General features: G+C 39.7%; 53 protein-coding genes (2 of these 53 only partly in view). 21 read left to right on the top strand and 32 right to left on the bottom strand.

The genetic code is table 11. The features are described from left to right. From ACYVM0_RS12455 to ACYVM0_RS12445, 3 genes are all read left to right on the top strand, one after another. Nucleotides 1-303 carry the final stretch of an MFS transporter gene (locus ACYVM0_RS12455; RefSeq protein ID WP_460557505.1) on the top strand. It extends 873 nt beyond the left edge of the window, so the window shows 303 of its 1,176 coding nt (coding positions 874-1,176); its start codon lies beyond the left edge, outside the window; the stop codon is at nucleotides 301-303. A 93-nt stretch (nucleotides 304-396) separates the two neighbouring features. After that, complete coding sequence (locus ACYVM0_RS12450; protein WP_460557503.1) at nucleotides 397-1,248, top strand: sulfurtransferase; 852 nt, start codon at nucleotides 397-399, stop codon at nucleotides 1,246-1,248. Between the two features lie 72 nt (nucleotides 1,249-1,320). Then, nucleotides 1,321-2,520, top strand: coding sequence for an MFS transporter (locus tag ACYVM0_RS12445; protein WP_460557501.1), 1,200 nt, complete (start codon nucleotides 1,321-1,323; stop codon nucleotides 2,518-2,520). A 54-nt stretch (nucleotides 2,521-2,574) separates the two neighbouring features. Here ACYVM0_RS12445 and ACYVM0_RS12440 read toward each other — a convergent pair whose 3' ends face one another. After that, a complete protein-coding gene (locus ACYVM0_RS12440; RefSeq protein WP_430987198.1) occupies nucleotides 2,575-2,778 on the bottom strand; it encodes a cold-shock protein in 204 nt (67 codons plus the stop codon). Between the two features lie 73 nt (nucleotides 2,779-2,851). Then, on the bottom strand, nucleotides 2,852-4,543 hold the full coding sequence (locus ACYVM0_RS12435) for a DUF3472 domain-containing protein (protein WP_460557498.1): 1,692 nt from the start codon (nucleotides 4,541-4,543) through the stop codon (nucleotides 2,852-2,854). Nucleotides 4,544-4,727: 184 nt separating this feature from the next. On the opposite strand from ACYVM0_RS12435, the gene ACYVM0_RS12430 reads away from it, so the two are divergent. Beyond that, nucleotides 4,728-5,807 carry a 3-oxoacyl-ACP synthase III family protein gene (locus ACYVM0_RS12430; protein WP_460557496.1) on the top strand — a complete coding sequence of 360 codons (1,080 nt, stop codon included), beginning with the start codon at nucleotides 4,728-4,730 and terminating at the stop codon, nucleotides 5,805-5,807. A gap of 273 nt (nucleotides 5,808-6,080) precedes the next feature. Continuing rightward, nucleotides 6,081-6,350, top strand: a complete 270-nt coding sequence (locus ACYVM0_RS12425) for a short-chain dehydrogenase (RefSeq protein ID WP_430987201.1) — start codon at nucleotides 6,081-6,083, stop codon at nucleotides 6,348-6,350. Between the two features lie 67 nt (nucleotides 6,351-6,417). Here the strand turns inward: ACYVM0_RS12425 and ACYVM0_RS12420 are convergent, their stop codons facing one another. From ACYVM0_RS12420 to ACYVM0_RS12410, 3 genes are all read right to left on the bottom strand, one after another. After that, on the bottom strand, nucleotides 6,418-7,995 hold the full coding sequence (locus ACYVM0_RS12420) for a M28 family metallopeptidase (RefSeq protein WP_460557494.1): 1,578 nt from the start codon (nucleotides 7,993-7,995) through the stop codon (nucleotides 6,418-6,420). A 151-nt stretch (nucleotides 7,996-8,146) separates the two neighbouring features. Further along, entirely contained in the window at nucleotides 8,147-11,062 is a 2,916-nt protein-coding gene (gcvP, locus tag ACYVM0_RS12415) for an aminomethyl-transferring glycine dehydrogenase (protein ID WP_460557492.1), read from the bottom strand. Between the two features lie 209 nt (nucleotides 11,063-11,271). Continuing rightward, nucleotides 11,272-12,054: a universal stress protein gene (locus ACYVM0_RS12410; RefSeq protein ID WP_460557490.1), complete on the bottom strand. Its 783-nt coding sequence runs from the start codon at nucleotides 12,052-12,054 to the stop codon at nucleotides 11,272-11,274. 229 nt (nucleotides 12,055-12,283) lie between these two features. Between ACYVM0_RS12410 and ACYVM0_RS12405 the strand changes: the two genes are divergently transcribed. Then, nucleotides 12,284-12,769, top strand: a complete 486-nt coding sequence (locus ACYVM0_RS12405; protein ID WP_460557488.1) for a YkgJ family cysteine cluster protein — start codon at nucleotides 12,284-12,286, stop codon at nucleotides 12,767-12,769. Nucleotides 12,770-12,849: 80 nt separating this feature from the next. Here the strand turns inward: ACYVM0_RS12405 and ACYVM0_RS12400 are convergent, their stop codons facing one another. The 6 genes from ACYVM0_RS12400 to parS form a co-directional block, all read right to left on the bottom strand. Then, entirely contained in the window at nucleotides 12,850-13,755 is a 906-nt protein-coding gene (locus tag ACYVM0_RS12400) for an MBL fold metallo-hydrolase (RefSeq protein WP_460557486.1), read from the bottom strand. A gap of 189 nt (nucleotides 13,756-13,944) precedes the next feature. Next, nucleotides 13,945-15,189: an MFS transporter gene (locus tag ACYVM0_RS12395; RefSeq protein WP_460557484.1), complete on the bottom strand. Its 1,245-nt coding sequence runs from the start codon at nucleotides 15,187-15,189 to the stop codon at nucleotides 13,945-13,947. 152 nt (nucleotides 15,190-15,341) lie between these two features. Then, complete coding sequence (locus ACYVM0_RS12390) at nucleotides 15,342-15,974, bottom strand: deoxynucleoside kinase (RefSeq protein WP_460557482.1); 633 nt, start codon at nucleotides 15,972-15,974, stop codon at nucleotides 15,342-15,344. Between the two features lie 78 nt (nucleotides 15,975-16,052). Beyond that, nucleotides 16,053-16,532 carry a 2-amino-4-hydroxy-6-hydroxymethyldihydropteridine diphosphokinase gene (gene folK / locus ACYVM0_RS12385; RefSeq protein ID WP_460557480.1) on the bottom strand — a complete coding sequence of 160 codons (480 nt, stop codon included), beginning with the start codon at nucleotides 16,530-16,532 and terminating at the stop codon, nucleotides 16,053-16,055. Beyond that, complete coding sequence (locus ACYVM0_RS12380; RefSeq protein ID WP_460557478.1) at nucleotides 16,529-16,987, bottom strand: RES family NAD+ phosphorylase; 459 nt, start codon at nucleotides 16,985-16,987, stop codon at nucleotides 16,529-16,531. Before ACYVM0_RS12380 ends, folK begins: the two co-directional genes overlap by 4 nt. Then, nucleotides 16,984-17,442 (bottom strand): type II RES/Xre toxin-antitoxin system antitoxin, encoded by a 459-nt coding sequence (gene parS / locus ACYVM0_RS12375; protein WP_460557476.1) that lies wholly within the window; start codon nucleotides 17,440-17,442, stop codon nucleotides 16,984-16,986. The genes ACYVM0_RS12380 and parS overlap by 4 nt, the downstream gene beginning before the upstream one ends. Nucleotides 17,443-17,543: 101 nt before the next feature. Here parS and ACYVM0_RS12370 point away from each other — a divergent pair, with 101 nt between their 5' ends. Both ACYVM0_RS12370 and ACYVM0_RS12365 read left to right on the top strand, forming a co-directional pair. Next, nucleotides 17,544-18,665, top strand: a complete 1,122-nt coding sequence (locus ACYVM0_RS12370) for an ABC transporter permease (RefSeq protein ID WP_460557474.1) — start codon at nucleotides 17,544-17,546, stop codon at nucleotides 18,663-18,665. A 3-nt stretch (nucleotides 18,666-18,668) separates the two neighbouring features. Further along, on the top strand, nucleotides 18,669-19,121 hold the full coding sequence (locus ACYVM0_RS12365) for a hypothetical protein (protein ID WP_460557472.1): 453 nt from the start codon (nucleotides 18,669-18,671) through the stop codon (nucleotides 19,119-19,121). Nucleotides 19,122-19,124: 3 nt separating this feature from the next. Here ACYVM0_RS12365 and ACYVM0_RS12360 read toward each other — a convergent pair whose 3' ends face one another. After that, nucleotides 19,125-20,327, bottom strand: a complete 1,203-nt coding sequence (locus ACYVM0_RS12360) for an anhydro-N-acetylmuramic acid kinase (RefSeq protein ID WP_460557470.1) — start codon at nucleotides 20,325-20,327, stop codon at nucleotides 19,125-19,127. A 79-nt stretch (nucleotides 20,328-20,406) separates the two neighbouring features. Here ACYVM0_RS12360 and ACYVM0_RS12355 point away from each other — a divergent pair, with 79 nt between their 5' ends. The 4 genes from ACYVM0_RS12355 to ACYVM0_RS12340 are packed head-to-tail and all read left to right on the top strand — an operon-like array spanning nucleotide 20,407 to nucleotide 24,280. After that, the gene (locus ACYVM0_RS12355) at nucleotides 20,407-20,970 is read left to right on the top strand and encodes an RNA polymerase sigma factor (protein ID WP_460557468.1); all 564 of its coding nucleotides are present in this window, start codon (nucleotides 20,407-20,409) and stop codon (nucleotides 20,968-20,970) included. Beyond that, nucleotides 20,957-22,405 (top strand): porin family protein, encoded by a 1,449-nt coding sequence (locus ACYVM0_RS12350; RefSeq protein ID WP_460557465.1) that lies wholly within the window; start codon nucleotides 20,957-20,959, stop codon nucleotides 22,403-22,405. The genes ACYVM0_RS12355 and ACYVM0_RS12350 overlap by 14 nt, the downstream gene beginning before the upstream one ends. 57 nt (nucleotides 22,406-22,462) lie before the next feature. Continuing rightward, nucleotides 22,463-23,728 carry an LVIVD repeat-containing protein gene (locus ACYVM0_RS12345; protein ID WP_460557463.1) on the top strand — a complete coding sequence of 422 codons (1,266 nt, stop codon included), beginning with the start codon at nucleotides 22,463-22,465 and terminating at the stop codon, nucleotides 23,726-23,728. 6 nt (nucleotides 23,729-23,734) lie between these two features. Continuing rightward, the gene (locus ACYVM0_RS12340; RefSeq protein WP_460557461.1) at nucleotides 23,735-24,280 is read left to right on the top strand and encodes a hypothetical protein; all 546 of its coding nucleotides are present in this window, start codon (nucleotides 23,735-23,737) and stop codon (nucleotides 24,278-24,280) included. On the opposite strand, the gene queG is transcribed toward ACYVM0_RS12340, so the two are convergent. From queG to ACYVM0_RS12325, 3 genes are all read right to left on the bottom strand, one after another. Continuing rightward, nucleotides 24,277-25,203: an epoxyqueuosine reductase gene (queG, locus tag ACYVM0_RS12335; protein WP_460557459.1), complete on the bottom strand. Its 927-nt coding sequence runs from the start codon at nucleotides 25,201-25,203 to the stop codon at nucleotides 24,277-24,279. The two genes, ACYVM0_RS12340 and queG, sit on opposite strands and share 4 nt — an antisense overlap. Nucleotides 25,204-25,280: 77 nt before the next feature. Continuing rightward, the gene (locus tag ACYVM0_RS12330; protein ID WP_460557457.1) at nucleotides 25,281-26,084 is read right to left on the bottom strand and encodes a hypothetical protein; all 804 of its coding nucleotides are present in this window, start codon (nucleotides 26,082-26,084) and stop codon (nucleotides 25,281-25,283) included. A gap of 50 nt (nucleotides 26,085-26,134) precedes the next feature. Further along, nucleotides 26,135-27,256 (bottom strand): serine hydrolase domain-containing protein, encoded by a 1,122-nt coding sequence (locus tag ACYVM0_RS12325; protein WP_460557456.1) that lies wholly within the window; start codon nucleotides 27,254-27,256, stop codon nucleotides 26,135-26,137. A gap of 58 nt (nucleotides 27,257-27,314) precedes the next feature. On the opposite strand from ACYVM0_RS12325, the gene clpB reads away from it, so the two are divergent. Together clpB and ACYVM0_RS12315 are read left to right on the top strand one after the other, a co-directional pair. Further along, nucleotides 27,315-29,945 (top strand): ATP-dependent Clp protease ATP-binding subunit, encoded by a 2,631-nt coding sequence (clpB, locus tag ACYVM0_RS12320; protein ID WP_460557454.1) that lies wholly within the window; start codon nucleotides 27,315-27,317, stop codon nucleotides 29,943-29,945. Between the two features lie 93 nt (nucleotides 29,946-30,038). After that, nucleotides 30,039-30,611, top strand: coding sequence for a DsbA family protein (locus ACYVM0_RS12315; RefSeq protein ID WP_430987224.1), 573 nt, complete (start codon nucleotides 30,039-30,041; stop codon nucleotides 30,609-30,611). 48 nt (nucleotides 30,612-30,659) lie between these two features. Here ACYVM0_RS12315 and ACYVM0_RS12310 read toward each other — a convergent pair whose 3' ends face one another. The 10 genes from ACYVM0_RS12310 to ACYVM0_RS12265 all read right to left on the bottom strand — a co-directional run bounded on the left by ACYVM0_RS12310 (nucleotide 30,660) and on the right by ACYVM0_RS12265 (nucleotide 42,052). Further along, a complete protein-coding gene (locus tag ACYVM0_RS12310; RefSeq protein WP_460557451.1) occupies nucleotides 30,660-31,622 on the bottom strand; it encodes a transglutaminase domain-containing protein in 963 nt (320 codons plus the stop codon). A gap of 110 nt (nucleotides 31,623-31,732) precedes the next feature. Further along, on the bottom strand, nucleotides 31,733-32,671 hold the full coding sequence (locus ACYVM0_RS12305; RefSeq protein WP_460557449.1) for a hypothetical protein: 939 nt from the start codon (nucleotides 32,669-32,671) through the stop codon (nucleotides 31,733-31,735). Between the two features lie 69 nt (nucleotides 32,672-32,740). After that, nucleotides 32,741-33,124 (bottom strand): hypothetical protein, encoded by a 384-nt coding sequence (locus ACYVM0_RS12300; protein ID WP_460557447.1) that lies wholly within the window; start codon nucleotides 33,122-33,124, stop codon nucleotides 32,741-32,743. A 30-nt stretch (nucleotides 33,125-33,154) separates the two neighbouring features. Continuing rightward, entirely contained in the window at nucleotides 33,155-36,805 is a 3,651-nt protein-coding gene (locus ACYVM0_RS12295) for a beta strand repeat-containing protein (RefSeq protein WP_460557445.1), read from the bottom strand. A 48-nt stretch (nucleotides 36,806-36,853) separates the two neighbouring features. Beyond that, complete coding sequence (locus tag ACYVM0_RS12290; RefSeq protein ID WP_460557443.1) at nucleotides 36,854-37,357, bottom strand: T9SS type A sorting domain-containing protein; 504 nt, start codon at nucleotides 37,355-37,357, stop codon at nucleotides 36,854-36,856. Between the two features lie 142 nt (nucleotides 37,358-37,499). Beyond that, nucleotides 37,500-38,078 (bottom strand): peptide deformylase, encoded by a 579-nt coding sequence (def, locus tag ACYVM0_RS12285; RefSeq protein ID WP_460557441.1) that lies wholly within the window; start codon nucleotides 38,076-38,078, stop codon nucleotides 37,500-37,502. A 158-nt stretch (nucleotides 38,079-38,236) separates the two neighbouring features. Then, nucleotides 38,237-38,647, bottom strand: a complete 411-nt coding sequence (gene ruvX / locus ACYVM0_RS12280; protein WP_460557439.1) for a RuvX/YqgF family protein — start codon at nucleotides 38,645-38,647, stop codon at nucleotides 38,237-38,239. A 60-nt stretch (nucleotides 38,648-38,707) separates the two neighbouring features. After that, nucleotides 38,708-39,637, bottom strand: coding sequence for a UbiA prenyltransferase family protein (locus tag ACYVM0_RS12275; RefSeq protein WP_460557437.1), 930 nt, complete (start codon nucleotides 39,635-39,637; stop codon nucleotides 38,708-38,710). A 25-nt stretch (nucleotides 39,638-39,662) separates the two neighbouring features. Next, nucleotides 39,663-40,211, bottom strand: coding sequence for an RNA methyltransferase (locus ACYVM0_RS12270; RefSeq protein WP_460557436.1), 549 nt, complete (start codon nucleotides 40,209-40,211; stop codon nucleotides 39,663-39,665). 191 nt (nucleotides 40,212-40,402) lie between these two features. Then, nucleotides 40,403-42,052: a CTP synthase gene (locus ACYVM0_RS12265; protein ID WP_460557434.1), complete on the bottom strand. Its 1,650-nt coding sequence runs from the start codon at nucleotides 42,050-42,052 to the stop codon at nucleotides 40,403-40,405. Nucleotides 42,053-42,306: 254 nt separating this feature from the next. Between ACYVM0_RS12265 and ACYVM0_RS12260 the strand changes: the two genes are divergently transcribed. Continuing rightward, entirely contained in the window at nucleotides 42,307-43,335 is a 1,029-nt protein-coding gene (locus ACYVM0_RS12260; protein ID WP_460557432.1) for a hypothetical protein, read from the top strand. On the opposite strand, the gene proC is transcribed toward ACYVM0_RS12260, so the two are convergent. The 4 genes from proC to purL are packed head-to-tail and all read right to left on the bottom strand — an operon-like array spanning nucleotide 43,332 to nucleotide 48,204. Beyond that, nucleotides 43,332-44,120, bottom strand: coding sequence for a pyrroline-5-carboxylate reductase family protein (proC, locus tag ACYVM0_RS12255; protein ID WP_460557430.1), 789 nt, complete (start codon nucleotides 44,118-44,120; stop codon nucleotides 43,332-43,334). The two genes, ACYVM0_RS12260 and proC, sit on opposite strands and share 4 nt — an antisense overlap. A 1-nt stretch (nucleotide 44,121) precedes the next feature. After that, nucleotides 44,122-45,102 carry an ADP-glyceromanno-heptose 6-epimerase gene (gene rfaD / locus ACYVM0_RS12250; RefSeq protein ID WP_460557428.1) on the bottom strand — a complete coding sequence of 327 codons (981 nt, stop codon included), beginning with the start codon at nucleotides 45,100-45,102 and terminating at the stop codon, nucleotides 44,122-44,124. A 5-nt stretch (nucleotides 45,103-45,107) separates the two neighbouring features. Further along, on the bottom strand, nucleotides 45,108-45,935 hold the full coding sequence (locus ACYVM0_RS12245) for a porin family protein (RefSeq protein WP_460557426.1): 828 nt from the start codon (nucleotides 45,933-45,935) through the stop codon (nucleotides 45,108-45,110). Nucleotides 45,936-45,960: 25 nt separating this feature from the next. Further along, nucleotides 45,961-48,204 carry a phosphoribosylformylglycinamidine synthase subunit PurL gene (purL, locus tag ACYVM0_RS12240; protein WP_460557424.1) on the bottom strand — a complete coding sequence of 748 codons (2,244 nt, stop codon included), beginning with the start codon at nucleotides 48,202-48,204 and terminating at the stop codon, nucleotides 45,961-45,963. Between the two features lie 112 nt (nucleotides 48,205-48,316). On the opposite strand from purL, the gene ACYVM0_RS12235 reads away from it, so the two are divergent. The 6 genes from ACYVM0_RS12235 to ACYVM0_RS12210 all read left to right on the top strand — a co-directional run bounded on the left by ACYVM0_RS12235 (nucleotide 48,317) and on the right by ACYVM0_RS12210 (nucleotide 55,538). Beyond that, nucleotides 48,317-49,585 carry a hypothetical protein gene (locus ACYVM0_RS12235; protein WP_460557423.1) on the top strand — a complete coding sequence of 423 codons (1,269 nt, stop codon included), beginning with the start codon at nucleotides 48,317-48,319 and terminating at the stop codon, nucleotides 49,583-49,585. 109 nt (nucleotides 49,586-49,694) lie between these two features. Continuing rightward, nucleotides 49,695-51,890 carry a glutamine synthetase III family protein gene (locus tag ACYVM0_RS12230; RefSeq protein WP_460557421.1) on the top strand — a complete coding sequence of 732 codons (2,196 nt, stop codon included), beginning with the start codon at nucleotides 49,695-49,697 and terminating at the stop codon, nucleotides 51,888-51,890. A gap of 146 nt (nucleotides 51,891-52,036) precedes the next feature. Further along, on the top strand, nucleotides 52,037-52,444 hold the full coding sequence (locus tag ACYVM0_RS12225; protein WP_460557419.1) for a hypothetical protein: 408 nt from the start codon (nucleotides 52,037-52,039) through the stop codon (nucleotides 52,442-52,444). A gap of 126 nt (nucleotides 52,445-52,570) precedes the next feature. Beyond that, on the top strand, nucleotides 52,571-53,647 hold the full coding sequence (locus tag ACYVM0_RS12220) for an Ldh family oxidoreductase (RefSeq protein ID WP_460557417.1): 1,077 nt from the start codon (nucleotides 52,571-52,573) through the stop codon (nucleotides 53,645-53,647). 112 nt (nucleotides 53,648-53,759) lie between these two features. After that, entirely contained in the window at nucleotides 53,760-55,067 is a 1,308-nt protein-coding gene (locus ACYVM0_RS12215) for an aspartate kinase (RefSeq protein ID WP_460557415.1), read from the top strand. Between the two features lie 18 nt (nucleotides 55,068-55,085). After that, a complete protein-coding gene (locus ACYVM0_RS12210; protein WP_460557413.1) occupies nucleotides 55,086-55,538 on the top strand; it encodes a hypothetical protein in 453 nt (150 codons plus the stop codon). Between the two features lie 56 nt (nucleotides 55,539-55,594). On the opposite strand, the gene ACYVM0_RS12205 is transcribed toward ACYVM0_RS12210, so the two are convergent. From ACYVM0_RS12205 to queA, 3 genes are all read right to left on the bottom strand, one after another. Further along, nucleotides 55,595-56,059: an Mpo1 family 2-hydroxy fatty acid dioxygenase gene (locus ACYVM0_RS12205; RefSeq protein WP_460557411.1), complete on the bottom strand. Its 465-nt coding sequence runs from the start codon at nucleotides 56,057-56,059 to the stop codon at nucleotides 55,595-55,597. A 171-nt stretch (nucleotides 56,060-56,230) separates the two neighbouring features. Next, nucleotides 56,231-56,815: a hypothetical protein gene (locus tag ACYVM0_RS12200; protein WP_460557409.1), complete on the bottom strand. Its 585-nt coding sequence runs from the start codon at nucleotides 56,813-56,815 to the stop codon at nucleotides 56,231-56,233. A gap of 96 nt (nucleotides 56,816-56,911) precedes the next feature. Continuing rightward, a protein-coding gene (queA, locus tag ACYVM0_RS12195) for a tRNA preQ1(34) S-adenosylmethionine ribosyltransferase-isomerase QueA (RefSeq protein WP_430990493.1) crosses the window boundary here: on the bottom strand, nucleotides 56,912-57,671 show its 3' portion. The gene runs 290 nt beyond the window's last position; only the last 760 of its 1,050 coding nucleotides appear in the window; its start codon lies off the right edge, out of view; its stop codon occupies nucleotides 56,912-56,914.

Below are 57,671 nucleotides of genomic sequence, written 5' to 3'. Positions count from 1 at the left end.
GTTCTTTTTGCAGGTACCGCAATTGTTGGTATGGCTGCTTATGGATTCTCTTATCTTGGCGGATTAGCATTGGTTGCGAATCTGGGAGGCCATCAAAAGGCCAGGGCTGTGTCGGGCTATATGTTTTTTGGGTATGTAGGTTTTGGTATTCCTGCCATATGCCTGGGATATTTTGCAGATCATGCCGGCATTATCAATGCATTGTTACTGTTTGAATCTTTTATCATTGCGCTTAGTGTTTGTTTAGCTGTTGTGTTTTATAAACAAGCTTATCGTTTAAACATTCCTGTTATTAAATCTTAAAATAAAAGTCAATAGTATTTAGAGGAACAGATTTTTACAGTAAAACCGGGCCTTATATCATGAACTTAGAAACAATAAAATAATACTTACGTCATGGAACAAAAAATATCACCACTGGTAACGCCTGCTGAATTATTGGCATTGTATAAAAAAGAAAATATCATTCTTATTGACGCAGGCAGTGGCAATGATGCCAGGGAAAAATATTTGCAGAATCATCTTGATGGTGCATTGTATGTTGATTTAAATACTCAGCTGGCAGATATAAAACCTGATGCTGCTTCCGGAGGCCGCCACCCTTTGCCAACAGTGTTGCAATTTGCTGCAGTGTTAGGTCAATTGGGTATTTCACCCGAGAGCCATGTAGTGGTTTACGATGATAAAAATGCGTCTAATGCGGCGGCACGTTTCTGGTGGATGCTGTTATCAATAGGGCATAAGAAAGTGCAGGTGTTAAACGGAGGGTTCCAGGCTGCAGTAAAAGCTGGTTTTCCTGTTAATGCTGAAACTGTAATGGCAGTGCCAGCTGAAACATATAATAATGCAGGTTGGAGCTTGCCAATGGCCGGTATGCAGGAAGTAGAAAAAGCATCGAAGGATGAGCAATATCTTGTAATAGATGTGCGTAGCGAAGAAAGATATAAAGGCATTACAGAGCCGATTGATATTATTGCAGGCCATATACCAGGTGCTGTAAATATTCCCTTCACCACAAATTTAGATGCGGATGGATTTTTTTTGCCGGCAGAGCAATTAAAAGAAAAATATACAAATGCATTCAGCAATATAAAGCAGGAAAATATTATTGTGCACTGCGGTTCGGGAGTAACTGCCTGTCATACACTTTTAGCCATTGCTGCTGCCGGTTTTAAAATACCCGGTTTGTATGTGGGCTCCTGGAGCGAATGGAGCAATAACAAAATGCCTGTTGCAAAAAACGTATAGCGCTACCTGGTTGCAGCTTTGCTTCAAACTATTACAGATGTCCATTAGTATGAATATCTTTGCAGCGCTGTTATGATCTCAACCACCATCAATCTTTATAAAAATGCTTACAGCGGTTTAACACGCCGCATGTGGTTGCTTGCCGCGGTGATGCTTATCAACCGCAGTGGCACTATGGTACTGCCATTCATGACCTTGTACTGCAATCATCGTGGGTACACCGAAACACAGGGTGGCCTTGCCGTTGCTATTTATGGTATTGGTTCTTTGTTTGGTGCATTTATTGGCGGCAGGCTGAGTGATACGATTGGATTTTATACCATGCAGTTTGTGGCTTTGTTTGGCGGGGGTATCATGTTCATTGTGCTGGGCCAGATGGATTCTTATCTTACTATTTGTATCTGCATTTTTTTCGCCAGCCTTATCAATGAATCATTTCGTCCTGCTAATTCCAGTGCAGTAGCACATTACAGCACTGCTCAAAACCGTACGCAATCTTTTTCACTGGTAAGACTAGCCATTAATTTAGGCTGGGGCGTAGGCAGCGCATTGGCTGGTATACTGGCTTCAATTAGTTATCATCTTTTATTCTGGGTAGATGGTTTTACTAATATCGCCGCAGGTATTGCATTACTGATCATTCTGCCAAAAGTTACACTGGCACAGCAACATAAAACCACTCATGAAAGTACGGGTAAAAGCAAAGGCCCTTTCCAGGATAAAACGTTTATGATCTTCACCGGTTTTATGTTACTCTTTGCATTATGTTTCTTTCAGTTGTTTACAACAGTGCCTTTATATTTTAAAGAAGGACTGCAATTAAACGAATCAAGTATTGGCATCATCATGTCTGTAAACGGTATTTTAATTGCATTGTTCGAGATGGTGATCGTATTTAAACTGGAGGGTACCAGGCCTTATTTAAAACTGATGATGTACGGATGTTTATTACTGGCCGTATCGTACTGGATGCTTAACATCCCTTTGGCAAATGGATTTATTCTGGCTACTGCTGTTATCCTGATGGTAACCTTTGCTGAAATAATCGGTATGCCGTTTATGAACAGTTATTATATTGGCCGCACAACTACCGAGAACAGGGGCAGCTATGCCGCAATATACACTATGGCATGGAGTGCGGCACAGGTAATTGGAAGCTTAAGCGGCACACAGATCGCACATTCGCTGGGCTATTCTTATTTGTGGTGGATATTAGGGCTGATATGTGTGGTTACCGCTTTTGGGTTTAATCATATTCAAAACAGGCGATAAAAAAGAAGGGCTGTACTTTTGGTACAGCCCTTAAAGGTTTTTAAAAGTGAGGAATTATCCTACAACTTCCACATTAACTGCGTTCATGCCTTTTTTGCCTTCTTGCAAATCAAACTCAACGCTGTCGCCTTCTTTAATATTTTGGCTTTTTAATCCACTTACGTGTACAAAAGTTTCTTTGTTAGAGTCGTTGTGTTTGATAAAACCGAATCCTTTTTCAGTATTGAAAAACTTAACGGTACCTTGTTGTTTGTCCATTTTAAATTGTATTGTATTATTTAATAAGGCGCAAAGATAGTTTTTTTATTAATAAACTCCCTAATATTATTTTTTACTCCGTTTTGGACCGCCTTATTTCTACCACTTCCACATCAAAAATTAAAGGGCTGTTTGGAGGGATAATACCCAGGTTTCTGATGCTATACGCTAATGATGAGGGTATTATAAGTCTTATTTTTCCACCCTGCCTGCAAAAAGGTAAACCAATCTGCCATCCTTTGATCAGTCTTTTTAATGAAAAAGTAGCGGGCTCGTCTTTGGTTTCATCAAACACTTCTCCATTCATCAGTTGGCCTTTATAGCGCACCACCAAAGTGTCGTTGATAGTTACCAGCGGACCTTCACCTTCCCTTAATAGTTTGTAGTAAATACCGTTTTTGCTTCCGGTTGTATCTATCGTTCTTGCCTGAATGGCATTTAATATTGCCGCCGTTTCCTTAACTGTTTCTGCAGCACTATCTGCATTCTTATAAAAATCAATTGCAGGTTTTTGATTGAGTGCCGCCCTGTTGTATAGATCGCCAAATGTTGTTTTAGTTGGTTTGAATCCACCATTCCATAAATAGAATTTATTGTCTTCAACACCACCGCCATAATCTATGCGGTCACCCGCTTTACCCGTAGCATCATAACTGAATTTGCTCCCGGTAATTTCCTTCCAGTCGCCATTTTCTCTTCTTATCCATTGATTGCCAAAACAAGCCTTGCGGAATAATTGCCCGTTGTTGCCCCAGAAATTCTCCACGAAAGAATATAATTTTCTCAATGGTTTACCATCTTTGGGTGCTTTAAAACATGCGATCAGTTTCCATTTTTGCACTTCAGGTATATAAAAATAACCGGCATAGCTTGTAGTATTACTTGCGCTATCCGTGGCAGCAGTTACTAAAAATTTATAGGTTTCACCCGCCTTCCAGTTATATACAAAATGACTGTGCCCTCCTGTGCCTTCGTTACCAAAATCATCCGCAAAAACATTTTCCCCCTTTGCCATCAGTTTTACTTTGTTCTCGTCGTTTACTTTATTTCTGTCCACCGCTTCGTTACCAGCATCCCATACGGAAAATATTACCCTTCTTTCGGTGGGGCTGTTTACCTGTATACCAAAATACCCCCGGGCAAAACCGCAGGCCATAAAATAACTGTGCAACTGGTCCGCATCTTTTGGTATGGTTACTTCGTTGTAAAAAGAAACTACTTTCATGGTATCATCCAAGGGGTACATCAGGTGAACAGAAGCGGCATTCCTTCTTGGCTTTGCATTAAAATGAATATTTTTTACTGCAGCGCCACTTAGTTCCAGTGATTTAATATCTGCAATTGTTTTTCCTTTTTTTGCAAAAGAAGATAAGGTGAGCGTGTAAAATCCCGGTTCTTTTATCAGCACATTGCCAATCGTTATTTTTTTAAAACCGGCAGATTCAGGAGTGGTAATATTAAATTTTTTGCCTGCAAAAGAAACCGTTAATTTATTTCCTGCCACATCATTTTTTAGTAATACCGCAAGATGCAATGGCCCGGTGGTACGCAGGTTAAAATAAAACAGGATCTGTTGGTTGGTATTGGTCCAGTGGTGTAAACCATCTTTTACAGAGAATAAATTACTTTCATCGTCTTCACTGCTTTCCTCTGCAGGCACAGCGTATGCCGTAAATGCCGGGATACTGACCGCAGTTTGCGATTTTAAATTATTGGTAAAAGCAATGATGAAGAGGATGATAAAAGAAAAGGAGGCTTTGTACATAAACATAAAATGAATGACAAACTTAATGCAATTTTAATAAGCCTGTGCACCATATTAAAAAACCATTAATAACAGCCTGATAGCGGGCATTGGAGGGGATGATGAAAATTATTTTTTGCCCCGCCATTATTCGATAACTTTACCATCATCATACGGTTGTTGTTTTAATTTTAATTTTTGTTCAATGCATAGTTTTCAAACAGTAATTACAGGTACCGGCAGTTATATTCCTGCCAATGTAAAAACCAATAAAGAATTCACCATACTTAATTTTTACGGAGAAGACAATAAGAAAATTGAAACCGATCCTCAGGAAGTGGTGGAAAAATTTAAACAGATAACAGGTATAGAGGAAAGGCGTTATGTAGACGCAGGTATGGAGTCATCCGATATGGCAGCTATAGCGGCCCAAAAGGCTATTGAAGATGCCGGGTGTGATCCTGAAACTTTAGACCAGATAATTGTAGCACATAATTTTGGCAATGTATTGAAGCATACTATTCAAACAGATGTGCTGCCGGCATTGGCATCAAGGGTAAAGCATGCATTGAAAATAAAAAATCCTAACTGTGTGGCCTATGATATTTTATTTGGTTGCCCGGGCTGGGTGCAGGGTGTAATACAGGCGGATGCTTATTTTAAAGCCGGCATTGCAAAAAAATGCCTGGTGATTGGTACAGAAACTTTATCCAGGGTAATTGATATTTACGACCGTGATAGTATGATATTTTCGGATGGGGCAGGAGCCTGTGTAATGGAAGTTAAAGATGCAGCAACCACTAAAAGCGGAATCTTGGCCTGCTGTGTACAATCGCATTGTATGGATGAAGTGGATTACCTGAATATGGGTAAGTCTAATTTTCCTGATTCTGATCCACGTGTACGCTACATAAAAATGAAAGGCAGAAAAGTGTATGAGTATGCCATGAAGTATGTGCCGGCTGCCATGAAAGATTGTTTGGATAAAGCCGGTGTTGATATCAGTGAATTGAAAAAAGTATTCATTCACCAGGCCAATGAAAAAATGGATGAAGGTATTATTAAAGCGATGTACAAATTGTATGGTATTAAAACAGTGCCCGAAAATATCATGCCCATGAGCATTCATTATTTGGGTAACAGTTCTGTGGCTACCATCCCTACTTTGCTCGACCTGGTAAGAAAAGATACAATGAAAGGACACCGGTTAAATGATGGCGATATCATTCTTTTTGCATCGGTAGGTGCAGGCATGAATATTAATGCGGTTTGTTACAGGGTGTAAACCGTTAGTGGTGAGTCATCAGGCGTGAGTGGTAGCATTCTTGCTTAGCGCCTCACTGCTGTTTATGCTACAACCAGTAAATAATACAACCAATCTTTAGGAATTGGCAGTGCTTTATAAATTGAATGTCGTATAAAAATTCGGGCTGCTACTCACGTCTCACGATTCACGACTGCCGTTATCAACTTGCTGGTTATTAGTCTGGTACAGCGTTGCAGATAAATAAATGCGGCTGAAAGCCTTAATTAGCGTACATTTGCAAAAAATTATTATATGAATAATGATCTCATTATTAAATTTTTAGAGCCTGCACACCTTGCAAAAAATGCTGTAAAAATTGAATTTAAAAAACGTAACACCATTGTTGGTGTATTTGTTAAAACCAATGACTACGAAGATTTAAAAGCCAAAAATTTCTGGCGCATTGTTACAGAAGCAAGCATACCGGAATGGAAAAAAACCAATAATAATCAATTGTCTAAAATTTTCAGTGGTTCTGAGTTTACCCGTTTAACACAGGCTAAAGAAAAAGTAGCAGTTTAATTAAACTTATAAAAAAGGCGTCAGACGGATTCAATCCTCTGACGCCTTTTTTTATACACGAATGTTTTTAAAAACCTCTTCCGCCGTTGGCGCCTCTTGGTTTAGGTAATTCTTTTCTCGGTATTTTTTCTGTGCGTTGTGCAGTATTGTAAACAAATGATGCAATGATAGTGGCCGCTTGTTTCAGATCTTCAGGTACTAAATGATCATAAGTATCCATATTGGTATGGTGTGTCCTGGTATCATATTCAATAGCGTCCTGTATAAATTGAAAACCGGGAATACCAACACCATCAAATGACTGGTGATCTGTTCCGCCTGTATTGCTGATGGTAACTGTAGCTGCACCCAGGTCATGAAATGGTTTCAGCCATTCTTCAAAAATGCTTCTTGCTGCTTCATTGCCCTGTAAATAAATACCTCTTATTTTTCCGGTACCATTATCTAAATTATAATATGCAGAAACTTTTGAATGCTCCGGCTTCAATACCATATCTGCAGGATCGGCAAAATGCATTTTTACATATCCTCTCGATCCTAATAAACCTTCTTCTTCGCCACTCCATAATGCAATACGAATAGTGCGTTTGGGTTGCATGCCGGTTGCTTTAATGATACGCATCACTTCCATCATCACAGCACTGCCTGCTGCATTATCTGTTGCACCCGTTGCGCCATGCCAGCTATCTAAATGCCCGCCTAACATTACAATCTCGTCTTTTAAAACAGGGTCAGTACCCGGAATTTCCGCCACCACATTATACCCTTTGATATCATCAGGATAAAATTTTGTTTTTACATCTGCTTCCATTTCTACTTTTTGGCCAGACAGTACCAAACGTTGTACCCTTAAATAATCATCGCTGGATAACATTACCCAGGCATAATTATTTTCGGCATCTTTTGCATACGAACCTCCGTTTTGCACAAATAAAGTACCGTCGTTACCTCTTGCATTAAGACTTAACACCAGTGCAGGTTTTTCGTTCTTATAAAAATCTCCCATCTGCCTTGCTAATAATTGTCTTTGTCTCATGGCTTCGTTGGGGGTGAAGTTTCTCTGGCCACCTCCGCCTCTTGGTGCGTCAGGTTTTGCATTGGCCATTTTTTCTAAACTGCTATCAGCATAACGTTGTCCGTCCGGGGTAAATGAAGGATGTAATGTATCCGCTGCGTAAACCATTATAATTTTACCTTTTACTTTGCCGGCATATTTCTGGTATAGTTCTGCAGAATCTTTTACATTTATAACAATCACTTCGCTGCTCATGATCTTTTTTCCCGGCGTGCTGCCGGTCCACGCTCTTGGTATGGCTACAATAGGTGTGTAGTAAGGAGCTGTCATGGCAATATAACAACGGTTCTGTTCCCAGCCTACACCAAAATCGCCCCAGGGTTCCAATGCTGCGTTTACCATTCCCATTTTTGTCAATTCATCTTTAGCCCAGTTGGCCGCACGGAAGTAACCCGGAGAATTGGTTAACCTTGGCCCCGAAACATCGGTAAGATGAAAAGCAATGTCCATTACTTTTGAATTGCTCAGCCCTTCATTTTTTATTTTGCTTATTACTGCATCATCGGTTTGTGCAAACACCGCACTACAGGCCATACAAAGCGCTGCAAAAAGGATTGGTTGTTTTCTCATGTTAAATAAGTTTTAGTTAGAAGGGTTAAATTAATTTATTTTAAACGAAAATTTAAATTGAATTGATGAGTGGTGTGTAAAATGAGTGATGATAAAAAAAGCCCAACATTTTACAGTTGGGCTTTTAGAACTAACGGATAGTAGAGATTTCTTATACTGCTGCTTCTTCAGCATATGCACTAACAGGTTCACAGGTACAAATCAAATTCCTGTCGCCATAAGTATTATTTACCCTGCTGATGCCGGGCCAGAATTTATTTTGTTTTACAAACGCTAATGGAAAGGCCGCTGTTTCCCTGGTATATTTATGATTCCAGTCGTTGGCACAAACTACAAATTGAGTATGTGGTGCATGTTTCAATGGATTGTCTGCTTTATCGGCAATGCCATTTTCAACAGCACGTATTTCTTCACGTATGCTTAATAAGGCATCACAAAAACGATCCAGCTCTGCTTTGTCTTCGCTTTCAGTTGGCTCAATCATTATCGTGCCTGCTACAGGGAAACTTAATGTAGGCGCATGAAAATTATAATCCATCAAACGTTTGGCCACATCTTCTGCTTCAATGCCGGCGCTTTGTTTAAACGGGCGTAAGTCAACAATAAATTCGTGGGCACAGGTACCATTCTTTCCGCTGTATAAAATTTTATATTCTTTTTCCAGGCGTGCCTTCATGTAATTGGCATTAAGAATTGCATATTCAGTACTCTTTCTTAAACCTTCAGGGCCTAATAATTTTATGTAGGCATAGCTGATCAGTAAAATACTTGCACTGCCATAGGGCGCAGCACTAACAGCACTCGTGAGCAGTGAGCCATTATTTTTCACGTTTGATGATTCGCCATTAACGACTGCGTGGCCCGGAAGAAACGGCGCCAGTTTCTCATTCACACAAATTGGTCCCATGCCAGGTCCGCCACCACCATGAGGAATAGCGAATGTTTTATGCAAATTCAAATGGCAAACATCAGCACCAATATTACCGGGAGATGTTAAGCCCACCTGTGCATTCATATTGGCACCATCCATATAAACCAATCCGCCATTCTCATGTATCAATGCACAGATCTCTTTAATGCTTTCTTCAAACACACCATGTGTACTTGGATATGTAACCATCAATCCCGCTAATGTGTCTTTGTGTTTTTCTGCATTCATGCGCAGGTCAGCCACATCAATATTTCCTGCTTCATCACACTTGGTTACTACTACTTTAAAGCCAGCCATTACTGCACTGGCAGGGTTGGTGCCGTGTGCAGAAATAGGAATGAGGATTACATTTCTGTTGGCCTCATTGCGGTGTGCATGATAAGCACGGATGGTTAACAAACCGGCGTACTCACCTTGTGCGCCACTGTTAGGTTGTAAAGACGTAGCTGCAAAACCGGTAATGTTACTTAACCAGCTTTCTAATTCAGATACTATTTGCTGATACCCTTTCCATTGATAAGCAGGGGCAAAAGGATGTATGCCACCAAACTCGGGCCAGCTTACAGGGATCAATTGTGTAGCGGCATTTAATTTCATGGTGCAACTACCTAAACTGATCATCGATGTGTTTAAACTCAGGTCTTTATTTTCTAAAAATTTTATATAGCGCATCATTTCAGTTTCGCTGTGGTGCGTATTGAAAAGCGGATGCGTTAAAAATTCTGATGTACGTGTTAGTGAAGCAGGAATATTTTCCAATAAACTGTCTGCATCAAAATGCGCCACAGCCGTGTCATTACCTTGTGAAGTAGCAAATACGTGCAGTATGTTAAGGATATCATTCTGCGATGTGGTTTCGTCTAAAGAGATGCCGATATGCTCATCATCAAAGTAATTAAAATTGATCTCCTGTTGTTCGGCTAATTTCCTGATCTGTGACACATCTTTCACATGCACTTTCAATGTATCGAAATAATATTCATTCACATTGGTAAAACCAAGCTCGGCTAATTCATCACTTAAAGTTTGTGCTAAAATGCTTACTCTTTTTCCGATATTGGTTAATCCATCCGGGCCATGATATACGGAGTACATCGCAGCCATGTTGGCTAACAATGCCTGTGCCGTACAAATATTGCTGGTGGCTTTTTCGCGGCGGATATGTTGCTCCCTTGTTTGCAAAGCCATGCGTAAGCAACGGTTGTCTTGTGCATCAATACTCACGCCAATGATACGCCCCGGAATGTTTCTTTTAAAATCATCTTTGGTAGCAAAGAAAGCGGCATGCGGACCGCCAAATCCCATCGGTACACCAAACCTTTGCGAATTGCCGATGGCTACATCTGCACCTAATTCGCCGGGAGGCGTCAATAAGGTGAGGGCCAATAAATCTGTAGCCATAATAACCTGTGCATTTACCGCATGTACTTTAGCAATAAAATTCCTGTAGTCTTCCACCGCACCATTGCTGTTGGGGTATTGTACTATTGCGCCAAAAAAAGAATCGTCTAACGCAGTGGTTTTATAATCACCAAAAACCAATTCCACCTGGATGGGGGTAGCCCTGGTGATCAAAACATCTTTTGTCTGTGTAAAAATATTTTCGTCAACAAAAAACTTCGGCGCAGTAATATGATCGTGGTCTTTGTTTTTATGATTGAATAACATGGCCATAGCTTCGGCTGCTGCAGTGCCTTCATCCAGTAAGCTGGCATTGGCAATGGGCAAACCGGTTAAATCGCTTACCATGGTTTGATAATTCAGTAAACTCTCCAAACGTCCCTGTGCAATTTCGGCCTGGTAAGGTGTGTATTGCGTGTACCATCCCGGGTTTTCAAAAACAGTTCTTAAGATTACGCTGGGTACAATAGTGTTGTAATAACCCTGGCCAATGTAAGATTTAAAAACCTTGTTTAACGAAGCCGTTTTTTTTAGCTCGGTAAGGTATTGGAATTCACTTACGGGGCCGGCAGTTTTTAAAGGGTTTTGTAAACGAATGGAAGAGGGAACGGTTTGTTCAATCAACTCGTCTGTTGATTTTACGCCGATCACCTTCAACATGGCCCTGGTTTCCTGTTCGTTGGGTCCGATATGCCTTGCTGTAAACTCCTGATTTTGTTGCTCGAAAAGATTCATATGCCTGTATAATTTATTGTGTATTGGATACTGTAGAAAAGTTGCCGCAAAATTACGATAACATAACAAGAAACTGCGCCAATAAGTTCAGCGATTGATTACTGTGGAAAACTGAGGGATAAACCTGCAATTGAAAGCGGGGGCGATACTATAAAAGTTTAACAAAAGCAGCAGTTTGTTAGAAAAAAAGCAGTACTTACCAATAAAAATTATTCGTGCACAGCAAGAACAGGTACTTTGCTTTGATAGATCATTTTTTTGGTATGCTGTGTTTTAAACAATCTTTCGTAAAAACTGTGTTGTTGAGGGGCAATGATGATAATGTCGATATCTTTATCACCGGCAAATAAATTCACCGCTTCATGAAAATCATATAACCTCATAAAGTAGAATTCGGGATTGAACTCTTTCAGCAATTCTTCCATTTTGTCCCTTTCCGTTTTAAAGGCTGTAGTGAGGGAAATGTAATGGCTGTCATCTACATTTAAAATGTGCAGGGCCGGTTTAAAATCGGCCAGTACTCTTTTTACAGCCAGCAATGTAGGTGTTTCTTCCACGTATTTCATTTCGGAAGTGATGAGTACATTTTCAATTTTGGTATACTTTGCTTCTTCAGGAACAATTAAGACGGGGCAAATATTTTTCTCGGCTATTTTTAAAGTGTTGGTGCCCGAGAAACGTTGTGCCAGCGCTGTTTTGCCGGTTAATCCCATTACTATCATGTACGCCGTTTTTACATGGGCGTAGGCGGCAAGGCTATCAATAAAATTATCACCGGATTCGGTATAGGTTTCAATATTGGCGATAAAAGAAAGGAGTTCCGTTTTTAATGTACCCAGGTAGTTTTCTGCAGTAGCCACATCTTCGCTGCCGGAGTAATAATGGTACAGTATAATATTCACATCAGCCCTGTTTTTGTACATATTGCAGGCATAATGTGCTGCATTGAATGAGGTCTCGGAAAAATCCAAGGGGACTATTACCTGTAGCATCGTCTAAAAAATTTACTACAAATTAAATGAAATTATTTACATGAAGCATACTATTATTGAGAAAACAGGCCAGAGCAGTTTACTATTTCACTTGGTGAATTTTTTTGCCGCGGATTACGCAGATTTTCACGGATAATGCATTTTTATCCGCGTAATCCGTGGCAAAAATAACTACTACGTAGTTTCAGGAAATTTTTAGTGGCTGGCTACTAAAAGCGATATTTGCTGTATGGAAGAAGATTTGTTATACAATTGGGAGAAGAAGTCGGCCGACCATCAAAAATTATACAAACAGTTTTTGAACCGGGCGGATAAAAATAAAGTGCTGAAGGCATTGCCCGACCTGCATGAGGAAGCTTTTGAAAAAATTGATTGCCTGCAATGCGGCAATTGTTGCAAAGGGTATTCGCCCCGTTTTAAAACGCCGGATATAAAACGCATCAGCAAGCATTTAAAAATGAAAGAAGGAGATTTTATAAATACCTATTTGTTTGTAGATAGTGAAGGAGATTATGTGCTTAAAAATAAGCCCTGCAGTTTTTTAGGTGCCGATAATTATTGCAGCATTTACGAAGTGCGCCCAGGCGATTGTGCAAGGTTTCCCTATACAGATGAAGATGTGTTATTGAAACGTCAGCCACTTACGTTAAAAAATTCCAGCTTTTGCCCTGCGGTGTACTATGTATTGGAAAAGTTAATTGTGACGATGAAGTAGATAATGTATGGTATAATGACTAACCGTCACGAAAATGGCCGGTGAGAAAACCGGCCATGAAAAATAATGTTAGAAAATTTTTATGTCATCTTTGAAGTGATCTCTGTGTAAGCTGCTTCTAACGGACGATTGATACCATCGCCTTTCCATTCTTCTGTACCGGGAATGATCTTTGTTTTCAGGATATCTTCCTTGGTTTTCCCGGCTTTAATTTCTCCCTCTACAAATTTTAATACATTGCCAAGGTAGTCGCTGAATGCAGTAAGGTCGGCAGGAGTGGTAACAATATCATACCCTTCGCCGCTATGGCCGCAAACGAATTGTGTTTTTTTGTCGAAAGTGTTTACAGCTTTATCCAGTACTTTTATCCAGCTGCCCATATCGGCACCGGCACTTTTATCAACAAAGGGATGGCGGCGGTTGAACAACAGGTCGCCCAGGTGTACAATGTTGGCATGCTCAAAATGTACAAAGCTGTCACCATTGGTATGGCCGGCACCAAAATAATGTAGAGTGATTTTTTCCTTACCAATTTTATCACTCCAGGTATCGGTATAGGTCTGATCGGGATATAATTGCTTGTCTTCGCTTTTACTTTTTACCGCAGCATTTTTTTGATTGGTTAAAGAATTGGCATGCGCCAAAACATGCGGCACCAGGTCTTTAAAAGCAATATTGCCTGCGGTATGATCTCCGTGATGATGCGTATTGATCAGTAACCTGAAAGGGTTTCCCGTTTTCTTTTTTATCTCATCAATTAAATGCTGTGCCGAATCGGGGAACTGGGCATCCACTACTACCACCTCTTTTTTAGCCATGTAAAAAAGTATCGTACCGCCTTTTTCGGTGAATACACCAATGTCGTCGGTCAGCATTTTTATTTTAAATGCCGGCTGGTTAAAAAAAGCGGCTGCTAATTGTTTATTGACCAATGCTAAGCCTGCTATGGTAAGGCTTGCGTTGCGGATAAAGTTTCTGCGTTGCATGTAGAGATGATTTTTTTGATGTTGTAACTTACAAAATATCGAAACAATTATTGTAAAGAATTGTTCACAACGCTATAAACGTAGAAGATGATAATACGGTTGCTTTTTCCCGCTCGCTATCTTCACCACCCGGAATGCTGCATTTTAAATATTGTAACTGTTCGGTGAAGACACAGATCAAATGAGGAGCTAATACTCCATATTCTTTAACGCCGGTGCTTTAAACCAGGTAACCACCACAACCAGCAATGTCATACAGCCGCCGAAAACAACAGAAGGTACTGGCCCCATCAATTGCCTGGCAAAACCACTTTCAAACTGGCCCAGTTCATTACTGCTGTTAATGAACATAGAGTTTACAGACGATACACGGCCACGCATTTCATCAGGTGTGGTCAATTGTAAAATAGTACCACGAACCATTACGCTGATGCCATCGCATACACCGCTGCATAAAAGTGCCATAAAGGAAATGACATAAATATCGGAAAGGCCGAAAGCAATGATGCAGATACCAAAGCCTGCCACTGCCAGTAACATTCTTTTGCCTTGTTTTTTTCGCATGGGGAAAAAAGTGAGTAGAATGATGATGCTCATGGAGCCAATATCGGTGGCGGCAGTAAGCCATCCAAAACCAATGGGACTAACGTGTAAAATGGTGGCACTGAATTCAGGTATCAGTGCAACCGCACCGCCGAACAAAACGGCAAAGAGATCGAGTGAAATTGCACCCATCATAATTTTATTGGTAAAAACAAAATGAAGGCCCTGCTTTACACTATCCCATGCGGCAATATCTTTTGGCGCATACAAAATGGGTTTTCTTTTAATGAAGGAAAGTATGATGGCAGCAGTTACCACATAAATTAAAATAACAATAAAGGTTTTGTTTACACCAATACCGGCAATTAAAAATCCTGCGCTGGCATGGCCGGTAATGGAGCCAATAAGCCAGGTAGACGAACTGATATTGGCAGCGTACTGTAAAATATTGCGTGGTACCAATTGCGAAACAATGGCATTGGATACGGGGCCAGCAAAAGCCCTGATGATACCGGTTAAAAAAATGATGGCATAAAAACAATACTCAAGGCCATGAGTACTCAATTTGTTTTGAGTGGACGGAAAAGTACAGATAACCAATAGCACTACACAAAAAGAATAGGCAATCATGCCTTTCAGCAGCAGTGTTCTTTTTTCTGATTTATCAATCACATGGCCAGCATATAAGGCCAGCGAAAAAACGGGAACAAATTCAGATAATCCTACAAGGCCTATAGCAAATGAACTTTGTGTTAAGTGAAACAATTCATACGCTACCACTGTACCCACCATGCGTAGTGCCATAATGTAGATAAATCGGCAGATGATATATAATTTAAATTCTTTTTCTTTAAGGGGAGAGAGTGCTGCTTTGTTCAATGTTAATGCCATTACTGCGAAGTTGCAATTTTTTTTTGATTTAGAGAATGATCAATTGGTTGGTTGGGTGGGTCACCCCTTAAAGGTGGCTCACCCTGTGGTGTAGCAGCCGCTTTTAACAGTATGAGCAACCTTTAAGGGGTGGCTCACGCTTGCGAAGCACTTTAAGGCAGGCTTAAATAATGTTGCCCATCCTCATATTCTTTGTCCAATGCGTCGATGATAATTTTCATATGCTGGTCGTTACCTAAAAAATCGGCATTAGACGCATCAATAAAAAGTGTTTTAATATTATGCTGTTTGATATATTGCGTATAGGTTTCCTGCAAAGAAAAAAGATAATCGCCGGGGATACTTTGCTCGTAACCACGGTTGCGTTTTTTAATATTCTCCTGTAATTTATTTACCGGGGCATGCAGGTAAATTAAAATATCAGGCTGCACAATTTGCGGATTGATGATATCAAATAATTTCTGGTAGAGCCTGAACTCTTCATCGGCTAAAGTTACTTTGGCAAAAAGGAGGCATTTGGTAAACAGGTAATCAGAAATGGTGATGTTCTGAAACATGTCTTTGGTTTGCAGCAGATCTTTTAATTGTTTATAACGCTCGGCCATAAAAAATAATTCCAGCGGAAAAGCATATTGCTGCTGGTTTTCGTAAAATTTGGGAAGAAATGGGTTGTCTGCAAATTCTTCCAGGATCAGCCGTGCATTAAAATGTTTGCTCAGTAAGTGGGCAAGAGTGGTTTTTCCGGCACCGATATTCCCTTCAATGGTAACAAAATTATACTTCATACAAAAATGTGCAATTATGCCAATTGGCAAATATGCAAATGGAGTGTGCAAAATAAAGGGAATGGATTTCTTTTACGATTAAATTTTATTAACAGTTAATTCATCCGGAGAAATTCTTAATAACTGGTGGATAGTTTTATTCAATACCGGGTGCTTAAGATTGGGCGAAAGCTCATTCAAGGGCACCAAAACAAAATTGCGGTTTTGCAACTGCGGATGCGGTACAGATAAATTTTTAGTTGCAATAATTTCTTTATTAAAAAAAAGGATATCTATATCAATGATCCTTGGTGCATTTTTTTTAGTTCTTACCCGTCCCATTTTTTCTTCGATGGTAAGAATAGTTTGCATGGTTGCTTCGGCAGCAAGCAGGGTGTCAACTATAAGTACCTGGTTTAAAAAATCAGGTTGATCGGTATTACCCCAGGCGGCCGTTTGGTAAATACCCGACGCTCTTTTTATATAGCCTATTTGTTTGCTGATACAGCTGCAGGCTTTTGCCAGTTGCTTGCGGGGATTGTTTTGGTTGCTGCCAAGCAACAGGTAAACTATATTCATGAAAAAGAAAGTAAACGGTTGTCAAAATTAAATGCCTTGCTGTCTATGATCTTTGCTTTGGCAAAATTTCTATGCAATGGGTTAACAAGATAATTATGTTCATCGGTAATAACAGCAGAAGGTACTTTCAGGATCAGCGATTGGTTATTCTTAATAAATTCAGAACCGATGAATTGGGTATAGCCTGCATCATTTTGCCACTGTTTTTTTAATTTACTGTTTTCAATGCTTGTCATTTTTCCGTCATCAGGTATTTGTATTTTTAAAAGCCAGTAGTCGGTAGGTATTTCAAACTCCTGCAGGTGCACCAGGGTTTCCAGTACAGCCAGCGAAATATTTTCGGCGGTATATAACATGGCTATACCAACAGTATTCCATCTGGAGCCATATAACTTTGCTCCCATACCGGAAATGTCGTTCTTATATCTGGCTTTAGAAATGCGGTAGACTATCATGCAAATAAACCGTGTTCTATTCTTCCCAGCTGGGTTAATACTTTATTGATACCATCATTGGTAGTTAATGATTGCATGGACAAATTACCTTCAAGCGCATAGGGATTTCTTTTTATCCAGTGATAAAATTTTGCCATATCTCCAAACACTTCTTTGGCCCTGTTTAAAACCTGTGCAATTTGCATGGCCCGCTCTGCATTAATAGGAGCAAATACACTGTTGGCCTTTGCATACCGTTGCAAAGTGCGTTCGCTTACATGTAATATAGAGGCCCATTCTGCCTGCGTAAAAGGTGCTTTATCTGCAATTTTTTTAAATTCGCTGTAAGTAAAATCTTTTACAGCAGGAATTACTTTTATGCTGCGGTAATAAGGGGCAACCGGTTCTTCAACTTTATTTACAGAAAGTGAGGTTTTATTATTAACAGCTTTCTTTTTTGGAGTACTTTTTTTCATGTCCCGACATTTGACACCCAAATATACGACATATGTCGTGTACTCCAAATTTTTTAAAATCCTTTTTTACCAATAGCTTTACGCCCTATTAAATAAACGGTATGCAAAAATACAGTCAGACTAAAGCATTTTTGGCCATTGTAAAAGCCAGTTTCCGCTCTATTCTCAGTAATCCCAGTGCTTTGTTCTTCAGCTTCTTATTCCCCATTATATTTATTTTCATTTTTGGTTCATTTGGCGGTGGAGGTGGGGTACACTATTCCATTGCCCTGGCAGATAATGCTGATACTACCAATGAAGTATATGACAGTCTGAAAGCCAACCAGGCATTTACCATAAAATCATTTAGAAAAGAAGATGGCAGTATTGATACAGCAACGAGGAGAAAGGCATTGGAAAAAGACAATATTTCTGCTATCGTAAATATTATAAAGGCAAAAGACAGCAGTGCCAGAAATGCGTATGAAATATTTTTTAATACTACCACTGCAAGTGCCCGTTCAATTGATGACCTGCGACAGAAATTTGCAGCGATATTAAATGTGATAGCATTAAAAAAATCCGGCGCACAAGCCAGCCCTGGTGTAACTTTTAATGTTGAGACGGTACGGGAATACCGGAGTATAGATTTTGTTTTACCCGGTATGCTGGGCTTTTCGATTTTGTTTTCCACATTATTTGGTATCTCCTTTACTTTTTTTCAATTCAGGCAGCAATTAATATTGAAACGTTTTTATGCCACACCGGTAAGCCGTATGAATATACTGTTGGGTATTGGTATCAGCCGTTTGGTTTTTCAATTGATCAATGTAGTGATGCTGATAGCACTTGGTTATTTCTTTTTACATTTTACATTGGTGAACGGGCTGGATACTTTTTTAGAAATGACCCTGCTTACCATTTATATGCTGCTGCTTTTATTAGGTGTAGGTTTAATATTCAGCAGCATTGTAAAATCTGATACTTCTATTCCGCTATTTATAAATCTGTTTGCTTTTCCTCAAATGTTATTATCGGGTACTTTTTTCCCTATTGATGTTTTCCCTAACTGGCTGCAAATTATTTGTCGTTATGGCCTACCGCTGAGTCAATATAATGATGCAATACGAAAAATATCTTTTTCGGGATTACACTTGTGGGATTGCGGCAAAGAATTAGGTATAATGGCTATATGGATGGTGATTATTTATGCAGTTGCAATTAAAGTTTTTAAATGGGAATAAACTATGAAATACCTTAAGTTTTTACTGATCAATATTATTGCTTTTTCTTTATTGTTTTTTTTGATCTCGTTGCTGTTTCCATCTCAGCTGGTTACGTCAAAAAGTATTTCAGTAGTGGCTGCTAAAGAAAAGATCGCCGCTAAATTGAATAATACTGCAGATTGGAAACAATGGAATGGCTTTATCAGTGGCAATGCTACAATAACTAACACGGCAAATGATAAAGATACATTGGTCTTTTCGTTAGAAAATAATAGTAGTAACAAATTAGAATCTCATTTTAACCTTTACCAGGAACAAACCAACTCCGTACTGGTAAGCTGGGCACTCATTGAAAAACTGCCCTGGTATAAACCCTGGAGAAAATTCAGTGCAATGGTATTGAGTAAACAGGTAGCTGCTGTTATGGATTCATCGCTCAATAATTTTAAAGTACAAACAGAAGCAGGCAAATAATAATTATCCCGGAAAACTGATCTTTCCCATAGATACCGGGGGCATGCCTGCAATGCCTTTATTTAAATAGCTGTTATCTCCGCAAATACATTCATTGGCCAGCACCGCAAATAATACGGCTTCTTTTGCATCGGGATTGATGTGTAGTGCAGCAGTAGTATCAAAATTAAAATTGGGTAATGCTTCTTTTAAATGCTGCATCAGCAGTGGATTATGCATACCACCACCGCTGGAGAAAATAGTATACGTTTTGTTTTGATCCGTTGTTCTTTGTAATGCTGCTGCAATAGTATCTGCCGAAAATTTATTCAATGTCGCCATAGTGTCTTCAACACTTATTTTTTGTGTGGCAGATTTTGCTTTCGCTTCTTGCAGATAATGTAAATTAAATAATTCGGGCCCTGTGGTTTTTGGAAATGGCTTTCTGAAAAAATCATTTTCTTTTAATGCCGTTAACAGGCTTTCAGTCACTTTTCCCGCTGCTGCAACTGCGGCACCATCATCAAAGTATTTCCCCGGAAATTGTTCTTGTATGTAAGCATCCATCATAGTATTGCCCGGGCCGGTATCGGTGCTGAAAATTTTACTGCTGTCCATACTGCCGGGCAGGTAAGTGAAATTGGCAATACCCCCAATGTTTAATAAAATCCTGTCTTCCCCCTCTTTACCAAAAATCAAATAATCGCCATATACTGCCAACGGAGCGCCTTCTCCACCTGCAGCAATATGTTTTTGCCTGAAATCACTGATGGTGATAATGCCGGTGGCTACAGCCAGATGATCGCCATCACCAATTTGTAATGTAGCATTGCCAAATTTATTTTGCCGGTGCAAACTTTTGGGTGCATGGTAAATGGTTTGTCCGTGGCTGGCAATGATATCAATGTGTTCGTTTTTTATTTTCCATTTTTGCAAAAGTGAATTAATGATGTTGGCATGTTGTAATGCGATAAATGGATGGAGCAACGTTAACTGTTCCAGGTTCACTTCCTTTTTACTGAAAACAGTTTTTATTGCTTTTTTAAAATCCTCATTATAGTTAACTGTTTCAAATTGCGGTACGTCAATGGTGGTTTGTACACCGCTGCCGGTAAAGCGGCACAATGCAACATCCAAACCATCTAAGGAAGTACCACTCATCAGCCCGAGAATGTACCTTTCCGGTTTTGATGCGATACTATAAAGCTTAGCTATATTCGGGTTCATGCCCCAAGATAATTTATTTTTATTTTGATTGGTGCAACGATAGTATAAAAGCGCTTGTCAAACCAGGGAATACCAGTAAATGGAGCAGGAATTTAAGCTGATAAAAGAATGTTTACAAAATAACCGGGCATCGCAGCAGCAACTGTACCAGCAGTATGCAGAAGTAATGCTGGGGGTTTGCTACAGGTATACCAAATCGATGGCTGATGCTGAAGATGTGCTGCAGGATGGATTTATTCGGGTGTTTAAAAATCTGCACCAGTACCGGCACGAAGGTGAATTAGGCGCATGGATAAGAAGGATAATGGTAACTACTGCACTTAATTTTTTAAAACGCAATGCCAAATACCAGCAAGACCTTGCCTTTGAAAAAGCAGATTTACACCCGGTAACGGATGAAAACCCGGAAATACTTTTAGATACAAAAGAACTGGCTTCTTTAATTCAGCAACTCCCCACGGGTTATCAAACCATTTTTAATTTACATGCTGTAGAAGGTTTTACGCATGTGGAAATCGGGGCAATGCTGGGTATCACCGACGGTACTTCAAGGTCGCAGTATGCAAGGGCCCGTGCTTTGATGATCACCTGGATAAAAAAATATTACTCAGATAATAAATTGCAGACGTATGCAAAACCGTGAATTTGAAAAGAAGGTGCAGGAACAAATGGAGCAACTGAAATTTACTCCTGCTGACGCAGTATGGGATAAAGTGGAAGCAGGTTTACCTGAAGAAAAAAAGCGTCGTCGCTGGATCGTTTTTATTTTGGTGTTTGGCTTACTTACTGCAGGCTCTTTATTATTATGGAAAAACCTTGCAACAAATAATATAGCTGTAAGCAATAATAATAAGTATTCTGCTAACCATACTGCAACAACAAAAGAAACTGATTCGCAACCAGTAAGAAATAAAAACAAAGAAAACGACACCAATGTAAGTGACAGTAATACTGTTGCCACTAAAAGTACAAAGCCTGGTAAAACAGGTAATGATAATGCTGTTACAGGCACAGCAAATAAAAAAATCAGCGCTACTTCTTTTTCAAAAATAAAAATAAAGAAGGCTAAAGTATCAGCTGATATTATTTTAGAAGATGATATAGTTGCAGCGAATAAACTGTCGTTAAAAACAAAAGCGGCAGCAAAGGTAAAGACCAAAGCACCTCAGCCTGTTGCAGATAATGAGGAAGTAGTAACAGCAGCGGATGAAAAAGCAATAATTACAATAGCTGATACCGGGATTGTTAAGACTAAAAAATTTAATGCAGATAGTTTAAGTGCAGCAAATAAAAAACACATAACTGATATGCTTGCAGTAGAAAAAAAAGATACTGCTGTAACAGTAAAGAAAGAATCAACCAAAAAATCCCGAACAAAATGGCAATATGGAATTGATGTGGCAGCAGGATCATCGGCTGTGAAAAATAACCTGTTCAGTAATACGCTGGCTTATTCAAATGCTTATTCAAGTTCTGTTAGCAGTTCCCCTGGTAGTGGCATTAGTACCGAACCAAATAAGCCATCAAAAGGACTTGCCCTTAGTGCAGGTTTTTATGCAGCAAGAGTAATGGCCGGAAGATGGCAGTTTAAAACAGGATTGAGTTACTCCTATCAATCCAATATAATGAAAGTAGGTAGCAAAGTTGATTCAGCCGCTACATTTAATTTTGATATCAACAAGAGTATTGCTGCCGGCAGTTATTTCAGGCCAGGCAATTCTGTTAGCTATCGAAATAATTTTCACTTGCTGGAAATTCCTTTGCTGTTTCAATACCGGTTATCAAAAAAATCTCCGCTTAACCTTGAAATAGGGCCGGCAATAAATTACCTGATCAGCTCCAATGCTTTGGTGTACAGCAATAGCTCCGGAGCGTACTTTACCGGTAAAGATATTTTTAATAAACTACTTTTGTCATTTACTGCAGGCGCAGGAATTACTTTTGCGCAAGATTCTAAATATCCTGTTACTATTGGGTATAGGTTTAAATACGGCGGAAGTTCGGTGATAAAAAATTCGCTGAGTAAACAGCATTTTGTTAACTCCATGCTGTACTTGAAAATCCCTTTTAAAAAATAATTTACTTCAGTGCAACGGTACTTCAGCGCCTGTTGTCAATCCTGTAAATGTTATATTATGAAAAAAATTTTTTCTGCAACAATGGCTTTGTTTTGTATAACTGCTGCTATTATTTTACTACAAGGTTGTGTAAAGGACAAGTGCAGTAAAACCTATACCTACACTTATTTTCAGCCACTGTATAAAACCACGGCAGAAGTAAGGGCAAACATAAAAAGTAATGCCCCGAAGGCAGTAGTTAATCCTGGTAAAATTTATATCAAAGGCAATTATATTTTTTTGAACGAAGTGGATAAAGGTATTCATGTAATTGATAATGCCAATCCTGCTGCGCCCAAAAATATTGCCTTTATCGATCTGCCGGGTAATGTAGATATCGCCGTTAAGAATGATATTTTGTATGCTGATTTTTATACTGACCTGGTAGCAATGGATATCAGTGACCCTTTAAATGTATCCGTAGTAAAGTTTGTAAACAGCGTTTTTCCTGAACGATATTATTATGGTTATCATACTGATTCTACAAAAGTGATTTACGACTGGGTGAAAAAAACAGAAACGGTAGACTGCGATTGTGATGGTGGCAATGTAATAGCGTTTGGCGGCGGAGGCATGTTGTTTAACGCAATGGATGCAGGTTTATCGCAGCCATCAAAAGGGTCACCGGTTGGTATCAGCGGATCATTAGCAAGGTTTGCAGTGGTCAATAATTATATGTACACCGTTTCCAATGATTCTTTACGGGTAATTAATGTTAGTACAGCACAAAACCCTGTAGTTGCAAATGCAATTAATCTGGGATGGGGTATTGAAACGATCTTTCCTTTTAAAGATAAATTATTTATTGGTTCCAATACCGGTATGTTTATTTACAGTCTGCAAAATCCTGCAAGTCCTGTTAAGCAGGGAACATTTACTCACGTACGCACCTGCGACCCTGTAATTGCAGAGAATGACTTTGCGTATGTAACATTGCACGCCGGCACAAAATGTTCAGGGTTCACTAATCAGCTGGATGTGTTGAATATTTCAAATATCCAATCTCCTCAATTAATTAAATCCTACCAGTTAACTAATCCACGGGGATTAAGTAAAGATGGTAATTTGCTGTTTATTTGTGATGGTAATGACGGATTGAAAATTTTTAATGCAGCTGATCCTAATGCCATTACATTAATAACACAATTTGTTTTGCCTGAAACTAATGAGGTAATTGCGTTTAATAATATTGCTTTGGTTATTGCAAAAGATGGGTTGTACCAATATGATTATTCAAATGCTGCGGCTATAAAACTGGTTTCAAAAATTACAACACAAAATTAACTGGTTATGAAATACCTGGTTGTAATAATTACGCTGCTGGTTGTTAATGTACGTGTGCAGGCACAAAATAAGAATGCCATAGTTTTTAACTCTTATAATGCTATTGGTTTTGTAGCTGGTAAATCGCCTGTTGCTTTGGCAGCCCAAACTGAAAACGGAATTAAAATTAAAAACTGGTTTATCGGCGCAGGCATTGGAATAGATAATTATTACAAAAAAACAATGCCTTTATCTGGTGCTATAAAAAAAGAATTCATGTTAAAGACCAACAGCCTGTTTTTATATGCTAACGTAGGGGGTAATATTATTCCGGGAGATAAAGAAATTAAAAGGGCGTTCACAATCATATCAACTACCGGGGGGCTTTACCTTGATGCAGGAGTTGGATACAAAATAAAAATTACAACAGGCAGCAGCATTTATTTCACACTCGGCAATTCGTATAAGAATTTGAAGGAAACAGAAACATCTGCCGATTCAGGATTTCCATACTATTATACTACCAAACACAATCTTAGCCGCATTGCAGTAAAAGCAGGTTTTCAATTTTAGGATCGAATAAATCTCAGGTTTCTTTTTATGCCTTCAAACTTACTTCTCTTTAGCGGCGAGTTTTTAAAAACAATTTTAAAAGATTCTTCTGTCAATTCTTCCCAATCGTTAACGGTAAAATTTAAAATTGCAGGAATGGGGGTAAAATTAATTTCGCTATTGGGTTTACTGAACCGGTTCCAGGGGCACACATCCTGGCAGGTATCACAACCAAACATCCAGTTATCAAATTTCCCTTTCATCGTTTCCGGAATTAAAGCATCTTTTAATTCAATGGTAAAATAACTGATACATTTACTGCCATCAATTACTTTGTCGGGTAGTATAGCTTCGGTAGGGCAGTGGTCGATACATTTGGTACAGGTGCCGCAATAATCTTTTACAAAAGCATCATCGTATTCCAGTTCTAAATCTGTAATTAATGTAGCAATAAAAAAGAAAGAGCCCGATTGTTTATTGATCAGGTTACCATTTTTACCGATCCAGCCCAAACCACTTTTTTGCGCCCATGCTCTTTCTAAAACAGGAGCACTGTCAACAAAACCTCGTCCCTGTATTTCGCCTATGTTCTCTTTAATGTACCGAAGTAGTAACTTCAGTTTACTGCGTATCACTTCATGGTAATCTTCCCCGTAAGCATACTTCGATATCTTTACTTCATCCGTATGTTGTTCCTGGGCAGGAAAATAATTGAGTAATAATGTAATCACAGATTTTGCGCCCGGTACCAGTTTCGCAGGATCAATCCTCAGGTCGAAATGATTTTGCATGTACTGCATGGTGCCGTTCATGCCCTTGTTCAGCCATTGTTCTAACCTCCTGGCATCATCATCCAGTTGCTGTGCTTTGGCAATGCCGCAAAAATTAAAACCTGTTTGCGCTGCAAAGTTTTTTATTTGTTGTGTATATTTCGTTGTAGTCAAATAAAAGATATAAAACTATAAAAATACAAAAGCCATCCCAACTTGTTGAGGATGGCTTTTAGAAATATGAATAAGATCTAAAATTTTATATCGTAGCCCAAAGTTGCAATGGCCTCAACATAACCAAAACTATGCGTAGCCCGGTTACCTTTTTGAGAAGGTGTACAGGCTAATGCATTTACATACCTTACAAAACCGGTTTTGCCGGTACATTCAAAAAAGAGTTTGCGTAGCATATATAACCTTAATCCGCCTTCGGCACTGATGTTGTAACCGGCCACATGAAAGTTATTATTCAATCTTTCTCCTCTCCAGGTAAAATCTGTTCTGGGGATATTGATACCTGCGCCAACTTTCCATACAGCTGTCAGCAAAGGCCTTGATTTGGAAACTGTAGGCAACAATACATGTTGCTCCACATAATTAATATGCAACCAGTTGGCGCCATCGGTATGCTCAAAATGTAAAAAAGTATTGGGGTTTAAAACACTGTCGCCATCTACCTGCCTGCCATCAATGGTGCCTGTTACCCTTACAGTTTGCCCATCGGTAACAACATATTTGGCGTGGTCAAAATTTATTTCCAATGCTTTGGTATGAGAATAGTTCAGGTAAAATCCAAACCGGTAATTGTATTGCGGAATAGAAATTTGCGTCGGCTCTTTATAAATGGCATCAAAGTCGCCTTTGTCATGTGCAACGGCATTGTGCAGCACAAAATCATTACCATTACTCATCTTAAAATGAATATTACTTTTGGTATAACTTTCAGCATTATATCCCCACTGGATATACATGCCCTTAAAAAACCTGTTTTTTACCTGCGAAGATGAATACAGGAAACTGCCTGTAAACAAAATGAGTACGAATATTTTTTTCATTGCGATTTTTAAAACTGCCGCAAAATTAAGGAGAAAAGCGTTTGGTGCTGTTATTTACTTGCTAAGGCTTCATCTACCAGGCGCTTCAATTCTTTATACCGCTCATTTCTACCTTTGTTTTTTATGTTGAAGGTCATTAAAAAACCGGCATATTGCTTTTTGTTATCCACCCATGGAAAGCTGCCGAATAACCCCGGGCTGGTAACAGCGTCAGAGCGCTGATCGCCACTGATGTCTTCCATCATCCATTCGCCAAAACCATAACCCCAATTGCCTGCTTCGGCAGGGGATGAAATAATGATGGCATCTTTTGTAACGCGGTTTTTTTGCATTTCAATAACTGATGCTTTGCTTAAAACCTGTTTACCATTAAACACTCCTTCATGTAAAATCATTTGTAAAAAATTAAGGTAATCTTCTGCTGTGCTCCATCCGCCGCCAGCGGGTAATGCCACTTTGCCTTTGCCAAAATCAGAATTCTTCATGTTGCAGGGTTTGGCAATTCTCTCTGCAAATAAAGTTTCAAAACTCTTACCGCTTATTTTTTCCATAATAGCACCCGCAATTTGTAAGCCTGTATTGCTGTAATGAAAAGTTTTGCCCGGCTCGCCCTCCATGGGTAATTTGGCAATTGCTGCCATCGCTTCATCCATATTGTTCAGCTCCTTCATTTCATTCAGCGATTCTTTTAAAGTACCTGCTTTAATACCAGTTAAATGGCTCAGGCATTGCCAGATCTTAATATTGCCTTTACCGTTTTCAGTCATCACCGGCAAAAATTTCCCTATCGTATCTTCTAAACTTAATCTCCCTTCATCCACAAAGGTCATTACCATAGCTGCACTCAGCCATTTACTGCAACTGGCAATTCTTTCTTTGGTGCTCATGGTAAAATCCTGCATTATCTCGTCTGCATCTTTGCCCTGCCTTTTAGCAATGAATTTGCCAATCCTTTTCTGCCTGCCACTTAAGTCATTTTCTGCGTTGCTGTACACCAGTTTCCCATCTTTATAAATCACCAGTACAGCTCTGCCGCCAATCTCTTTCAGGTTACTGCTTAACCAATCATCTACCTTACTAAAATTATATTGGGCGTAGCCCGACTGTAACAATAGCAGTAAAACCACCAACAGGCTGAATTTGCGGCAGATAGAAAGAAATTTGTATGACATATTAGCTGAGATTTGGTCTTGGATTATAATTTGACGACTAAGTTTAAAATTACAAATTATGAGTTTACAAAACTTAACCATAAAATCACAGGAAAGAATTCAGCATGCACAGCAACTGGCATTCAATAATGGCAATGCCAATATTGAAACAGAGCATTTACTGCAATCGTTGCTGGATGATGCCGATTCAGCCATTGAATTTTTATTAAAGAAGAATAATGTCAACATCAATTTTGTAGAAACAAAGTTGGCAGAGAGCATTAAAAAATTAGCCAAAGCATCAGGCACCGAACCCGCCCAGAATGTAAGCCGGGATTTGAATAATGTATTGCTGCGTTCATCAGCGGCATTAAAACAATTTGGCGATGAGTTTGTGGCGCCTGAACATTTATTAATTGCCTTGCTGGAAGGCAAAGACAATACTGCCAAAATTTTAAAAGATGCTGGCCTTACAGAGAAAGGTTTGATTGCCGCGACAAAAGAATTGAAAAAAGGTTCTACTGTTTCATCTCAAACCTCCGAAACACAGTTTAATGCATTGAGTAAATATGCCAAAAATCTAATTGAAATGGCAAGGCAGGGAAAATTAGATCCTGTTATTGGCCGCGATGAAGAAATAAGAAGAACGCTGCATATTTTATCAAGAAGAAGTAAGAACAACCCTATACTGGTAGGTGAACCAGGGGTGGGTAAAACCGCTATAGCCGAAGGTTTAGCCATGCGTATTGTAAATGGCGATGTACCTGAGAATCTGAAATCAAAAATTATTTATGCCTTAGACATGGGGCAGTTAATTGCCGGTGCAAAATATAAAGGGGAGTTTGAAGAACGTTTAAAATCTGTAGTGAAAGAAGTTACGGACAGTGATGGAGAAATTATTTTATTTATTGATGAGATACATACATTAGTTGGTGCAGGTGGTGGCGATGGCGCTATGGATGCTGCCAATATTTTAAAACCTGCCCTGGCAAGAGGAGAGCTGAGAGCAATAGGAGCTACAACATTAAGTGAATACCAGAAATTTTTTGAAAAGGATAAGGCCCTGGAGCGCCGTTTTCAAAAAGTGCTGATTGATGAACCAGGTGTGGAAGATGCCGTGTCTATTTTACGTGGATTGAAAGACCGTTATGAAACCTATCATCATGTACGGATTAAAGACGAAGCCATTATTGCGGCGGTTGAATTATCACACCGCTATATTACCGATCGTTTTTTACCCGATAAAGCGATTGACCTGATTGATGAAAGTGCAGCAAAACTGCGTTTGGAAATGAACAGTATGCCCGAAGAACTGGATAAACTGGAAAGGCAGATCCGTCAGCTGGAAATTGAAAGAGAAGCCATAAAAAGAGAAGATGATGCGGTTAAGCTGAAAGAGCTGAATACTGAAATTGCTAATCTTTCTGTAGAAAGAGATACCTATAAAGCTAAATGGCAGACCGAAAAAGAAATCGTGGAAAAAGTGCAGAATGCCAAAGCTGCCATTGAGCAACTAAAGTTGTCTGCTGAAAAAGCAGAAAGAGAGGGAGATTATGGAAGGGTTGCAGAAATACGCTATGGCAAAGTGCAGGAACAGGAGAAAATAATTGAAGAAATGACGAAGCAATTGGATGCCAGCAGTGAAAAAAGATTGTTAAAAGAAGAAGTGGATGCTGAAGATATTGCAGAAAATATAGCTAAGGCCACCGGTATTCCGGTGATGAAAATGCTGCAGAGTGAAAGAGAAAAATTGCTGCATCTTGAGGAAGAATTGCATAAAAGAGTGGTAGGGCAGGATGAAGCTATTGAAGCCGTTTCAGATGCTATCCGCAGAAGCAGGGCTGGTTTACAGGATCCCAAAAAGCCTATCGGCTCCTTTATCTTCCTGGGAACCACAGGTGTAGGTAAAACTGAGCTGGCCAAGGCGCTGGCCGATTACCTGTTTGATGATGATAGCATGATGACCCGGATAGACATGAGTGAATACCAGGAAAAACACTCTGTAAGCCGCCTTGTTGGGGCGCCTCCGGGCTATGTTGGCTACGATGAAGGGGGCCAGTTAACCGAGGCCGTAAGAAGAAAACCCTATAGTGTAGTTCTTTTAGATGAAATAGAAAAAGCAAATCCTGACGTTTTTAACGTATTATTGCAGGTGTTAGACGATGGCAGACTGACCGATAACAAGGGTCGTATGGTGAATTTTAAGAATACTATCATCATTATGACCAGTAATATGGGCAGCCAGATCATCCAGGAGAACTTTGAAAAAGTAACGGAAAAGAATAAGGATGAAGTGGTTGAAAAGACAAAAGACGAAGTGATGGTATTATTGAGGCAAACCATTCGTCCTGAATTTTTAAACCGCATCGACGAGGTGATCATGTTCCAGCCGCTGATGAAGAGAGAAATAAAAGGTATTATCAAAATACAATTGGATAACCTGAAACAATTGGTTGCTCAAAGTGGAATAAATCTTCAATTCAGCGACTACGCTTTGGATTATCTTGCAGAAAATGGTTATGACCCTCAATTTGGCGCAAGGCCGTTAAAAAGGCTTATTCAAAAAGAGATAGTGAACCAGTTGAGTAAAAGGATACTGGCCGGCGATGTAGATAAAGCTAAACCTGTTTTGGTAGATGTGTTTGATGGACTGGTGGTGTTTAGAAATGAAATGCCGGAACATGAAGCCGCAGGAACAAATAAAAAATAACGCCTGCAAAAACGATGTTTTTCGGGCAGATCAATAGCTAAGGATTAATAACAAACTGCTGTAAAAAGCAGCAGGGAAAAGACAATACATAATATGGCAACAAAAACAAAAGACGTTGTTGAAATTATCCCCAGTAAGGAGATATTTGTAGGCAACCCCGAAGCATCGGTTACATTAACAGAGTTTGGAGAGTACGAAAATGAAGATTGTGCAAAAGCAAATGAAGTGGTGAAAAAATTACTGGAAGAGTTTGATGGTAAGATCAGGTTCAACTTCCGCCATTTTCCACAAACAAAAATTCACCAGCGTTCGATGAAAGCTGCAGAAGCATCTTTAGCAGCTGCACAGCTGGGTAAGTTTTGGGAAATGCACAATATTTTATTTGAGAACCGCCGTCGTTTAGGTACTACCAGTTTAAAATTATATTCCAAGGAAGCTGGTGTTATCAATAAACACTTCCTGGATGATCTGATCAACTCTACTTACGGATGGCAGATCCGCAACGATTTCCAGGATGGGGTTGATAAAGGTGTAAAGGATATTCCTGCATTTTTTATCAATGGCGAACAGGTAAGTGGTAAAGGCTCTTTCGAAAACCTGAGTAAAGAAATTGAAACAGCGTTAAAGAAAGTAAAGAAGAAAGCTCCCGTAAAACAAAGGGCATAATATTAGAAAGCCTCAACTGAAAAGTTGAGGCTTTTTGTTGAATCAATTTTATTCAATATCTACCATATATGCTGCCAGTTCTTTTCCGTTTACCAAAACGGTAACAGGAAAGCTATCTTCTTCCTCAAATTTATAGGTAAAGCCAAGCATATTACCGTTGAATGAAAAAGGAACCTCTTTTATTTTTTTCTTCTTGCCTTCACCGAATACCAATGCAACTTTAGTTATGGTTGCATTGCTGTTTAGCTGGTAACTAAAAGCCAATGGCTTATTTACTTTTACTTTAACAGCACCATCGTTAGGGTTCATTTTTTTTAATCCCAGTTCGTAGGCAGCAGATTTTATAACAGGCATTCCAAAAAAATCTTTTTTATTTTTTGGCCCTGGGCCTAGTTGCCAGGCCATATTATCAGGATAATGCTGCCAGTTAAAAATGGTAAGGTCGGCAAAAAAATAATCGGGGTTAAAAGCCCTGGTAAAAGTTTTAAATTCTGCATCGGTATAGCCGGCACCCCAGCAGGGATCGGCATAATACCAGGCCTCCGGGCTTTGCCCCAGTTGCACCACAGCCCAGCTATGATTGATCTCCGTTTTAGTATCATTGATCTGGTCGGTACCAAATTTTACAAACCCGTCGGCAGTAAGGCACCTTATGCCGGCGCTGCTGCACATATCCTGGAAAAGCGTAGCGTATCCTGCACCGGTAGCTTTGCGGCGTAACAACACTTCGGTAGAAGTATTTTTATCTCCTGGCCCGCTGCCGGCATTTTTAAGATCGTAGGCAATATTATAAGCTATCCAGTCGTAAATGGCACGTACCTTATCTGTTTTATCGGTGTAATTTTTAGTGAGTAAACTACTAATGGTGCCCATATTCATACTGTCTAAAGCACCCAGTTTTTTTACATACTCATCAATGGCTTTAAAATCCCTGCCTTCTTTTTGTGCAAAACAATTTGCTGTAATACCAACCAGTAACAGAACGGATAATTTTTTAAAAATGTACTTCATGCTATAAAATTAAGTGTCTAAAAGTTAACGATAGTTGAAAATATTCCCGGGTGAGTCGCCCCGCAAAGGGTATAGGTTTTATAAAGCAGTAGCACCGGTGGCTCAACAGGTTACTCGCCCTTATTAAAATCGAAAAGGGTGGCGGTAAACACACCACGTTCCCGGGATTTAAAAATGGCTTTCCAGTTACCGGTATAACGAATAATTGAGGGCACTAAGTATGTATCGAATCTGGTCATCACTACTTCCATCTGTACTTTAAAATCATACACGCCGGCATCATAGCTTATACTGTAATTTCTTGCCACTACATCATACGTGTTCTGGTCAAACCAGGTGGTCATTTCGTCTACTACCACATTGCTTTTATAATCCGGCTTTACGGTTTGTTTAAAAATATAACAGTTGGTGCCGTTATGTATATCCATGTCTATTTCCATGTCGTATTTATCTGCCATGTCATCGTCAAAAATGGCCGTTTTATTACTCATAAACGGAAGCCCGTTTATTTTTTTTCCGGGATTGAAGAAGAGCATTTTTAATTGCTCCTTATGTTTTTCCATGCCGCTTTTACCGGCAGTGCTGAATTCTTTGCCCGATACAATATTGTCTTCGCCACAAACAGAATCTTTGGTAAAAAAAAGCGACGCATACATTTGTGCGGTGTAATAATTGTAATTGTGGTTGTCGTCATAAAAATCACCGGTCACCTGTTCTTCCAGTGTTTCCATGGTACGGCAATTGCTGCTTCGTAACTGTTTTGTTTTGCTGTGCAGCGATGCTTTAACTTCCCCATCACTGTTGTTCATCCGTATGTCGTTAATAGCACTAAAACCCAGTACACGCAAATTGCGGAAGGCTTTATAAAAGCTGGTGTCATTTTTAACCCGTTCAATAAATACGGGAACATTAAGTTTATTGTCGATAATAACTTCGCTTAATGTAATAGGTTGTTTGCCTACTATAACCGAACTGTCTTTTTTTTGTTGTGCTGTTGCATCAGCAAAAAACAATAAGATAAGAATGTGTACGAAAAGAAATCTCATCATACTACAAAGTAAATACTAAAGGCTGTCATTTGTGACAGCCTTTAGTATTATGTTGATAATCTTGCTTAATTATGATTTTGCCGGAGGAGTTCCCTGTGAAGAAACTGTTGGCAGTTGCAACGGGGTAACTGCAGCAGGTGCTGCTATTGCTTTACCCTGGCCGGCAGCCGGATCAGTAACTTGTATTGTTGCAGATTTTTTTACCGGCGCAGTAGTTTTTTCTACCTGTGACGGAAGGGCCGGGATAACCGGAACCACTTTCGCCGCTGCAGCAGTTTTGTCAATTGGTGCTGAAGAAGCAGTAACAACCGTAGTAACTTTTGCCGCAGCTGATTTACTTGTATCAACCGCTACTTTAGCAACCGGTTTATCACTGGCCAGTTGAGCTTTTATTTGATTGGCAAAAGCAAAAAAGCTGAAAAACAAAATTGATGATTTGATTATTTTTTTCATTTTATGATGAGTTTAATTTTTAAAAGAAAATTATTTAACAGATACCAATACATTGATTTTTTCGGCACCGGTTCCGTCAAACTCAGCCAATGCTTTTCCTAAAACCATACCCGGAATAATTTTAGTGATGTCTGCCTTCATTGCATAACCGGCTTTAGAAGAAGTAACTAAAAGATCGCCTCTTTTTATTGCACCACCTTCCAGGCAAACCTTAGTAGGGATAACACCAATTACACCCATCGGCACCATGTCTTCAAACTGGCCTTCAGCTGCATTTTTTTCTGTTAACAGTAAACCTGGTTTAGTAGCATATACGCCTGAAACCAACATACTGTAAGGCGTAGAAGATTTTTCTATCTTTCTGTCTGAGGTAACAGAAATAACCAATACATCTCCCGGCTCATAAGTATTTCTGCCACCTTCCACATCAAAATACTCTGCCACATCGGCTCCGCCGGTTTGTGTGCCGCCGTTAAAGTAACCTCTGCCTGTAGCGTCTATCCTTGCTACATTGCCGCCCGTTTTAAATACTGCAAGGTTAGCGGTTGAGTTAGAAGACACCACAAATACATCTGTGGGGTTGGCCGCATTCACATTTTGAAAAACAGCTGCATTACCTGTACCACCGCTGATACCCGACTGGCCTATTACACCAATACCATTTTGTGTGTTAAAACCCCTTACACCGTAACCTGCGCCATCACTTCTTCCCACTACTGCACCTACGCCTGATACACCTGATGTAAAACCTACAATCGCTTCACCTGTAGGGTTCCTGCCAATTACGCCTGCAGAAGAAATGCTGCCTGTAATACCTTCCACACCTGTACCTGTAGCAGCATTCGCATAAATGCCATGCCCTACGCCGGAGTTAGTTACGTTAATGCCTCTTCCGCCACTGCCGGCATTTGAAAGCGAAATATTAATACCGTTTCCAAGGCCGTTGGTGGCCACTTCCATTGCATTGCTGGTATTTGCTGCATTTACATTTTCAAAGCGGCCTGCTATGCCCGTGCCACCGCTAATGCCCGACTGGCCTATTACCCCAATACCATTTTGAGTATTAAAACCTCTTACGCCATAACCAGCGCCATCGCTTCTTCCTACCACAGCGCCCACTCCGTTAACACCCGAAGTAAACCCTACAATGGCTTCGCCTGTTGGATTGCGGCCTATCACACCCGCTGAAGAAATACTTCCTGTAATACCTTCCACACCTGTACCGGTAGCAGAAGTAGCATATACACCATGCCCAAAACCAGATGTACTTACATTTATACCTCTGCCATTGCCCAAAGTGGAAACATCCAGTACATTGTTACTATTGGCGTTATTGGAAATAGAAATATTTGCGGCTATACCATTTGTACTTGTTGCATTTAAACCGGTGCCGGTATTACTGTTTGCAAATACTCCCGTACCAGCTCCGGACGAGCTGCCGTATACACCTAAGCCTGTTGGCGTAACACCGTATACACCCCAGCCACTACCGTTTTGAGAACCCCAAACGCCGATACCAAGTCCGCCTGTTCCGTTATTAATACCCCTTACACCTGTAGAGAACCCACCTGGTGAGGTAGCAATTACGGTACCTTTTACAGCACTGATGCTGCTTGTTGTAGATGATGTTGCGCCATCTACCGCAGCACCGTCGCCAGAGGTGGATGCAGCGAGAGCTGCATTTGCATTGGCATTGTTGGTAATGCTGAAATTGCCCGGGATACCTGTATTGCTAACACCATTTACACCTACGCCGGAACCACTGTTGCCATACACCCCGTAACCTGAGCCGGTAGCGTTGCCGTATACACCTAATCCTGTAGGGGTAACACCATATACGCCCCAGCCACTGCCGGCCTGGGAACCCCAAACCCCGATGCCCAAACCACCTGTTCCATTATTGATACCTCTTACACCTGCAGAAAACCCTCCCGGTGAGGTAGAGCTTACAGTTCCTTTCAAGGCTGCTACACTGGACGTTGTTGATGAGGTTGTAGCGTCTACTGCAGCGCCATCACTAATTGTAGCTGCGGCAATAGCCGGATTTGTATTTGTATTGTTGGTAATGCTGAAACTGCCCGGAATACCTGTATTACTTACGCCGCTAACACCAACTCCGGAGCTACTGTTGCCATACACTCCATAACCTGCACCGGTAGCATTTCCGTATACACCTAACCCGGTTGGTGTAACACCATAAACACCCCAGCCACTGCCGGCCTGCGATCCCCAAACGCCTATACCAAGGCCTCCGGTACCGTTATTAACACCACGCAAAGCGGTGGAAAAACCACCTGGGCTGCCATCACTGATTGTGCCCAGTATAGCGTTGGCACTAGCTGCGGTTGATCTTGATGTGCCGCTTAGTGCAGCCGTAGTAGTGGCAGTGGAGGTTTGAATAATATCAAAAATATTTGCCGTGGTTGAAGCTGCAGAATCTTTATATGGCAAAGCAATATTTGTGGCCGCACCTGCAGTTGCCCACACGGCGTTTCCTGTTGCATCTGCCGTTAAAACTTTGCCGGCAGCTTCTCCTATACCGGTAAACTGTAAACCTCCGGTTGTTTTTAATGCTTTGGCAGCAGCATTAGTGCTGGTGATATTAGCAGCAAAGCCGGTACCATTGTTTGTAACATTTAATGTATTTGATGTATTGGCTGCATTGGTATTGGTAAATGAACCGGCTATGCCTGTACTGCTGGTACCATTAACACCAATGCCTGATGATGCAGCACCAGATACACCAATGCCTGTGCCGCCCGATCCGTTTACACCAATACCCGAAGGTGTTGTGCCATATACGCCCCAGCCGCTTCCGGCCTGGCTGCCGTAAACACCAATTCCTAAACCACCGGTGCCGTTATTCACCCCTCTTACAGCAGATGAAAAGCCGCCCGGCGCTGTTGAAGAAATAGTACCCTGTAATGCTACAGCGTTAGCATCAGTACTGGCGCTGCTGCCCTGGATAGCACCCAATGTACCCGTGGTATTACTGTTGGTTAAGCCTATCAATGGGCTGGCTGGCTGAGCCGATGTTTTTATTAAAGGAATATTTATAGTTGGATTAGGATAAGTGCCGGTTAAATCGCCACCTGCCGGCCCCGATGGAGGCAAACTTGCAGGTAAATTTAATTGCCCCGCTGCTGTTAGTCTTCCTTTTCCATCAACGGTAAAAGTAGGGTAGCTGGTAGCACTGCCATAACTGCCTGCTGTAACCGCAGTTGCTGCTAAAGACGGGCTTGGGTAAGTGCCTGTTAAATCGCCACCTGCCGGACCTGTTGGCAAGGCTGCCGCAGCCATTAAAGCATAAGGCACAGCATTGAATGGATTTTTACCCAGATTATTAAACGGTCCGCCATCTACTGAAACTTCTACCTGCAGCCATTGGCTTGCGGTTGTCCATGGAATGGCAGTAAAGGTACCGGTAACGGGTACCCCTTTACCAATTACCAGGTTAAATAATCCATACGCATTGGTAACCGCATTCTGTGTTTCCTGGTATTGTACAATAGTGGTATTACCCAGTGTAATTGTAAAACGAACCTGTACAATTTTATTACTTAATACAGTACCGTTTAAATTACGGGCTACTGCCTGGTAATTAATTCCATTGAGGCCCTGCGAAAAGCCGGCAATACAAAAGGTAACTGCAAGCAATAGCAGCGATAAACTTTTTTTCATATCTGAGTGTTTAGTTTTTTTTATGTAGAAAAGAAAAAGACGAATTGGTTAGTTGACTACCACGTACCTGCCGGTATACACTTCAAAGCCAACGGTAACTTTTACTGTGTATGTACCGCCAGCCATTATTTGAGGATTAAGGCTGTGCCATGTTTGCCCGGCATAACTTTCTAATGTCTGGCTTTGGTATAATTTGCCCTGTGCATCGTAAATGTTGATGACAAGGGATGGTCTATCTGCTCTTAAATAAAAACTTAGGTTGCTGTTGGGGCGTCCGGGATTAGGGTATATCACCAGGTTATTAATGAGGGGAATAAAAGGGGTGATGGAATAGCCATCGGGTTGATGAAAGCCCTGCGTAAATGTTAATGCACCTCCTGTATAAGTTTCAATAACCGGCTCTCCGATGGTAGAAGCCCATATGGTAGTGCCTATAAGTGTGTCTTTACCGGCAGAAGCTACTACCTGCCGTACGGCAATCACCTGTGCATTCACGCTATTGAGTAAGGTAAGTAAAATAAGCAGGGGTACAATTCTTCGGATAAGCATCATTTTAAGTTAATTTGGTTTGATGCCGTAAAGGTAGGTTGTAAGAAGAAGCAAGAAAATACCCTAAATAGGGGATTTTTTATTTTTACTTGTTTAAAGCAGTTGAGTTGAATAAGTAACCGGGAGGTACGGGGCGGTTAGCGATTTATTTGGGAAAAACCATCCGGTAGTCAACTTTAATTTTCCCTTTAGAGATATCTGTTAGTTTGCCTTGCAATAGTTTGCGTTTTAATGGCTTTATATGATCGATGAACAGTTTCCCTTCAATATGATCGTATTCATGTAAAATAACTCTTGCAGTAATACCATTAAAGGTTTTAGTATGATGCACAAAATTTTCGTCATCAAATTCCAGTGTTACTTCTTCTTCACGGTATACATCTTCTCTTATTTTTGGAATGCTGAGGCAACCTTCATTGTAACTCCATTCTTCGCCATTAAGCTCAACAATATGTGCATTAATAAAAACACCTTTATAGCCGGGCTCGTCCGGAAATTCTCCTTTTTCATCTTCTTCCTGGTTGGCAAAAATCTGTTCGCTGTCAATAACAAATACCCGGATGTCTTTATTGATCTGCGGAGCAGCCAACCCAACGCCATTGCTGTTGTACATTGTTTCCCACATATCAGCAAGTAATGTATCCAGCCCCGGGTAACCAGGAGTAATATCGCTGCAAACCTTTCTTAAAATGGGAGACCCGTATGCTACTATCGGAAGAATCATTCGACTTTAGATTTCAGATTGTTGATTTTAATGCAAATTTAAGGGTATCAATTGATTTTGGATTTGCGATTTTGGATTTTAGGTCTGATTGCATATATACAGCAACCATCTTACTATGAGAACAAGAAAATTTAAATCTGAAACCGGCAATCCGGTATCTACGATCTGTTCATGTATTCCTGTAAAATTATAGTGGCTGCAATTACATCCACATTGCCTTTTATCCTGCGGTCTTTCTTCTTCATACCCATTTCCAGCATGGCGTCTTTGGCCATTTTAGAGGTATAGCGTTCATCGACCGTAGTAATAGGGATGGCCGGGAATTCTTTTTGTATTTTTTTTATAGCTGCTTCTACTAATGGTGTGCCATGCGTATCACTTTCATCCCAGTTTTTGGGTAACCCGATAATTATTAGCTCAACAGTCTCTGTACTTAAATATTTTTTTAAATAGGTAATGAGTTCCCTGGATTCAATAGTTTCCAGGCCTGTTGCAATGATCTGCAAGGGATCGGTAACCGCAAGCCCGGTTCTTTTACCACCGTAGTCTATTGCTAATATCCGGCCCATTTATGATTTTAGATTTATGATTTACAATGTATGATTTAAAATACGGTGAACTGTCATCTGTCAGCTTAATAACAAATCTAGCAAAACGAATACGGCAAAAACAACTGATGCAATACCATTAGTGGTAAAAAATGCCCTGTTTACTTTACTGAGGTCATCAGGCTTTACCAATAGATGCTGGTAGATCAATAAGCAAATGTAGAATACAGTGCCGGTCCAATATAGCCAACCAAAGTGCCCATAAAATCCGGCAGTAATAACACAGGCTGCGGAGAGTACATGCAGCATTTCGGAAATGCGCAAGGCTTTTACTTTACCCACAGCCGATGGTATGGAATGCAGCTGATTTTGTTTGTCAAAATCTTCATCCTGCAAAGCATAAATAATATCAAAACCACTTACCCAGAATAAAACGGTAAATGAAAAAAGTATAGGTAATAAATTAAATTGCCCCGTAACGGCAATATAAGCGCCAATAGGGGCAAGGCTCAAGCCAACTCCTAATACCAAATGGCATAGCGCTGTAAAACGTTTGGTAAAGCTGTAAAACAAAATTACAAATAGCGCAACCGGAGACAGGTAAAAACAAAGCCTGTTAATAAAGAATGTTGCGGTAATAAATAAAATGCAATTAACGATAGTAAAGATCAAGGCGTTGTTGGGTTTGATAACGCCTGCAGGAATTTCTCTTACTGCAGTACGTGGGTTCATGGCATCGTATTTAGCATCCAGCCAGCGGTTGAAGGCCATTGCGGCGGAACGGGCAAATATCATGCAGAGAATGACAAGTACAAGTTGAAATGCCCTGTAAGAGTTAGAGTATACCGTGGTATGCCAACCTGGTATCAAAGTGGTCTTTTGTAAAAAATCTTCAACAACAATTTTCTTTAAATCAGTAACCCCCAAAAAAAATCCGATCAATGCAAAAGGCATTGCAAAAATGGTATGCGAAAATGTTACAAGCGAGAGATAATTTTTAACACGATTCATGATTGCAAAGATATTGAAGTACGGCTTACAATTGGGCTGCGATGCGGTTTCTGATTACTTCCCATAAAACCACACCTGCTGCAGTGGCGATGTTTAAAGAATGTTTCATACCCAGCTGCGGAATTTCTATACAACCATCACATTGCTCAATAGTAGATTGCTCCACACCGGTAACTTCATTGCCAAAAATAAAAGCCACTTTTTCACTATTGTCCAATGCCATTTTTTCTAAGGAAATACTGTTGACAGCCTGCTCTACGGCATAAACCCTGAAGCCATTTTCTTTAAGCGCAATAATGGCTGAGCCGGCATCCGTAAAATGTTTCCAGTCCACACTTTCTTCGGCGCCAAGCGCTGTTTTTTTTATTTCTTTATGAGGAGGCGTGCAGGTGTAGCCGGTAATGTAGATAGCTTCCAGTAAAAATGCATCTGCAGTACGAAATACACTGCCCACATTATACGCACTGCGGATATTTTCCAATACCGCAATCACGGGTGTTTTTTCAGAACGCTTGAACTCTTCCACCGATTTGCGATTGAGTTCGTCCATTGAAAGTTTGATGTTAGTAGCCATGTTTTGCCACGGATTATACAGGGTTACACAGATGTTTAACCCGGGATAATACGCTTAGATAAAAGTTCAATATAGGTATGTAGTACAAGTGTGCGACGCAACGATGATGCCATAGAAAACAAATGATCGTCTAATAAATGGATTAGTTTGAAAAACTAATCCGTGAAAATCTGTGTAATCCGTGGCGAAATTTATATCATCTCACTCTGCAATAATGGATTCTTCACCGCATCTCTTTTTTCTGCAAAGGCTTTTGCTGCTTTTACAAAATGAACAAATATCGGTTGTGGATTTTCCACCGTACTTTTTAATTCAGGATGGTATTGCACGCCAATAAAAAAAGGATGGCCAGGTAATTCCACAATTTCAACTAAACCACTTGCAGGGTTTTTGCCACTGGGTAACATACCTGCTTTTTCAAAATCGGCAATGTATTTATTGTTAAACTCCCAGCGATGCCTGTGGCGTTCACTGATTTCGGTGGTGCCATAAATAGTATGCGCCAGTGTGCCTTCTTTAATGGTACAAGGATAAGCTCCCAAACGCATGGTGCCTCCTTTGTTGGTAATATCTTTTTGTTCATCCATCAGGTCAATAACCGGATGTGTAGTGTCTTTTACCATTTCGGTAGAGTTGGCATCTGTCCAGCCCAACACATTTCTTGCATATTCAATCACAGCCATCTGCATGCCCAGGCAAATACCAAAGAAGGGCAGGTTATTTTCTCTTGCATATTTTACGGCAGTGATCTTTCCTTCCACACCACGGTTACCAAAACCAGGTGCCACCAGTAAACCATCCAGCTTGCTTAATTTTTCGGCTACATTATCTTCGGTAATCGTTTCGCTATGTACATCAATCACTTTTACTTTACACTCATTCATAGCACCTGCATGTACAAAACTTTCTAAAATAGATTTGTAAGCATCCTGCAACTCAATATATTTTCCAATTAAGCCAATGGTAACTTTTGTTTTAGGGTATTTCAATTTATCCAGGAAAGCTTTCCACTTGGTTAATTCAGGCGCTGCATAGCCATTGATCTGTAATTTTTTCAGCACAATAATATCCAGCCCTTCCTGTAACATCAGTAACGGCACTTCATATATGCTGGACGCATCCATGGCCTCAATAACAGCATCAGGTTTTACATTACAGAATAAAGCAATTTTCTTTTTCAGGTCACTGTTCAGGGGTTGCTCGGTGCGGCAAACAATCACATCAGGATGTACACCTTCCTGGCTTAATAAGCGAACGCTGTGTTGTGTAGGTTTGGTCTTTAATTCTTTGGCAGCGCTTAAATAAGGTATTAAAGTAAGGTGTACCACCATGCAATCTTCTTCGGGCATTTCCCATTGCAGCTGGCGTACCGCTTCTACAAAAGGTAAACTTTCAATATCACCTACGGTGCCACCTAATTCTGTAATAATAATATCATATTTGCCGCTTTTGCCCAATAAAAGCATCCGGCGTTTAATTTCATCAGTAATATGTGGAATAACCTGTACAGTTTTACCCAGGTAAGCGCCTTCACGTTCTTTATTAATTACCGTTTGGTAAATGCGGCCTGTGGTAACATTACTGGCCTGAGAAGTAGGGGTGTTTAAAAAACGTTCGTAGTGGCCAAGATCCAGGTCGGTTTCGGCACCGTCGTCAGTTACAAAACATTCGCCATGTTCGTATGGGTTTAAAGTTCCAGGATCCACGTTGATGTACGGATCAAATTTTTGAATGGTTACTTTTAAACCCCTTGCCTGTAGCAGTTTTGCTAGCGAGGCAGCAATAATTCCTTTTCCTAATGATGATGTAACACCGCCGGTTACAAAAATATATTTTGCCATAATGATGATTTTCTGCTGTCAATAAAAAACTTCGGGAAAAACAAAAAATAGAATCAACATCGTTGTGAGGTTCACTTCAACGTTCAATTCTTTTTATCAGTGAAAAACTTCGAATTTGTTAACCCAATCTATTTTTGACCAATTGGGATTCATAAGAGACATCCTAGAGGTCATGCAAAGATAGGACGATTATTCGGGAGGAGGAAATTTGAGGGAAAATTTGTGGAAAAATGGTATAATTGCCTATAATTCAAATGATGAAAACTTTTGTTTTAATATGGAGTTTATTGCCTTTTGTTGTTTTTGGCCAAAAAGCAAAACCTGAAATAACCAATCCTGATATACTTCCCGAAAAAGAATTTAAATTAACGGTTAGGAAAATTGCCCCTGCAGAAATTAAATTACCTTTTTCCTCCATTAAAATTATTGATAACAGATTTGATACTTCAAAAATCGGTTTCGTTCCTGTACTTCAAATTATTGCCAATAAAAAAAAGACTGGAAGAAAAGTTGTGTTGAGTGAAGGTATTGCAAAAGCAATAGAAAATTATTATAACGAATTTTATCAAAAAGCCTTTTCAAATACTGATACTAAACTTTTAATTGTGATGAAAAAGTTTTGGTTTTCGGGTGTTGACGACGAGAAGAATAAAGAAATTGATATTTCAAAAAATGAGGAGAGTCAAAGATTTTTGTATTGCAAGTGGGAATACTATTTAAATAAAGGAGAAATATTTATCCCTTTGAAAAGAATAGATACTGTTGTTAACGGAGTGACTTTTGAATCTGAAATAAACGAAGACCGAAAAAGAAATAAGGAGGTTTTGAAACTTATACTAAACGGGTTAATAGAAGTGCCTGATTTTAATAGAGCAGTTGCAGGAATGGAGAAATTGCCCCAAAAGACATGGGTAGAAATACAAAAATATAATGCCGCCTATTACGATGTCCCTGTTTTAAGAGACACATTTTTTAACAAGGGGGTCTACGTCAACTTTAGTGAATTTAAAAATAACAAACCTTCAATAAAAAATTTTACTGAGAAAAAAATCAGGCTTGGGTTGAATAAGTTTGAAAATTACCTTGAGGATGAAAATGGGAGCAGGATCACAAAATACTGGGGCTATTTTGATGGTAACGATTTAAAAACAGGCAAGTACGGAAATGAAAAATTGTACAGAAAAAATTATACATTTGAATTCTTTCTTAAACATCAGTATACAACAGGTAATGAGGTGTGGATACCTTATCAAATCGATATGGAAACCGGCGAAATCTACTAGCCCTTCACAATCTTATTATAACTTGTAGCAATTCCCTTAATTAGTGAAGAACTAAATCCCTGGTGTTCCATTTCATTTAGCCCAGCAATGGTGCAACCTTTAGGTGTGGTTACTTTATCAATCTCCTGTTCAGGATGTGTACCTTTTTGCAACAATAATTCTGCCGCACCTTTTACGGTTTGTGCAGCAATTAAACTGGCCGTAACAGCGCTGAAACCAATTTCGATACCACCCTGTATGTTGGCACGTATATAACGCATAGCGTATGCAGTACCGCATGCGCCCAGTACAGTTGCAGCATCCATTAATTTATCTTCAATCATGCAAACCTTACCGAGGGTTTCAAATAGTTGTTGTACAAATTGAATTTGGGCAGGCGTTGCATTATCATGGCTGATGCAGGTCATACTTTCCTGTATGGCAATAGCTGTATTGGGCATAGCACGAAAAACAGGATTTTTCTTTTTCACCATTTCTGCAATGTCGGCTAATGAAACACCAGTGATAACGGAAACCAATACATGCTTTGCAGCCAGGTCTTTCTTTAAGCCGGCAATTACTTCCGCTACCTGGAAAGGCTTAACGGCTAGTAAAACCAGGTCGCTTTTTTTTACAGCTTCATTATTATTGGCAGTAACAAAAACCCCTCTGTCGCTCAAAGCTTTTAACGTGGTGATATTTCTTTTAGTGATGGTAATATCTGCAGCTTTACAGAATTTACTTTTTAATAAACCTTCTGCAATGGCAGTACCTAAATTTCCGCCGCCTATGATAGCAATTTTCATTTTAGTAGAATAAATTTTTGTTTAAATAATTCCGCACATAATCATCCACGCCTTTTTCCAGAGAGTAAAATTCATTGGGGTAACCGGCGTTTTTAAGCTTTTCCATTTTTGCTTCAGTAAAATACTGGTATTTATCCCTGATGTCTTCGGGCATATCAATAAACTCAATAACAGGGGCTAAGTCCAGGCCGGCAAACGTTGACTTTACAAGATCATTAAAACTACGGGCATCTCCAGTGCCCAGATTATACAAAGCGGATGCAGGTTTGTTTTGCATTAACCAGAAACAAACGGCTACTACATCTTTTACATAAACAAAGTCACGCAGTTGTTCGCCATCTTCAAATCCATTCTTGTGTGATTTAAATAATTTTACTTTCCCTTTATCTTTTATCTGGTTAAAAGAATGGAATATAACACTGGCCATTCTTGCTTTATGATATTCGTTAGGCCCGTAAACGTTAAAGAATTTCAATCCTGCCCAAAAAGGCGGCAATTCTTTTTGATGCAATACCCATTTATCAAATTCATTTTTGCTGATGCCGTATGGGTTTAAGGGCTGTAATTGTTCTACAATATCATGATTATCATCATAGCCATATTCACCTTCTCCATAAGTGGCAGCGGAAGAAGCATATACCAATGGTATTTTATTGATGGTGCAATAATGCCAGATACTTTGAGAATATTCTACATTTAATTTTTGATGCACACTGTAATCAAATTCAGTAGTATCAGTCCTTGCACCTAAATGAAAAACGAATTCAACAGGTGGCTTTTCTTTTAACAACCATTCAAATAAGTTTTCTCTTTCTACTCTTACTAAATATTTTTTGTGCAGCAGGTTTAATTCTTTTTCATCGTCATCAAATTCATCAACTAAAATTAAATTTTCAAAACCTTGTTGATTTAAATAGCTAACCATACAGCTTCCTATAAAGCCGTAAGCGCCGGTAACAATTATGGTGGAATGGGTGGTCAAAATTATTATAGTTTATAAAGTAATTTTAAGTTTACTGTACGTGTAAGTAATTTACGGGTATTATCCGCATCAATCAAACTGCTCAGGCCATGTACATACTCCAAACCTATACAAAGCTTTTTCGTAGTAGCATAATCAGAACCGATACTCAATCCTGCCGCAACATTCTGATTATTTATAAACGGAGTCTCATTTATCGTGATCTCTCCATCGCTGTTGTCTTTTAATTTCTTTTTAGAAGAATTAATTATAAAAGAAGGCGTAATACCTGTTTCAAACCGCCATTTTTCTTTTTTATAAATGATGCTTATTGGTGTATTCAGGCTGGTGAATGAAAATTTTTCGGGTTGGTTAGTGAAAGACGAAAAATAATTAGCAGCAGTACCAATAAAAATGACTGAGCCTGATCCGGTAGTGCCAAAAAGAGAATCCCTTGGGTTAAATACACTCCCTGCTGAAAAAGGATTGGAAGAGCTGCTTTCTGTACTCCTGGATACACGCAATACAGATAAAGTGATGCCGACAGCAATATCCAAATGCTTATTTATCGGATAGCTCAATTTTCCTCCAAACGTAATACCTCCTGTTAATTTCGATTTATATTTTATGGCATTAGCTGTTTGCTGGTAAGTAGTATACACAGCGGGGGGTAAAAAGACAGGGTTCCCTGCTGAATCAACCATTGGCCTGCCACTACCTGTTACGCTATTGCTGTTTTGCGGACTGGAATTACTTATGCCAGATACACCAACAATTAATTCCCATACAGGCCTGGTTTGTGCCAATCCTTTAAGTGAAAAAGCGAGTAGAAAAACAAGGATGATCTTTTTCATAATAGGGTGTGTTGTGCATTTGGTATTACAGCGAAGATAATGCTGCTTCACTTTCGTGCCCTGCTAATAATTTACCAATTGCATTATCATATTTTTCTTTCCAGTCAGCTACATTGCCCCAGTCTTCTCCATCAATATTTATGGCACCACCGGTAACAGTACCTAAATAAGTTACCGTAATTTCCATTTTTTCTAACAGCATATTAAAATCATTCCTGTTTTCTTTAGACACGGAAACCACGACACGGCTTTGTGCTTCACCAAACCAATACGCATCTTTTCTTATTGAACTGTCAGTGGTAATCACTTTAAAACCTGTATTCCTGTTAAAAGCGCTTTCGATCAATGTTACAAATAAACCACCTTCGCTTACATCATGTGCAGAGTTGATGAGTTTTTTCTCAATCATCTTTTTTATCTCATGTTGCACAGCAAACTCTTCGTCAATATCAAAATATGGTGCGGGAGAAAATTCCACTCCATGTAGTTTGTGCAGGTATTCAGATGAGTTAATATCATTGCGTTGTGTACCCACTAAATAAATTTCATCATCTTCATTTTTAAAATCCATGGTCATTTTATCATCAGGCGAATCCAGTAAACCCACCATGCCAATTGTTGGGGTAGGGTATACGGCACCGTCTGGCCCCTGGTTATAAAAACTAACATTGCCACCGGTGACGGGAGTATCAAATTTTCTGCAGGCTTCACCCATGCCTTTTATAGCATGTACAAATTGATAATACACTTCCGGGTCGTAAGGGTTACCAAAGTTTAAACAGTTGGTAACACCCAATGGTTGCCCGCCGCTGCACACAATATTTCTTGCAGCTTCTGCAACCGCAATCATGGCACCGGTGTAAGGGTCTGCAAAAACATAACGGCTGTTACAATCTGTTGTAAGTGCTAATGCTTTATTAGTTGGTTTTGCAATTACAATAGCGGCATCGCTTGGTGCGTTGGTGCTTGCATTGCCTGCGCCTACCATGCTGTCGTATTGTACATAGATCCATTTTTTGCTGGCAATATTCGGTATCTGTATAATTTGTTCTGCTGTTGCTTTTAAATCTGCAGGAACAACAATAGTAGCTGCATTAAATGCTTTTATTTTTTCAAAATATTTTGGCTCGGTATAAGGCCTGTCGTTTTGCGGAGCACCACCGCCTAACACCAATTCGTATGCAGGTAATGTGGCTTCTAAATTCCCATTCATGTAAAAATTCAGCATGCCATCATCAGTTACTTCACCAATTTCGCTGCAGGGTAAGTCCCATTTTTCAAATACATCTATTACCAATTGTTCTTTTCCTCTTTCGGCAACAAGCAACATTCTTTCCTGGCTCTCGCTCAATAACAATTCCCATGCTTTCATATCTTTCTGGCGGGTAGGCACTTTCTCCAGGTCAATTCTCATTCCGGCTTCGCCCTTGGCGCTCATTTCGCTGGTGCTGCAGATAATTCCTGCGGCGCCCATATCCTGCATACCAACCACTGCGCCGGTATTCATTACTTCCAAACAGGCTTCTAATAATTTTTTTTCCTGGAAGGGATCACCCACCTGCACCGCTGGCAGGTCTTCAGCACTGTCTGCAGTAATATCTGCACTGGCAAAACTTGCCCCTCCAATGCCATCTTTACCGGTAGCGCTACCTACAAAAAAAACAGGATTGCCTTTTACTTTACCTGATGTAGCAGAAATGGTTTCTCCGTTTTTTAAAATGCCCACACTCATGGCGTTTACTAACGGGTTCGTATGGTAGCAGTCTTCAAAATAAACTTCGCCGCCAACTGTTGGTACGCCAAAGCAGTTACCGTAATGGCCAATGCCATGTACCACGCCAGCCAGTAAGTGTTGTGTTTTTGCTTCTTTTAAATTTCCAAAGCGTAAACTATTTAATGAGGCGATGGGCCTTGCACCCATGGTAAAAATATCCCTGTTAATACCACCCACACCTGTTGCCGCACCCTGAAATGGTTCAATTGCAGAAGGGTGATTATGACTTTCAATTTTAAACACCACACCGTAACCATCACCAATGTCCATTAAACCGGCATTTTCTTCTCCGGCCTTTACCAGCATTTTTTTTCCTTCACGTGGTAATGTCTTTAACCATTTAATAGAATTTTTATAACTGCAATGCTCACTCCACATAGCACTGAAAGAACAGAGCTCATTGAAGTTGGGGGTGCGTCCCAGCTTTTGTTTTATCAATTCAAATTCGTCTGCGGTAATTCTTAACTGTTCTGCGGTTTTTACTGTTATTTCCATAAATGTTGTAGAGAAGATGGTTACAAAGCGCAAAGGTAACGCCCTAAAAGTTTATTCGGGTACAAGGATGGCAAATATTTTAACTATCTTCCCACATTGAAAATTAATTGCATTGGAATACATTCTTTTTATTATTTACCTGTTGATATTTTGCTGGCTGCTTACCAAAGTCAGGTTTATAAAAAACTCCGGTCTACCTGATAAATATATATTGTTACTTTTTTTAGCTAAAATTTTTGCCGGCCTGGCTATCGGCTGGATATCAATTCATATCTACAGCACCGGTAATGATTACTGGGATGTAAACCGGGAGGGGTGGAGCGAATACCAGTTATTATGGTCGAATCCTAAGGAATATTTAAGCAATTTATTTACTTCCGGTTACGACAAGGGCTATGGTGGTTTGTTCGATTCCTTTCAATCGTTCTGGAACGACCTGAGGAATAATATTATCATTAAAATGATTTCGCTTTGCGATATTTTCAGCAGGGGTAATTATTATATCAACAGCTTATTTTTCAATTTTGTTGGTTTTTTAGGGCATGTGGCTTTTTACAGAATATTTATTCAGCTTTACAAAAAGCAACAACCGGCTGTTATAGTTTGTTGTTTCCTGCTGCCTTCAATGCTTTACTTTACCTCGGGGGTGCAAAAAGACAATATTGTTTTTACCACGCTGGGCTTTTTATTATATGCGGTGTACCAATCGCTGCAGGAAAATCAATGGACCAGGAAGCGCCTTGCAATTATCGGTATTGCGTTTATCATGTTGTTTTTAATAAGAAGTTACGTGTTAATTAATTTGTTGCCTGCACTTATAATATGGATTCTGGTAGTAAAATATAAATGGCCTTCCTTAAAAAGTTTTATAATCGGTTACATCATCTGTGGCATCCTGTTTTTTAATGTGCATAGTGTTGCCGGTAGTATTGATCCGCCTAAGACAGTAACCAATAAACAAGCTGCCTTTTTTACACTGCCAGTAGCATCAACACAAATTAAACTGGATACCTTGTATCCCAACTTTAAAAGTTTTGTATTTAATGCGCCGCAGGCATTCAACCATCTTTTAATGCGGCCTTACCCAACAGAACTTCCGGCTAAAAGCCTGTTGCCAATAAATATAGAGTTGATCGCTTTCCAGTTATGTTTCATCCTTTTTCTTTTCTTTAAAAGAAAAGCCATTCCGGAAGAAAAAGACCCTTTTTTATTTTTCGGGATCTTTTTTGCTATGACCATGTTCCTGTTTATTGGTTATATAATGCCCAACCTGGGTTCTATTGTACGATATAGAAGTGTGTACCTCCCTTTTTTAATGGCCCCCGTAATATGCCGGATTGACTGGCCAAAACTAATCCGGATTTTTAAAATTAAAAAATAATTGCATATTTCTGTTTTTTCCACAAAACGATATTTTTTATCACATTTCTGATAAAAAAATTGTTTTATAACGATTTTTGACGTTTTTTTGTTGCTCAAAACATATAAATATGCAATCTTTACGCTCCCATGCGCTGGAAAACCTAACCAGCAATCCAGTAGAAGTTAAGGTATCAGGTTCATCAAAAATTACTGCAATTTTTAATGAAAATGTGTTTACTCTTAAAGTAGCCCGTCAGTTTTTAAGTGACGATGCTTACAAAAGCTTAGTAGCTTCAGTAAAAAGTGGTAAAAAAATTGACCGTGCAATGGGCGGCCAGGTGGCTAACGGTGTAAAAGCCTGGGCCGAAAGTAAAGGTGTAACACACTATACGCACTGGTTTCAGCCATTAACAGGTTTATCTGCAGAAAAGCATGATTCCTTCTTTACATTAAAAGGCGATGGTACACCCATTGAAGAATTTGATGGCGGCGCTTTAATTCAGCAGGAGCCGGATGCTTCTTCTTTCCCAAGTGGTGGTTTAAGAGCAACTTTTGAAGCCCGTGGATACACTGCATGGGACCCTTCTTCACCTGCATTTATTATGGAGATCGGCCAGGGCAAAACCTTATGTATCCCTACCATCTTTGTTAGCTACACCGGGGAATCCCTGGATGCTAAAACACCTTTATTAAAAGCATTGGTGGCGCTGGATAAAGCAGCGGTTGATGTTTGCCAGTACTTTGATAAAAATGTAACTAAAGTAAGTCCTACATTAGGTTGGGAACAGGAATATTTTATGATTGATGCCGGTCTTGCAAATGCCCGCCCCGATCTGTTATTAACCGGCCGTACCGTATTTGGTCATGCACCGGCAAAAGGTCAGCAATTGGAAGATCACTATTTCGGAACTATTCCTGAAAGAGTATATGCTTTCATGAGAGATTTTGAAGAAGAAAGTTACAAATTAGGTATTCCTTTACGTACACGTCATAATGAGGTTGCACCTGCCCAGTTTGAATGTGCGCCAATTTATGAAGAAGTGAATATTGCTGTTGATCACAACCTGTTGTTGATGGACATCATGACAAGAGTAGCAAAACGTCATAACTTAAAAGTATTATTGCACGAAAAGCCATTTGCCGGTATCAACGGTAGTGGTAAACACAATAACTGGAGTTTGGCTACTGATACCGGAGTTAACTTATTAGCACCTGGTAAAACGCCAAAAACTAATTTAATGTTCTTAACATTCTTTGTTAACACCATTAAAGCAGTGCATGATTATTCTGATTTATTAAGGGCATCAATTGCCAGTGCAGGAAACGATCACCGTTTGGGTGCTAACGAAGCGCCACCGGCTATTATCTCTGCTTTCATCGGTAAATATTTAACCACAGTTTTAGAACAGGTAGAAACAAGAGTAGGCGGAAAATTTGATGAGCAGGATGAAGCTATGCTGAAACTGGATATTCATAAGAGCATTCCTGAATTAATGCTGGATAATACAGATCGTAACAGAACCTCTCCATTTGCATTCACCGGAAATAAATTTGAATTCCGTGCGGTGGGTTCTGCTGCTAACTGCGCTACCAACATGACAGTATTAAATACTATCGTTGCAGAAACTTTAAAAACCTTTAAAGCTGATGTTGATGCATTAATTGAAAAAGGCGATAAAAAAGAAGTTGCGATAATGCACATCCTGCAGAAATATGTTGTAGAAAGCAAAAAAGTATTGTTTGAAGGTGATGGTTATAGCGAAGCATGGGCCAATGAAGCTGAAAAGCGTGGTTTACCCAATGTAAAAACCACTCCATTAGCATTAGATGCTTATGTAACAGATAAGGCAAAGAAATTATTCGAGAGCAATGATATTTACAATCATGCTGAGCTGGAAGCAAGGCACGAGATTATGCTGGAAGATTATGTAAAGAAAGTACAGATTGAAGCAAGGATCATGGGTGAATTAGCTACCACTTACGTATTGCCTTCTGCAGTTAAATACCAGAATATTCTGATTGAAAATATCAAAGGCTTGAAAGAAGCAGGTTTAAAGGAAGCCGCTTACTCTAACCAATTGCAGGTACTGGAAGCGATCAGTAACCATATCGCTGTAATCAGCGATAACGTGAAAAAAATGATCGAAGAAAGAAAGATAGCTAACGAATTGACCAGCTCAAGGGATAAAGCTATTGCATACTGCGATAAAATTAAAGGGGAGTACTTTGACCTTATCCGTTATCACGTTGATAAACTGGAATTAATGGTAGACGATGCACATTGGGTGTTGCCAAAATACAGGGAAATTCTTTTCTTAAGATAAAATTGCTGGCAAGCAAATCTGTTTCGCCGTTTGGTGGAACGCAATCGTTGTTAACCCCGTCTTATGGACGGGGTTTTCATTTTATTTTTTTATGCCGTTAAACTTCCGGGAACTTTTAGTATCTATACAAAAATAAAAATCAGGCAATGAAAAAAATTATTGGAGTATTGATTTGCAGTTTAATTATTTCTCTGTCGTTTGCACAGGTACAGCGGCAGAAAAAAGCGGCAGATAAATCAGATTCTTCTCTTAATACCACAGCTCAAAAACACGATGCCGGTAAAGACAGAAAAGAAATGATGAAGGACCTGGATCTTACAAAAGAGCAAAAAGGGAAATTAAAAGAAATACGCCAGGCCGGCAAAGCAAAAAAAGAAGCTATTGAAAATGATGAAAAGTTAAATGCTGATGAAAAAAAGGCCAAACTAAAAGACCTGAAAAAGGAACAGGCAAAAAGTACCATGGACATTTTATCAAAGGAGCAGAAACTGAAGTTGCTAAAAATGAGGCAGGAAAAGAAAGGCGGCATGATGGATGAAATGGATAACGAATAATAAAGAGTTTTTACATATAAGGTAGGTTGAGCACAAAGAAGGCCGCTTCATTTTTATGGGGCGGCTTTTATTTTACAGCAGTGGTTATGGTTTTCGCCGCAATAATATTTAAGCTATTTTTGTTTGATGGAAGAAATATACAATTACCGGCAGCTGTATGATTTTTGCACAGCTGTTTTTGTAAAGATAGGATGCAGTACAACAGATGCTGATATTGCTGCAAAAGCGTTGATTGCAGCGGACCTGAGAGGTATCGATAGTCATGGTGTGGCAAGGCTTACAGGCTATGTACGCCTGTGGGAAGTAAAACGTGTAAATGCAAAGCCACAAATAAAGATTACGCATGAAACACCATCTACAGCCGTGGTGGATGGTGATGCAGGTTTAGGGCTGGTAGTGGCACCTTATGCCATGCAGGTAGCTATAGATAAAGCAAAAAATGCAGGTACCGGTTGGGTAAGCGTAAAAAACAGTAATCATTTTGGTATAGCCGGCTATCATGCCATGATGGCTTTGCCCAACGATATGATTGGTATTGCCATGACGAATGCCAGTGCATTGGTAGCGCCTACTTTTTCTGTAGAGAGAATGCTGGGTACTAATCCCATTGCAGTGGCAATACCGGCAGGTACTGAGCCTGCATTTGTTGCAGACTTTGCCACTACCACGGCTGCCAATGGAAAATTAGAGATCTTGCAAAGAAAAAATGCAGATGCTCCCACAGGGTGGATACAAACAAAAGATGGCCAGTCAAGCACCAATGCCAACGAATTGAAAAACGGCGGCTCATTATTACCGTTAGGTGGCGACAGGGAGCACAGCAGCCACAAAGGCTATGCACTTGGCGCTATTGTAGATATTTTTTCAGCCGTGCTGAGTGGCGCTAATTACGGTCCCTGGGTGCCACCTTTCCCTGCTTATGTGCCCATGCCGGAAAATATGCCGGGTGAGGGTATCGGGCATTTTTTTGGAGCCATGCGTATTGATGCCTTTAGAACCGCCGATGAGTTTAAGCAGCATATGGACAACTGGATACTGCGGTTCCGTAGCGCAAAAACCACAGAGGGGGAAGATAAAGTGATTATACCCGGCGACCCCGAAAGGGAAATGGAGGCCGAACGCAGTCTGAATGGCATTCCGCTGGTAAGAACTGTAGTGGAAGACCTTAAAGCGCTGGCCGCAAAGCTGGAAATACCTTTTTGATAATTGCATTTGGAATAGCCCTTTACATAAAATACTTTTGCAAAAATTTAAAAATCATTTATTAATTAAAAATTTGCCGTAATTACGGCATCGGGGGGGGATTATGAAAATAATGAAATTTGGCGGCACCAGCGTTGGTAAGCCGGAAAGAATGCACCAGGTATCGCAACTGATAACTGCAGATGATGAAAGCAAGATCGTGGTACTGTCGGCTTTAAGTGGCACTACAAACAGTTTGGTAGACATCAGTAATGCAATGGCAACCGGGAATAAGTCGGATGCAAAGCAATTGATTGAAAAGCTGGAAAATCATTATAAAGATTTTGTACAACAACTTTTAAAAACAGAGGCTGGTTTAGAGGCAGCCGGTAAAGTATTACAGGAGCATTTTGAATTCTTATATATCATTTTAAGGATTTCTTTCAGTGAAGCATTGAATAAAGACATACTGGCGCAGGGCGAATTACTAAGCACAAAATTATTTTCCATTTATTTAACCGAAAATAAAATTGACCACGCTTTATTGCCTGCACTGGAGTTTATGACCATTGATGCGTATGACGAACCGCAGGTGGGTGCTATAAAAGTTAAGCTGGCGCAATTGCTTAAACAAAGCGATAAAAAAATATTTATCACACAAGGGTATATCTGCCGCAATGCAAAAGGAGAAGTGGATAATTTAAAACGTGGCGGCAGTGATTACAGTGCTTCCTTAATTGCAGCAGCTATCAACGCCAGTGTTTGCGAAATATGGACGGATATTGATGGTATGCATAACAACGACCCCAGAATTGTAAATAAAACTTTTGCCATTGAGCAATTGAGTTTTGAAGAAGCTGCAGAGCTGGCTTATTTTGGAGCCAAAATTTTGCACCCTGCAAGTATCTGGCCGGCGCAGTATTACAATGTACCGGTTAAGTTATTAAATACTATGGAGCCATCTGCAAAAGGTACATTGATTGCAGAAAAAGCGGGTAGTGTGGGTGTAAAAGCTGTTGCTGCAAAAGACGGTATTACTGCAATAAGAGTAAAGAGCAGCCGCATGTTACTGGCTTATGGTTTTTTACGTAAAGTATTTGAAGTGTTTGAAAAATACCGCACTTCCATTGATATGATCACTACTTCTGAGGTAGCCGTTTCCGTTACTATTGACAACGACGTTAACCTGCCTGATATTATTAAAGAACTGGAACCATTTGGTACAGTTGAAATTGATACCAACCATACCATTGTTTCAATAGTAGGTAACGAAATTGCCGAAACAAAAGATGTAATGAAAAAATTGTTTGATGCCATTGAGCCGATACCGGTACGTATGGTAAGTTATGGCGGCAGCAAACACAATGTTTCTTTATTGATAGCAAGAAATTATAAAGAACAAACCCTGCAATTGCTGAATACCGGTTTATTTGGGTTGTAATAATTAAAAAAGAAATACATGTCAGAATTGTTTGGAAGAATTGTACTGGAGAGAAAAAGTGAGTTTTTGAACCGCCTTAAAGGCTACGGTGTGGAAATTAATGGGGCCATGCAGGAGAAAAAAATCACCAATGGTTCTAGTGAGGAGTATGAAGTGCCCGGCGGCGCTAATGTAATTACTTGCAAAGTAAACTGGTGCAGCTCCATGCCTTTAACTGTAGATATAAAACCGGGCGAAACAGTATATTTAAAAGTAGCGTCAGGCATGAAATACTTTTGGGCCGTATATGGCGTTTTTCTTGTTGCCTTACTAGGCCGCTTATTCCTGAGAGAAAAAATGACACCGGAAATGAATATGGCCGCCCTGGCAATATTTCTTGTTGTGATTATATACTTTGGTTATTACTTGACCCTTGGCCGGAAACATTACCTGAAAGTGGAGCAGGATGTGAATAATATTTTTGCAAAATAAATTGTACCAAACATTAATACAGGCAGTCAATCCTTAAAAAGTTGACTGCTTTTTATTTATAAGCCTATACCTAATTTTTTATAGATAAAACTCATCAACCAGGCAGGGCCTATCATTAAAAATTGCAGGTCTTTTAAAAAAGAAGGTTTTTTGCCTTCTACTTTATGGCCATAAAATTGTCCTATCCAGGCTACTACAAAAGCAATAACGCAAAAGAGCCAAAGGGGCATAAAATGAGCTTGCTCAATAATATGGCATATCCAGCCACAAAAAATGCCAAATGCGGTCATACCAATCCAAAGCGTTCGTGATAAAGAAAAATAATAGGCTATGGTGAGGAGTAATACTATCATTGCAACATTAAGCGTATGGCCTGCGATTACCCATGGTAGTTTTATGCTATACAGCAGTCCCAGAACAGAAAAGAAGATGGTGGGAACGCAGATCCAATGTATGGTTTTATTGGTTTCATTTTGATGGCTTTCACCATACTCGGCAAGCCATTCCTGGATTGATTTCATATCAGCCGTTTTACGTTACTTAAAAATAAATAAAACTATTAACAAATCGTTTACAACTTTTTGTGCACTTTGAACGTCTTATGTATGGTTTTTCATAGGATATTGGATTTAAAACGGGGCTGGATTTTTATCCTGGCCCTTTTTTATTTTTAGCACGTAAAAAATCAGCTATCAGAAACCCTTAATAACCAGTTTTAATTTTTTCTGCAAAGCAAAATCTGATACCCCCTTTAAAAGCCTGAACAATCCGTAAAAGATAGCGCCGTAAGGTAAAAACATCACTGTGCCGCCTGAAAAGCGATTGGCTAAAATTGCAACCCCAACTCCAGCCACGGTTATAAGAAACCCATAAAAGACATCAGCCCGGATCATATCAAGTTTGTCTTTACTCTGTTGTTTTACTTCTTTTATCAAAGAAATGGTAATTCCGGGTTCAATGCCGGATTTTTTAAAATCATGTACAATTGCGGCATCGGTTTTTCCAGCCCCTTTTGCAGTGCTGATAATTTTAAATAAATCAATTAATTCCCCTGTTGTTTTGGTAAGCTTAAAATTGTTGTACTCTTTTTGTTGTAGTTCTTCCATTTCGGCGGCTGCTCTCAACTCCTCAATATTGATGTTGCGCTTTGCCAGTTCTTCTTTAGCAACCGCCATTGCTTCATGTGTTAACTGGTCACTCTCATGTAGTACTTTATAAATTATTTGTTGATCAGTTAAGTCGGCGTACAAGTGTTGTAATAAAGAATTTCCCGGCAAAATATATTGTTTTAAAATGTAACGTAAGTACAAATATAGAAGGTATAAAAAAACTCCCCAATAAATTGAGGAGTCTGTAAAATCATATAGCTGTAATTAGATGATCAGCATCGCATCTCCATAACTGAAGAAACGGTATTTATCTTTGATTGCTTTTTTATACGCTTCCATCATTAAATCGTACCCTGCAAATGCACAAGCCATAATTAATAAGCTTGTTTTTGGTAAATGAAAATTGGTTACCAATGCATCGGCAATATTAAAATTGTAAGGCGGATGAATAAAATGATTCGTCCAGCCTTCAGATGGTTTCAATAATTTTTGTGCCGTAAACGAACTCTCCATTGAACGCATGGTGGTGGTACCGATAGAGCAAATACGGTGACCGGTTTCTTTTGCCTTATTCACAATATCGCAGGCTGTTTGTTCTACCCTGTAATATTCAGCATCCATTTTATGTTTACTTAAATCTTCCACTTCAATAGGGCGGAAAGTGCCAAGGCCGGTATGCAAAGTGGTTTCTGCAAAACGGATACCTTTAATTTCCAGGCGCTTGATTAATTCTTTACTAAAGTGCAAGCCTGCAGTGGGTGCAGCAACGGCGCCTTCATGTTTTGCATAAACTGTCTGGTAACGTTCTTTATCTTCTTCTTCCGGCTTACGTTTAATGTATTTTGGCAATGGTGTTTCACCTAAAATTTCCAGCATGCCCCTGAATTCCTCATCGGTGCCATCCCATAAAAAACGGATGGTACGGCCACGGCTGGTGGTATTGTCAATTACTTCGGCTACCAGTTCATCACTTTCTCCAAAATATAATTTGTTGCCCACACGTATCTTACGGGCAGGGTCCACA

It is taken from the genome of Ferruginibacter profundus (assembly GCF_054783275.1).
Note: the sequence above shows the minus strand (reverse complement) of the source record. Positions and strands in the feature narration are given on the sequence as shown.

Excerpts from the sequence above, each read along its gene's own strand:
- ACYVM0_RS12355 (WP_460557468.1), top strand. The coding sequence starts at position 20,407 with ATGGAGCAGGAATTTAAGCTGATAAAAGAATGTTTACAAAATAACCGG.
- ACYVM0_RS12310 (WP_460557451.1), bottom strand. The coding sequence starts at position 31,622 with ATGAAGTACATTTTTAAAAAATTATCCGTTCTGTTACTGGTTGGTATT.
- ACYVM0_RS12295 (WP_460557445.1), bottom strand. The coding sequence starts at position 36,805 with ATGAAAAAAAGTTTATCGCTGCTATTGCTTGCAGTTACCTTTTGTATT.
- folK (WP_460557480.1), bottom strand. The coding sequence starts at position 16,532 with ATGAATATAGTTTACCTGTTGCTTGGCAGCAACCAAAACAATCCCCGC.
- ACYVM0_RS12225 (WP_460557419.1), top strand. The coding sequence starts at position 52,037 with ATGAAAAAAATTATTGGAGTATTGATTTGCAGTTTAATTATTTCTCTG.
- ACYVM0_RS12345 (WP_460557463.1), top strand. The coding sequence starts at position 22,463 with ATGAAAAAAATTTTTTCTGCAACAATGGCTTTGTTTTGTATAACTGCT.
- ACYVM0_RS12205 (WP_460557411.1), bottom strand. The coding sequence starts at position 56,059 with ATGAAATCAATCCAGGAATGGCTTGCCGAGTATGGTGAAAGCCATCAA.
- ACYVM0_RS12440 (WP_430987198.1), bottom strand. The coding sequence starts at position 2,778 with ATGGACAAACAACAAGGTACCGTTAAGTTTTTCAATACTGAAAAAGGA.
- ACYVM0_RS12325 (WP_460557456.1), bottom strand. The coding sequence starts at position 27,256 with ATGTCATACAAATTTCTTTCTATCTGCCGCAAATTCAGCCTGTTGGTG.
- ACYVM0_RS12330 (WP_460557457.1), bottom strand. The coding sequence starts at position 26,084 with ATGAAAAAAATATTCGTACTCATTTTGTTTACAGGCAGTTTCCTGTAT.
- ACYVM0_RS12430 (WP_460557496.1), top strand. The coding sequence starts at position 4,728 with ATGCATAGTTTTCAAACAGTAATTACAGGTACCGGCAGTTATATTCCT.
- ACYVM0_RS12405 (WP_460557488.1), top strand. The coding sequence starts at position 12,284 with ATGGAAGAAGATTTGTTATACAATTGGGAGAAGAAGTCGGCCGACCAT.
- ACYVM0_RS12420 (WP_460557494.1), bottom strand. The coding sequence starts at position 7,995 with ATGAGAAAACAACCAATCCTTTTTGCAGCGCTTTGTATGGCCTGTAGT.
- ruvX (WP_460557439.1), bottom strand. The coding sequence starts at position 38,647 with ATGGGCCGGATATTAGCAATAGACTACGGTGGTAAAAGAACCGGGCTT.
- ACYVM0_RS12305 (WP_460557449.1), bottom strand. The coding sequence starts at position 32,671 with ATGATGAGATTTCTTTTCGTACACATTCTTATCTTATTGTTTTTTGCT.
- ACYVM0_RS12445 (WP_460557501.1), top strand. The coding sequence starts at position 1,321 with ATGATCTCAACCACCATCAATCTTTATAAAAATGCTTACAGCGGTTTA.
- ACYVM0_RS12210 (WP_460557413.1), top strand. The coding sequence starts at position 55,086 with ATGTCAGAATTGTTTGGAAGAATTGTACTGGAGAGAAAAAGTGAGTTT.
- def (WP_460557441.1), bottom strand. The coding sequence starts at position 38,078 with ATGATTCTTCCGATAGTAGCATACGGGTCTCCCATTTTAAGAAAGGTT.
- ACYVM0_RS12270 (WP_460557436.1), bottom strand. The coding sequence starts at position 40,211 with ATGGCTACTAACATCAAACTTTCAATGGACGAACTCAATCGCAAATCG.
- ACYVM0_RS12380 (WP_460557478.1), bottom strand. The coding sequence starts at position 16,987 with ATGATAGTCTACCGCATTTCTAAAGCCAGATATAAGAACGACATTTCC.
- ACYVM0_RS12230 (WP_460557421.1), top strand. The coding sequence starts at position 49,695 with ATGCAATCTTTACGCTCCCATGCGCTGGAAAACCTAACCAGCAATCCA.
- ACYVM0_RS12220 (WP_460557417.1), top strand. The coding sequence starts at position 52,571 with ATGGAAGAAATATACAATTACCGGCAGCTGTATGATTTTTGCACAGCT.
- ACYVM0_RS12435 (WP_460557498.1), bottom strand. The coding sequence starts at position 4,543 with ATGTACAAAGCCTCCTTTTCTTTTATCATCCTCTTCATCATTGCTTTT.
- ACYVM0_RS12315 (WP_430987224.1), top strand. The coding sequence starts at position 30,039 with ATGGCAACAAAAACAAAAGACGTTGTTGAAATTATCCCCAGTAAGGAG.
- ACYVM0_RS12275 (WP_460557437.1), bottom strand. The coding sequence starts at position 39,637 with ATGAATCGTGTTAAAAATTATCTCTCGCTTGTAACATTTTCGCATACC.
- ACYVM0_RS12395 (WP_460557484.1), bottom strand. The coding sequence starts at position 15,189 with ATGGCATTAACATTGAACAAAGCAGCACTCTCTCCCCTTAAAGAAAAA.
- gcvP (WP_460557492.1), bottom strand. The coding sequence starts at position 11,062 with ATGAATCTTTTCGAGCAACAAAATCAGGAGTTTACAGCAAGGCATATC.
- ACYVM0_RS12370 (WP_460557474.1), top strand. The coding sequence starts at position 17,544 with ATGCAAAAATACAGTCAGACTAAAGCATTTTTGGCCATTGTAAAAGCC.
- ACYVM0_RS12360 (WP_460557470.1), bottom strand. The coding sequence starts at position 20,327 with ATGAACCCGAATATAGCTAAGCTTTATAGTATCGCATCAAAACCGGAA.
- ACYVM0_RS12425 (WP_430987201.1), top strand. The coding sequence starts at position 6,081 with ATGAATAATGATCTCATTATTAAATTTTTAGAGCCTGCACACCTTGCA.
- ACYVM0_RS12245 (WP_460557426.1), bottom strand. The coding sequence starts at position 45,935 with ATGAAAAAGATCATCCTTGTTTTTCTACTCGCTTTTTCACTTAAAGGA.
- ACYVM0_RS12215 (WP_460557415.1), top strand. The coding sequence starts at position 53,760 with ATGAAATTTGGCGGCACCAGCGTTGGTAAGCCGGAAAGAATGCACCAG.
- clpB (WP_460557454.1), top strand. The coding sequence starts at position 27,315 with ATGAGTTTACAAAACTTAACCATAAAATCACAGGAAAGAATTCAGCAT.
- parS (WP_460557476.1), bottom strand. The coding sequence starts at position 17,442 with ATGAAAAAAAGTACTCCAAAAAAGAAAGCTGTTAATAATAAAACCTCA.
- ACYVM0_RS12450 (WP_460557503.1), top strand. The coding sequence starts at position 397 with ATGGAACAAAAAATATCACCACTGGTAACGCCTGCTGAATTATTGGCA.
- ACYVM0_RS12365 (WP_460557472.1), top strand. The coding sequence starts at position 18,669 with ATGAAATACCTTAAGTTTTTACTGATCAATATTATTGCTTTTTCTTTA.
- ACYVM0_RS12265 (WP_460557434.1), bottom strand. The coding sequence starts at position 42,052 with ATGGCAAAATATATTTTTGTAACCGGCGGTGTTACATCATCATTAGGA.
- purL (WP_460557424.1), bottom strand. The coding sequence starts at position 48,204 with ATGGAAATAACAGTAAAAACCGCAGAACAGTTAAGAATTACCGCAGAC.
- ACYVM0_RS12290 (WP_460557443.1), bottom strand. The coding sequence starts at position 37,357 with ATGATGCTTATCCGAAGAATTGTACCCCTGCTTATTTTACTTACCTTA.
- ACYVM0_RS12260 (WP_460557432.1), top strand. The coding sequence starts at position 42,307 with ATGATGAAAACTTTTGTTTTAATATGGAGTTTATTGCCTTTTGTTGTT.
- ACYVM0_RS12400 (WP_460557486.1), bottom strand. The coding sequence starts at position 13,755 with ATGCAACGCAGAAACTTTATCCGCAACGCAAGCCTTACCATAGCAGGC.
- ACYVM0_RS12340 (WP_460557461.1), top strand. The coding sequence starts at position 23,735 with ATGAAATACCTGGTTGTAATAATTACGCTGCTGGTTGTTAATGTACGT.
- ACYVM0_RS12390 (WP_460557482.1), bottom strand. The coding sequence starts at position 15,974 with ATGAAGTATAATTTTGTTACCATTGAAGGGAATATCGGTGCCGGAAAA.
- ACYVM0_RS12350 (WP_460557465.1), top strand. The coding sequence starts at position 20,957 with ATGCAAAACCGTGAATTTGAAAAGAAGGTGCAGGAACAAATGGAGCAA.
- ACYVM0_RS12300 (WP_460557447.1), bottom strand. The coding sequence starts at position 33,124 with ATGAAAAAAATAATCAAATCATCAATTTTGTTTTTCAGCTTTTTTGCT.
- proC (WP_460557430.1), bottom strand. The coding sequence starts at position 44,120 with ATGAAAATTGCTATCATAGGCGGCGGAAATTTAGGTACTGCCATTGCA.
- ACYVM0_RS12410 (WP_460557490.1), bottom strand. The coding sequence starts at position 12,054 with ATGCTACAGGTAATAGTCCCCTTGGATTTTTCCGAGACCTCATTCAAT.